The sequence below is a fragment of the Terrisporobacter muris genome (assembly GCF_024621905.1).
In the GTDB taxonomy this organism is placed as follows: domain Bacteria; phylum Bacillota; class Clostridia; order Peptostreptococcales; family Peptostreptococcaceae; genus Terrisporobacter; species Terrisporobacter muris.
Genome location: NZ_JANKBY010000002.1, coordinates 1 through 44,891, shown reverse-complemented (window position 1 = coordinate 44,891; position 44,891 = coordinate 1). Strand labels below are relative to the sequence as shown.

Annotated in this window: 35 protein-coding genes and 2 other annotated features; of the genes, 3 read left to right on the top strand and 32 right to left on the bottom strand. The window is 30.7% G+C overall.

Annotated elements, in window-relative coordinates:
- Positions 1 to 127: 127 nt before the first annotated feature.
- From acsV to NSA58_RS00290, 17 genes are all read right to left on the bottom strand, one after another.
- A complete protein-coding gene (gene acsV, locus NSA58_RS00370) occupies positions 128 to 2,056 on the bottom strand; it encodes a corrinoid activation/regeneration protein AcsV (RefSeq protein WP_074079456.1) in 1,929 nt (642 codons plus the stop codon).
- 179 nt (positions 2,057 to 2,235) lie between these two features.
- On the bottom strand, positions 2,236 to 2,613 hold the full coding sequence (gcvH, locus tag NSA58_RS00365; protein WP_039678509.1) for a glycine cleavage system protein GcvH: 378 nt from the start codon (positions 2,611 to 2,613) through the stop codon (positions 2,236 to 2,238).
- A gap of 31 nt (positions 2,614 to 2,644) precedes the next feature.
- Complete coding sequence (gene acsB / locus NSA58_RS00360) at positions 2,645 to 4,774, bottom strand: acetyl-CoA decarbonylase/synthase complex subunit alpha/beta (protein ID WP_039678508.1); 2,130 nt, start codon at positions 4,772 to 4,774, stop codon at positions 2,645 to 2,647.
- Positions 4,775 to 4,880: 106 nt separating this feature from the next.
- Complete coding sequence (acsE, locus tag NSA58_RS00355) at positions 4,881 to 5,696, bottom strand: carbon monoxide dehydrogenase/acetyl-CoA synthase methytransferase subunit (RefSeq protein WP_074079457.1); 816 nt, start codon at positions 5,694 to 5,696, stop codon at positions 4,881 to 4,883.
- 69 nt (positions 5,697 to 5,765) lie between these two features.
- The gene (gene acsC / locus NSA58_RS00350) at positions 5,766 to 7,115 is read right to left on the bottom strand and encodes an acetyl-CoA decarbonylase/synthase complex subunit gamma (RefSeq protein ID WP_039678506.1); all 1,350 of its coding nucleotides are present in this window, start codon (positions 7,113 to 7,115) and stop codon (positions 5,766 to 5,768) included.
- A gap of 30 nt (positions 7,116 to 7,145) precedes the next feature.
- The gene (acsD, locus tag NSA58_RS00345) at positions 7,146 to 8,090 is read right to left on the bottom strand and encodes an acetyl-CoA decarbonylase/synthase complex subunit delta (protein ID WP_039678505.1); all 945 of its coding nucleotides are present in this window, start codon (positions 8,088 to 8,090) and stop codon (positions 7,146 to 7,148) included.
- A 19-nt stretch (positions 8,091 to 8,109) separates the two neighbouring features.
- Positions 8,110 to 8,880: a carbon monoxide dehydrogenase accessory protein CooC gene (locus NSA58_RS00340; RefSeq protein ID WP_039678504.1), complete on the bottom strand. Its 771-nt coding sequence runs from the start codon at positions 8,878 to 8,880 to the stop codon at positions 8,110 to 8,112.
- Between the two features lie 60 nt (positions 8,881 to 8,940).
- Entirely contained in the window at positions 8,941 to 10,332 is a 1,392-nt protein-coding gene (gene lpdA, locus NSA58_RS00335; RefSeq protein WP_039678503.1) for a dihydrolipoyl dehydrogenase, read from the bottom strand.
- 33 nt (positions 10,333 to 10,365) lie between these two features.
- A complete protein-coding gene (locus NSA58_RS00330) occupies positions 10,366 to 11,247 on the bottom strand; it encodes a methylenetetrahydrofolate reductase (RefSeq protein WP_039678502.1) in 882 nt (293 codons plus the stop codon).
- Positions 11,248 to 11,277: 30 nt separating this feature from the next.
- Positions 11,278 to 11,952 (bottom strand): methylenetetrahydrofolate reductase C-terminal domain-containing protein, encoded by a 675-nt coding sequence (locus NSA58_RS00325; protein WP_039678501.1) that lies wholly within the window; start codon positions 11,950 to 11,952, stop codon positions 11,278 to 11,280.
- A gap of 48 nt (positions 11,953 to 12,000) precedes the next feature.
- Positions 12,001 to 12,858 (bottom strand): bifunctional 5,10-methylenetetrahydrofolate dehydrogenase/5,10-methenyltetrahydrofolate cyclohydrolase, encoded by an 858-nt coding sequence (locus NSA58_RS00320; protein ID WP_074429469.1) that lies wholly within the window; start codon positions 12,856 to 12,858, stop codon positions 12,001 to 12,003.
- A 119-nt stretch (positions 12,859 to 12,977) separates the two neighbouring features.
- A complete protein-coding gene (locus tag NSA58_RS00315; RefSeq protein ID WP_039678499.1) occupies positions 12,978 to 13,610 on the bottom strand; it encodes a cyclodeaminase/cyclohydrolase family protein in 633 nt (210 codons plus the stop codon).
- A gap of 117 nt (positions 13,611 to 13,727) precedes the next feature.
- Complete coding sequence (locus tag NSA58_RS00310; RefSeq protein ID WP_039678498.1) at positions 13,728 to 15,404, bottom strand: formate--tetrahydrofolate ligase; 1,677 nt, start codon at positions 15,402 to 15,404, stop codon at positions 13,728 to 13,730.
- Between the two features lie 85 nt (positions 15,405 to 15,489).
- Complete coding sequence (locus NSA58_RS00305; protein WP_039678497.1) at positions 15,490 to 16,275, bottom strand: ATP-binding protein; 786 nt, start codon at positions 16,273 to 16,275, stop codon at positions 15,490 to 15,492.
- Positions 16,276 to 16,423: 148 nt separating this feature from the next.
- Positions 16,424 to 18,385, bottom strand: coding sequence for an anaerobic carbon-monoxide dehydrogenase catalytic subunit (gene cooS / locus NSA58_RS00300; protein WP_074429468.1), 1,962 nt, complete (start codon positions 18,383 to 18,385; stop codon positions 16,424 to 16,426).
- A gap of 565 nt (positions 18,386 to 18,950) precedes the next feature.
- On the bottom strand, positions 18,951 to 20,099 hold the full coding sequence (locus NSA58_RS00295; RefSeq protein WP_074429467.1) for a tetratricopeptide repeat protein: 1,149 nt from the start codon (positions 20,097 to 20,099) through the stop codon (positions 18,951 to 18,953).
- Positions 20,089 to 21,861 carry a B12-binding domain-containing radical SAM protein gene (locus NSA58_RS00290; RefSeq protein WP_039678495.1) on the bottom strand — a complete coding sequence of 591 codons (1,773 nt, stop codon included), beginning with the start codon at positions 21,859 to 21,861 and terminating at the stop codon, positions 20,089 to 20,091. Before NSA58_RS00290 ends, NSA58_RS00295 begins: the two co-directional genes overlap by 11 nt.
- 122 nt (positions 21,862 to 21,983) lie before the next feature.
- On the opposite strand from NSA58_RS00290, the gene NSA58_RS00285 reads away from it, so the two are divergent.
- Positions 21,984 to 22,184 carry a hypothetical protein gene (locus NSA58_RS00285; protein ID WP_074429466.1) on the top strand — a complete coding sequence of 67 codons (201 nt, stop codon included), beginning with the start codon at positions 21,984 to 21,986 and terminating at the stop codon, positions 22,182 to 22,184.
- Positions 22,185 to 22,186: 2 nt separating this feature from the next.
- Here NSA58_RS00285 and NSA58_RS00280 read toward each other — a convergent pair whose 3' ends face one another.
- From NSA58_RS00280 to NSA58_RS00265, 4 genes are all read right to left on the bottom strand, one after another.
- Positions 22,187 to 23,116 (bottom strand): hypothetical protein, encoded by a 930-nt coding sequence (locus tag NSA58_RS00280; RefSeq protein WP_039678493.1) that lies wholly within the window; start codon positions 23,114 to 23,116, stop codon positions 22,187 to 22,189.
- A gap of 121 nt (positions 23,117 to 23,237) precedes the next feature.
- Positions 23,238 to 24,938 (bottom strand): arginine--tRNA ligase, encoded by a 1,701-nt coding sequence (gene argS / locus NSA58_RS00275; protein WP_074429465.1) that lies wholly within the window; start codon positions 24,936 to 24,938, stop codon positions 23,238 to 23,240.
- 92 nt (positions 24,939 to 25,030) lie between these two features.
- Entirely contained in the window at positions 25,031 to 25,474 is a 444-nt protein-coding gene (locus NSA58_RS00270) for a DUF523 domain-containing protein (RefSeq protein WP_039678491.1), read from the bottom strand.
- A gap of 21 nt (positions 25,475 to 25,495) precedes the next feature.
- Positions 25,496 to 27,874, bottom strand: a complete 2,379-nt coding sequence (locus tag NSA58_RS00265) for an endonuclease MutS2 (protein WP_074429464.1) — start codon at positions 27,872 to 27,874, stop codon at positions 25,496 to 25,498.
- A gap of 223 nt (positions 27,875 to 28,097) precedes the next feature.
- Between NSA58_RS00265 and NSA58_RS00260 the strand changes: the two genes are divergently transcribed.
- Positions 28,098 to 29,549, top strand: coding sequence for an aminoacyl-histidine dipeptidase (locus NSA58_RS00260; protein WP_039678489.1), 1,452 nt, complete (start codon positions 28,098 to 28,100; stop codon positions 29,547 to 29,549).
- A gap of 116 nt (positions 29,550 to 29,665) precedes the next feature.
- Here NSA58_RS00260 and NSA58_RS00255 read toward each other — a convergent pair whose 3' ends face one another.
- The 10 genes from NSA58_RS00255 to infC form a co-directional block, all read right to left on the bottom strand.
- The gene (locus NSA58_RS00255) at positions 29,666 to 32,077 is read right to left on the bottom strand and encodes a U32 family peptidase (RefSeq protein WP_039678488.1); all 2,412 of its coding nucleotides are present in this window, start codon (positions 32,075 to 32,077) and stop codon (positions 29,666 to 29,668) included.
- A 74-nt stretch (positions 32,078 to 32,151) separates the two neighbouring features.
- Positions 32,152 to 32,748, bottom strand: a complete 597-nt coding sequence (gene zapA, locus NSA58_RS00250; RefSeq protein WP_039678487.1) for a cell division protein ZapA — start codon at positions 32,746 to 32,748, stop codon at positions 32,152 to 32,154.
- A gap of 27 nt (positions 32,749 to 32,775) precedes the next feature.
- Entirely contained in the window at positions 32,776 to 35,169 is a 2,394-nt protein-coding gene (gene pheT / locus NSA58_RS00245; protein ID WP_039678486.1) for a phenylalanine--tRNA ligase subunit beta, read from the bottom strand.
- Positions 35,170 to 35,187: 18 nt separating this feature from the next.
- A complete protein-coding gene (gene pheS / locus NSA58_RS00240) occupies positions 35,188 to 36,207 on the bottom strand; it encodes a phenylalanine--tRNA ligase subunit alpha (RefSeq protein WP_039678485.1) in 1,020 nt (339 codons plus the stop codon).
- Positions 36,208 to 36,271: 64 nt separating this feature from the next.
- Positions 36,272 to 36,508, bottom strand: a binding site (T-box leader).
- 52 nt (positions 36,509 to 36,560) lie between these two features.
- The gene (locus tag NSA58_RS00235) at positions 36,561 to 37,358 is read right to left on the bottom strand and encodes a TrmH family RNA methyltransferase (protein WP_079764746.1); all 798 of its coding nucleotides are present in this window, start codon (positions 37,356 to 37,358) and stop codon (positions 36,561 to 36,563) included.
- Between the two features lie 11 nt (positions 37,359 to 37,369).
- A complete protein-coding gene (locus NSA58_RS00230; protein WP_039678484.1) occupies positions 37,370 to 38,032 on the bottom strand; it encodes a potassium channel family protein in 663 nt (220 codons plus the stop codon).
- Positions 38,033 to 38,062: 30 nt separating this feature from the next.
- Complete coding sequence (locus tag NSA58_RS00225) at positions 38,063 to 39,430, bottom strand: TrkH family potassium uptake protein (RefSeq protein ID WP_074079464.1); 1,368 nt, start codon at positions 39,428 to 39,430, stop codon at positions 38,063 to 38,065.
- Positions 39,431 to 39,660: 230 nt separating this feature from the next.
- The gene (gene rplT / locus NSA58_RS00220) at positions 39,661 to 40,017 is read right to left on the bottom strand and encodes a 50S ribosomal protein L20 (RefSeq protein WP_018592042.1); all 357 of its coding nucleotides are present in this window, start codon (positions 40,015 to 40,017) and stop codon (positions 39,661 to 39,663) included.
- A gap of 76 nt (positions 40,018 to 40,093) precedes the next feature.
- On the bottom strand, positions 40,094 to 40,288 hold the full coding sequence (gene rpmI / locus NSA58_RS00215) for a 50S ribosomal protein L35 (RefSeq protein ID WP_039678482.1): 195 nt from the start codon (positions 40,286 to 40,288) through the stop codon (positions 40,094 to 40,096).
- A 27-nt stretch (positions 40,289 to 40,315) separates the two neighbouring features.
- Positions 40,316 to 40,807, bottom strand: coding sequence for a translation initiation factor IF-3 (infC, locus tag NSA58_RS00210; RefSeq protein WP_330376031.1), 492 nt, complete (start codon positions 40,805 to 40,807; stop codon positions 40,316 to 40,318).
- A 429-nt stretch (positions 40,808 to 41,236) separates the two neighbouring features.
- Here infC and NSA58_RS00205 point away from each other — a divergent pair, with 429 nt between their 5' ends.
- Entirely contained in the window at positions 41,237 to 42,637 is a 1,401-nt protein-coding gene (locus NSA58_RS00205) for an ATP-dependent metallopeptidase FtsH/Yme1/Tma family protein (RefSeq protein WP_039678481.1), read from the top strand.
- Positions 42,638 to 42,690: 53 nt separating this feature from the next.
- On the opposite strand, the gene thrS is transcribed toward NSA58_RS00205, so the two are convergent.
- On the bottom strand, positions 42,691 to 44,610 hold the full coding sequence (gene thrS, locus NSA58_RS00200) for a threonine--tRNA ligase (RefSeq protein ID WP_074079466.1): 1,920 nt from the start codon (positions 44,608 to 44,610) through the stop codon (positions 42,691 to 42,693).
- Positions 44,611 to 44,665: 55 nt separating this feature from the next.
- Positions 44,666 to 44,891, bottom strand: a binding site (T-box leader). This feature is flagged as partial in the annotation.

The window sequence follows — 44,891 nt, the reverse complement described above, 5'->3', positions numbered from 1 at the left end:
ACTACATTTTTTTATTTTTATACAAAATATGACACTTATACTTTTTTTAATATAATAAAAAAGCTATGAATTATGCAGTTTTACCTAACTTCATAGCTTTTTTATTATATGTTTTAAATTATTATTTTTATTCCAAAATTTCTTTTACTGTTGGAAATTGGTCTATATTAGTATGTGGTAAGAAGCATGCAGAAACAAATTCGTCCATATATGTAGGGTATACACTTAACTCAACATATGTCATTTGAGATCCTATTTCTTCTAATTTCTGTCTAGCATCTGAACTTATTAAACTTAAGTATGATCCAACTAATGAACTATTTCCTATATATTTAAACTTACTTCTATCTACATCTGGAAGCAATCCTATTAATATTGAATTCTCAATATCAAGATTATTTCCTATTCCACCTGCTATATAAACATTATCTATCACTTCAAAGTCCATACCAAGACTTTCTACAAGAACTGATGCTCCAGAATAAATTGCACCTTTTGTTCTAATAAAATTATCAATATCAATTTCATTTATAAATAGGTCATTTTCTAAATCTGCATACTCTTCTTTAAATGCCAATACGTATTCACCTATATCATGTTCATTAAATCTAATTCTTTTATTGTCTAACTCCTTCTTAATTTTTCCTCTTCTATCAATTATTCCTTTAAGAAGCATTTGACAAATTAAATCTATTATACCTGAACCACAAATTCCTATAGGTGTACATTCTCCGATTATTGTTAACTCAGGGTCCAAAGTATTTTCATCTATACTAACTTTTTCTATAGCTCCATCTGACGCCCTCATACCACAGCTAATTCCTCCACCTTCAAAAGCCGGTCCTGCTGAGCATGCACAACACATCATAAAATCTCTATTCCCAAATACAATTTCTCCATTAGTTCCTAAATCTATGAATAATGTATTCTCATCACTAGCCCATATTCCAGCTGATAATGTACCTGCTGTTATATCTCCTCCTACATAACTTGCCACATTCGGAGATAAGTATATTAAAGCACTTTTATTTACATTTAATCCTACATCTTCACCCATTAAATTAGGTGATTTTAGATATGGAGGAATATAAGGTTCTAATCTTAAATAATCAGGGTATATACCTAAGAAAAGTGTAGACATTGTTGTATTACCAGATAATACAACTCTTACTACATTATTTTTATTTATACCTGTACTAGCATATATAGATTCGATTAAAGGATTAAGAGTTTCATCTATAATTGCTTTTCTCATTACTTCTAAATTATTTTTTCTTATAGCAAATACGATTCTATTAATTACATCAGCACCGTATTTTATTTGTGCATTTCCTGAAGATGCTTTTTCTACAACTTCATTAGTAATTAAGTTAACTAAACAAACAACTACAGATGTTGTTCCTATATCTATAGCTAGTCCGTATAATTCACCTTCTTTATTACCTGATTCTATATTTAATATAGTTATCTTACTTTTCTTTTTTACATAAGTTAAAGTGATTTTAAAGTTGTCTTCTCTTAATACTTTAGGTAATTTTTTTAATATGTCTAATCTAAAATCTATTCCTTCAAATCCTAAATCTTGTTTTATTTGTCTTTCTAATCTGTCCACATCACTTATATTATCATCTAGTGATGGTTCATCTAGTTCAATATATTTTTTCTCAACATTAGTACTATAAGAGAATTCATTTTCTTCTATTATTCCTCTAGCTCTATCAAATAATTGTTTATCTACCTTTTTCCCAGATCCTTCTATTTTCATGTCATGCATTGATGATGAAAGTTTAGATGGAACATCTATCGTAATATCTCCAGTAACTTTTGTAGCACATGCTAAAATATATCCTTGATCATATTCTTCATCACTAATATGTACTGTTTTTTCTGTATCACACTTTCCCTCTAATAACTTTACTTTACATTTTCCACATGATTGAGCCCCGTTACAAGGTGCATCTATAAAAATATCTGCTTCTCTCGCTAAATCTAATAAATTTTTCCCAAGTTCACATTCTACTTCTTTGTTATGTGATTTAAAAAATACTTTAGCCATTCTTACTCACCCCAATAAATTAATTTTTATAATCACTCAACCTTCTATATTACTAAAATATTAATAAAATAACCTTTTAATATTATTTAAATTCTATATGATTAAAAAAGCATAGTAAACTTAATTCTATTAAATTTACTATGCTTTCATTTTAATTCAAATTATATGTTAACTATATATTATTCTAAACCTTTTTCGTAGTCTTCTCCACTTAATAAAGTATCTAACTCAGCTGGATCTGACATTTTTACTTTACATATCCATGCATCATATGGAGCTTCATTAACATATTCAGGTTCATCTTCTAATTTATCTTCGTTTATTTCAACTACTACTCCTGAAACTGGAGCTATTAAATCAGAAGCTACTTTAGATGATTCTATAACACCAAAAGACTCATCTTTTGTTAGTTCATCATCTATTTCTGGCATTTCAACGAATAAAACTTCTCCCAATTGTTCTTGAGCAAAGTCACTTACTCCAACAAATGCAAACTCTCCTTCAACTTTTACCCAAGTATGTTTTGGAGAATATTTTAATCCTGCTACTGTACTCATATATATTTCTCCCCCGATATCTTTATTTAAATTACATTATTGGATCCATAGATAAAGCTGGATGTCCTTTTTCTTCAAGGAATGCACAAACTGATTCAGAATCAACTGCTATAGTTTCATCACAAATCATTTCGCTGAAGTTTTCTATTCCAGCCATTTCTTGAACTGTAGCATTTAATTTATCAGCTACGAAATCTTTTAATTCTTTTGGCATCCAAACTATTCTTTCTGGTCCACCTTCAGTATAAGCAAATTTCTTAGAAGATATGAAATGTCTACCATGACCCATGAATCCAGGAGTTTGAACTCCACCACCAGTCATAGAAGCAAGTTCACCGAAAGTCATACCAACTGGAGTAATTCCAGGGAACTCTCTATTTACTATAACTAATCCATTAGCTTCTGGCATGATACCACATATACATTCGAAACATCCACAAGAAGTCATAGGATCTTCCATTATAGAGTAAAGAGTAACACTCTCAACTGCACCTTGAGATATTTCATTTACAGTATCATTAACTGATTGCCAAATACCTTTCTTGTCGTCTAAACATTCACCTTTAGCTATTGGTTGGCAAGGTCCTGTTGGATTAAGTTCTTTAGTAGCTTTAGCATCTAACCAAGAAACTGCACCACAAAGTCCTAATCTCTCAGGAGTAACTACACAAACGTGAGCTGGAGCGAATGATTGACACATGTTACAAGAATAGAAGTCTTCAACACTTTCATCAACAAGAGATGCTAATCTGTCATCTCTAGCTTCATATTTAGCTAAAGCTTCAGCTTTTCTTTCATTAACTATTGCTTCATCAGTAATTATAGTAACTTCACACTTATCAACAACAGCTTCGAATTCATCTTTCATCATAGCATACATAACTTCACCTATATGCTCAAGAGTAAATCCTTTTTCAACAGCATCTTTAGATATTCTTACCCAAGACATATCTCTTTGACCAACATGCATTAATCCTTCTATGTAGTTCATGAAGTAGTGGAATCTTCTTTCAAGAACTGGTTCGAAGTCTTCTTGCATTGCTTTACCAGCAACATTAACTACTATAGCAAGTGGTAATCTAGTTACACCATCTGCTAATTTAGCCGGATCTATATTTTCACCTATAACTTCTATTTTATGGTCTTCTACTTCTGCCATAGATTTAGCTATAACTAATTCCCAAGCAGGAGTTTTATTTCCACCGAATTCGTAAGCCATTTCAGATTTTCTTATTCTTTCACCTTCGAAAGCTGCAGCGAATCCAACTGGTATAGGTATTTCAGTAACTTTTATTTTTATGTTTCTAGCTTCTAAAGAAGTAGCAACAAATTTATCGTAATCTCTTTGAGTTAATAAGTTGCAAGGAACTTCAGTAACAACTTGATCAGTTATAACTGGGAATCCAAGTGCTATAGCACCAGCACCACAAGCAACTATTAATTCACTAAGTGGTCCAAATGCATTTACGAATGCAGGAACCCTCTTAGCTGTGTATTCTAATAATTGATTTAAATCTCCTGGAGGAACAGCACCGAATATTAATGCAGCTCTTATAGCAACAGAAACAACATGGATAACTGATGTTACATCATATCCTAGAGGTATAACACGAAGCTCTACACTCATTTTTACTCCAGCCTCTATAGCTTGATCTATAACTTTTCCAACTAAGAAAGTCATTATACCTTTAGATTGATAGTCTTTAACTACTTTTGCTAATGTTTCAGCGTCTGGGCATTCACCTAATACAACTGCAACACCAGGTATATCTCCTGTAACTAATGGTACACCTAAAGATCTGATTATAGGGTCAACTACATGCCCTGCACATGGAGCCTCGTATGGAGCCTCGTTTAAAGCATATTTAACTGCTTCAACTATTTCAGCAGCTAAAGCTGTAGCTAAACCAGCATTTAAAGCTGTTTCAAGTAATGGTTTTTCTACTATTAAAGATTTTACTATTGCTAAAGCACCTTCTAAATCTCCTAAAGTAGCCATTTTTTGACCTGTTGCAGCATATATACATGGAAGAGAATATGCTGTATCTGGGAATGCCACTGGGCATTCTTTACCTTTTTCTGCTATTGCAGTTGTAAGTGCTCCATTTGCTGCATCATATGCTTGATTTGCACCTGTGTAAATTATGTTATATAAATTCACTTTTTACTTCCCCCTTTTATGAATTATATGTTTATATTCAAGCTAGGCATTAATTTTTAATGCCTAGCTATTAAAACCTAATTCTAATTTAAAATTCTAATTTTTATTATCCTTTATAATCAAAAGCTAAGTCTTTTACTTCTAAGTAAGAGTCTGCATATAAGTTAGCATTTCTTATTATGTCGCAAGATTTTATAGTTTGCATCAATAATTCATCTAATGGGTTAACTATAGCAGAAGAGAATCCATTAGCCATTGCCATTGCTAACCAGTTACTATCTAGTATAGGTCTTATATGTTTTGGACAACCATTAGAAACGTTAGATAATCCACCAGTAGTTTTTAATCCCATTTCAGTCATTTGTCTTATAGCTTCTAAAACGTCCATTTGTTTATCTTGCATTCCTTTTATAACTAAGCAAAGTGGGTCAAAGTATACATCTGTTTCTGGATCTATTCCAGCCATAGCAGCTGCTTCTATTAACTCAGTACAATATCCCATACGTTGTTCGTTATCAGCAGGTATACCTTCTTTAGCACATAATGCTATTATAGCTGCATCGTATTCTCCAGCAACTTCCATTAAGTGCATTCTATCTCCAGCATCTGCAGAGTTTATGATTGGTTTTCCATGGGTTCTATCATAAACTTTTAATCCAGCTTCTAAAGCTGCAACGTTAGCAGTATCTAGAGCTAGTGGAACATTGTTTAATTCACTTTGAAGTAACTTAACTCCCCATTCCATTATTTCTGCTCCATCTCTTTCTGCTGGTCCTATATTAAAATCTATAACATGAGCTCCTGCATCTAATTGCTCTACAGCTCTTTTTATTATTGGTTCTGGATTTCTTTCAGCTATAGCTTTTCTTATTGGTGGTGCTATACAGTGAATTCTTTCACCTATAATCATAAATTTTTCCATATTAATTTATCCCCCTTAGATTTTATATGTTTATATTTATACGACCTAATTAGTTAAATAAACTTTTATCTATTTCCCATATTTTTCTTTTAAGAATTTTGGAAGTTCCATAGCCTCTGGAGTACCAACTATAACATTCCAATCTGGTAAATTATCTTGTACATCTGCTTGTATAACTGCTACTTTACCTGGTATGATTAAATCTCTACACTTAGTCATATCAGCTATTCCACATTCTTTAACAAAGTTACCTATTACACTACCACCAAATTTACCAGCAGCCCAAGAAGTAAGAACTGAATATCCACCTGCATCAGGTATTACTAACCAGCATGGAACTTTAGATCTTTCAAGTTCACCAGTTACAACGAAGTAAGTTAAGGCAAAGTCAACAGTTACTAAAACTGGAGAGTTTTCATCTGGGTTATTTATTGGATAAATCTTAGTTTCAACTCTCATTGGTTTTTGAGGGTCAGTGAATAAGTTTTGTCTTAAAGCATATAATGGTAATGCTTTAGCATAGCTTATATCATCTATTACTATTATAGAACCATATTTAACTGTGAATGCAGATGATAATGCAACTTCCATCATTTCATCCCCATTAGCTAATTTATTTACGAATACTATAGATGGGTATCCGAAAGTTCTATCTTGTTCTTTTAATGCTATTCTTCTTACTTGAACTGCATTAGTGAAAGTATCTTTTGTATTTTCACCAGTTACATCAAGTATTAATTCTTTATATCCAGCTTTTTGAACTAATTCAACAGTAGAATATAAGTCTTCTAAGCTAGCAGCTTTTAAACCTAAAGCTAAGTTGTCACCTTTAACTACGTCTATCATAGCTTCGTAGTTATCTTTAGTTGCACCAACTACAACTGGGTTTAATCCAGCAAGTTCTGCAACAGCTTCTTTTGCTACTTCAGCATCGTCTACATTTAATATAAATGCAACTTTAGTTTGTTCTTTTAATTTTTTGATTACATTTAAGAAGTTTTCTTTGTTTCCGCTATATGTAACGCAAGCAAATTCAGCCTTCATTATTTCTCCAATTCTTTCATATTCCACTTTATTAATGTTAGCTATTTTAGCTTCTACTTCTTCTTTAGTCATACAGTCACAGAATGCAACAGCATATCTATTTTTACTTACTAAAGTTTTTTCATGTCTAAATAATACAGTTTCTCCACCTATAGTATACTCGTTTTCTCCAGCTCCAACTTTTAAAGTTTTCATTGGAGGTGCTGTAGCCTCTGATAGTTTTTGTATTGCTTCATCAGACATGTGTGGACATTTTTCTACCTCTACTGCTCCACTGGCAACTTTCATAGAGAAAGCCATACAAGTTGGAAATCCACATTCTTTACAGTTTTTCTTTGGTGTTAATTTAAATATATCTAAAGCTTTAAGTGCCATTATTTTATCCCCCTAACCTTACAAATATTATTAAGCTAACTCGCTTACAAATGATTTTATAGTTTTTACTGACTCTGGATGACGAAGTATTACAGCATCAGATCCGCCTACTAAAACAGCTGTAGCAGTAGAAATTTCCATTGCTATACTTCTCTTCTCACTACATCCCCATTCTGGTTGGTCTGCTTCTGTAGCTATAGCTTCTTTAACATGACCAACTTCAAAAGAAACTGGTGTTACTATAGGTATTTGTAATTGCTTGTCATTTTGATTGAAAGCAGCAAGTCTTATTCTATCCATTGTAGATGCAACATACTCATATCCATATCCAACAGCTGAACATCCAACATTCATAACTATATTTTCAGGTTTAACACCTAATTGAGTTAACAAAACATTCATTTGCTTAGCTAAGTTTATATCAACAGCTGATTCTGCACCAACTTTTTGACCATATGCTAGTCCTGCAGCAGCTCCTACTTCTTTGTAGTTATCTTCAACTGCAGATAATATTAAAACATTTTTTCCTTCTAAAGCTTCTGCAACTTTAGCAAATAATTTACCATCTTTTTCAGCAACTCCACATCCTGCAACTACTAAAGGTAAATCTATTGCATCAGCAACTTTTTTAGCCACTTCTGCACATTCTTCAGGAGATTTATCATCAGCGTTAGGATCTGCTCCAACAAATCTTAAGCAAACAAAATCTGCTTCAGTATTATCTTGAACATATTTTGCCCAAGCAGCAGGGTCATTTGCTACATCTTTATACATTTCTTTGTAGCAATCAATCCAACTTTCTGGATATATATCATTTATTTCTATCCCTACTTTTTGAATGTTACCTGTATCACCATCAAAGCTATAGAATGGTAATACATTCTCTCCACCTAGTTTTATAGCTTTTTCTCCTGTTCCTATTACTACTTCACTTATTTTCCCAGAACTCTTTTGAACAGACATTTTAAATGCCATATTTTTTTCCCCCTTAAGCCTATTTTAATTCTAATTTCGCCACTACTTCTTCTATGGCCAATCTAGATTTTGATTCTTTTGGTAATTGTACTAATGGAATACCATCTGAATCATATTTATATATTAATTCATCTAAAGGTACAACACCTAGAAGGTCTAAATTATGTTTAGTAATTTCTTCTTTTACACCAGCATTTAATATTCCATCTGGTACTTTATTTACTATAAGATAGACCTTTCCAACACTTAAATTTAATTCAATAGCTAAGTCTCTAATTCTTGCAACAGCTTGGATACTTCTTCTTGAACAGTCACTAACTAATAATAAAGTGTCTATATGCTTAGTTGTTTTTCTACTTAAATGTTCCATCCCTGCTTCATTATCAGTAATAACATAGTCGTATTGGCCAGAAATCTTCTTAACTTGTTCTCTTAATATTCCATTTACGAAACAATAACATCCTTCGCCTTCAGATCTCCCCATTACTAACAAGTCATATCCGTCTCCTTCTACTAATATAGAATTTAACTTCCATTGTAAAAACTGAGCTTTTGTCATACCTCCAGGAAATGAATCTCCTCTTTTTTCAGTCATATTAGCTTCTTCCCTAATTTGACCTATAGTAGCTTCTACTTCAACCCCTAATACTTCATTAATATTAGCATTGGCATCTGCATCAACTACAAGAATTGGTTTTTTATTTTGTTTTAATAATGTATCAATTAAAAGCCCTGTAAGACTTGTTTTACCAGTTCCACCTTTTCCTGCTACCGCTATGTTATAACTCATTTTAAGATTTCCCCCTTGATATGCCTAAACAGAGCTTTTCTTCTTACTCTGTTTATAAACTTATAAAGATGATGGTACTGAATGAACGCATTCTCCATGAACATCATGTAATGCTTCCATAATACCTTCAGATAAACTTGGATGAGCATGTATTACTTTTCCTACATCCTTAGCTTTTAATCCTAAGCCTACTGCTAGAGATAATTCAGTTAATAAATCTGTACAATGAGGTCCTACTAAAGTAGCTCCTATTATTACATCATCTTTATCAACTAATACTTTGATAAATCCTTGTATTTTTCCTATAGCTTTAGCTTTACCTAAACCTCTAAAATCAAATTTACCAACGTGATATTCCACACCTTCAGCTTTTAACTCATCTTCAGTTTTACCTACACCTGCAACTTCAGGTTCAGTATAAACACAACTTGGGATAGATTTATAATTAACTGTTTCGCTATTTCCTTTTACTGCATTTTCTGCAGCTACCATACCTTCAGCAGATGCAACGTGTGCAAGCATTGCTCCTGGTATAATATCACCTATAGCATAAACACCTTCTAGATTTGTTTCCATATATTCATTTACTTCTATGAATCCTCTGTCAGTCATTTTAACACCAGCTTCAGCTACACCAGAGTTAGCTAAGTTTGGTTTTCTTCCTGTACAAAGTAATACTACTTCTGCTTCTAAAGATTTGCCATTATTTAAGTTAAGTTTTACTATGTCATCACTAACTTCAAAGCTGTCAGTAGCAACATTACACATAACTTTTATTTTGTCTTTCTTGAATTGTCTTGCAAGAGCTTTAGCACCATCAGAGTCCATTCTTCCTAATATTTGTGGAAGAACTTCTATTATAGTTACTTTAGTTCCTAATGAAGAGTAGAATTGACCTATTTCAGATCCTATAACTCCACCACCTATAATAACCATAGATTTTGGTAATTTTTCTAAACTTAATACTTCATCAGAAGTTATAACATTCTTACCATTGTAAGGCATGAATGGGAATACTGTAGGTATAGATCCGTTAGCTAATATTATTTTATCAGCTTTAACTTCTTCTACACTTCCATCATCTTTAGTAACTTCTATAGTATTTTTATCAATTAGTTTTCCAAATCCATCTATTTTTTTAACTCCTCTTTTATCAAAAAGGAATTGGATTCCAGCTACTAATTCATCTGTTACTTTTTGTTTTCTAGCTACTATAGCTTCAAAATCAGGTTTAATTTCACCTTCTACATTAATACCAAAGTTTTTAGCTTCTTTAACTGTTCTTAATACATCACTAGAAGCTAATAATGCTTTAGTTGGTATACAACCTACATTTAAGCAAGTTCCGCCTAGTTTATTTTTTTCTATTACTGTTACTTCAGCACCAAGCATAGCTGCTTTTAAAGCTGCTACATATCCTCCTGGTCCTCCTCCAATTACTGCAACTTTCATGTTCAATCCCCCATTTAACCTAAAACAAAATTTTTATAATCCTGCTTCATCTAATATTTTTGGAACATTTTCCTCTGCACCAATTGCCATTATATGTACACCATCGCATAAATTTTCTTCTCTAAGTTGTCTAATAAACTCTCCAGCCATCTTAATACCTTCTTGTACATAATTTCCTTTACCAGCTGCCTTCAATCTTTCTATTTGATCATCTGGAACAAATATACCAGGAACATTAGCTGTCATGAACTTAGCCATTCCAGGTGATTTTAATGGAACTATACCAGCTAGGATTTTGCAATCCATATCCTTAGTAAGTTCTCTAAATTTTCTCATGTGCTCTATATCATAAACTGCTTGAGTTTGGAAAAATTTAGCTCCAGCATTTATTTTCTTTTGCATTTTTAATAATTGTACTTCTATTGGAGAATATTCAGGTGTAACACAAGCTCCTAAATAGAAATCTGTTTTACCTTGTAATTCTAATCCTACACTATCTACCCCACTATTTAATGTAGAAGCTGTTTTTAATATACTTACAGAATCTAAATCAAATACTGGTTTAGCTTGTGGGTGGTCACCAACACTTGTATGGTCACCTGTTAAAGCTAATAAATTCGGTATACCAAATACACCAGCAGAAAGCATTTCACCTTCTATTGCTATTCTATTTCTATCTCTACCAGTCATTTGTATAACTGGCTCTAATCCTATATCTTTTAATAATTTACATGTAGCTAGAGAAGTTGCTCTCATTACAGCAGATTGGAAATCTGTTACGTTTGCAGCATGTACTCTTCCCACACACATTTTTGCACATTCTATCAAGTGAGAAAGGTCTGTACCTTTTGGTGGTGCCATTTCTGCAGTTACAGCAAATTCTCCTCTTTCAAATGCTTCTTGTAACTTACTCATGAAAATAATCCCCCTTTATTTACCTAACTTTTAAGCTTCAGCTTCAGCTTTATTATTTGCGTTGTGTCTTCTTGGATTTAATTGTTTAGAATAATCTTTTGGAGCTCTTATTTCTAATAAATTGTCTAGTTGATTCAAATCTCTAAGTCTTTCATAGATTTTTACCCATGCACAATCATTATCTGGGTCAACTTCACATTTACCATTTTTAGCTCCACCACATGCACCATTTATTAATCCTTTAGCACACATAGTAACTGGACAAATTCCTCCAGTCCAACCAAGTTCACATTCTCCACATGCCTTACATGCTTCTTCAAATTGACCAACTCTTTCAACTTCACCTATAAATAAAGTATTATTAGCTGGGTAAACAGGAATATTTTGTTTTTTAGTATTTTTTACAATAGTTTGAGTTCCATCTCCACATGCTAATGACAATATTGCATCAGCATCTTTTAACTCATTTTTTAATGATTTAAATTCTTTTTTACCTAATAACAAGTTACAAGCCGTATCTGGAAGAAGATATCCTAATACTTCTTTTCCTTCAGCTTCTAATAAAGCTTTCATTTCTTGTATTTCAGGTTCACCACCAGTTTTACTAGCAGCTGCACATTGGTTACATCCTACTAATATAACCTTTTTAGCGTCTTTTAAAAATCCTAGTATTTCAGCCATTGGTTTTCTATCAGATATTACCATAGATATTTTCCCCCCAAAGTTTTCTATTTCAAATACATTTATGTCTAACTACTTGTTGTTTTGTTGCTTACATGCTTTTATTACATGTTTAGCAAGTATAGAAGTTGTTACTGAACCAACACCTGCTGGAACTGGAGTTACCATTGATGCTTTTCCTACAACATCATCAGTATCAACATCTCCACAAATTCCTCCACCTTCTGGTTTAGCATTTATACCAACATCTATTACAACTGCCCCCTCTTTAACATAATCAGCTGTAACCATTCTTGCTCTACCAACACCTGCAACTAATACATCTGCATCAGCACAAACTTTTGGTAAATCCTTAGTTTTTGAGTGACAAATTGTAACTGTAGCATTTTCACCAAGTAATAACATAGATACTGGCTTACCTACTACCATCGATCTGCCTAATACAACTACATTAGCCCCTTTTAATGGAACATTATAATGTTTTAATATTTCAACAACTGCTGTAGGAGTACATGGAGGGAATCCAGTTTTATCTCCTTCCATTAACTTTGCAGTATTCATTGGACTAAAACAGTCAACATCCTTTTCTGGTGCTATAATATTTTTTATTACATTTTCATCTATTCCTTCTGGTAATGGTCTAAAAGTTAATATTCCATGTACTGAAGAATCATCATTTAATTTTTGTAATGTTTCTATATATTTATCTTGAGTTGTTCCATCTGGTAACTCAGTTACTTCTGTAGTAATCCCTATTGTTTCACATTTCTTAAGAGCACCTTTTTCATAAGAAAGATCATTAGGTTTGGCTCCAACTCTTAAAATAGCTAATTTAGGTTGTATACCCTCTTTAACTAAAGCTTCACATTCACCTTTTAAGACTTCACTAAGTGCATCTCCAACTGGTTTACCTTTAATAATTTCTCCCACTCTTTTTCTCCTCCCACATTAAAAAGATTACGTTTCTTATTGTCCTCATTTTAATTATATACTTATCTTTTTTTCTTCGCTTTTATATAAATTGTTTTGTTCAAAAATATATTTTTATTTTACCCTAAAGCAACTAATACTTTTTGATATACTTCATCACAAATTTTCACACCTTCTTGAACTAATTGGTTACATTCTTTTTCTATCTTCTCTGCATACTCTCTATCTTTCATTGAATTAACATTAATTATTACATTTAATTGCCCTGATAATATAGCAGCTCTTAAGCATTGAACTCCACATCCTACATCACTTATTGCAAGTTTTGAACCTTTATCAACTAGTTCTTCATGTAGTTTTATAGAGTCGAAACATAATCTCACTATATCCATAGGTACTTCACATGCAACTTTCAAACATTTTTCCATTGTTTCAGTCTTATATTGTTTTTCTTCCTCAGTAGAAGTTGGAAGACCATAAGCTTTTGATAATGGATAAAATCCTTCTGCATCTTTATCTATCATAGATAATAATTCTTCTTCTAATTTTGCTGCTTTATCTAGTATTTCTTGAATAGCTTCTTCATACTGAGCATATTTTTTCTTTCCAGTAGTTAAGTTACAAACCATACTCCCTAGAGCCATTCCTATTGCTCCAGCAAGTGCAGCAGCTCCTCCTCCTCCTGGTACAGCAGCTTTAGAAGCTAATACTTCAATAAAATCTACACAACTTTTTTGTGCCATTTTTTCCATAAAGATTTATGCCTCCTTAAGTTATTCAAGGTTAATTTGAAGGTAGTGCACAAGATAATACTTTGCACTACCTTTTTGTGTTTATATGTTATCCGATTAATTTTTAATTTTTAGAGATTAGAATAATCCTGAGATTACTCCACTTTCATCAACATCTATTCTTTCAGCTGCTGGACGTTTTGGAAGACCTGGCATCTTCATTATTTCTCCAGTAAGAGCAACAACAAATCCTGCACCTGCAGAAACTGTTACTTGTCTAACTGTAATCTTGAATCCAGTTGGTCTACCTAATACATTAAGATCATCAGTTAAAGAATATTGAGTTTTAGCCATACATACTGGCATATTTCCAAATCCTAAACCTTCTAATCTAGTTAATTCTTTTTTAGCTTGTGGAGTAAAGTTTACACCATCAGCTCCATATATCTTAGTAGCTATTGCTTCTATTTTTTCAACTAACGTTAAATCATCTTCATAACAGAATTGGAAGTCATTTGGCTGTTCACAAAGTCTTACTACTTCTTTAGCTAATTCAATTCCGCCTTCTCCACCTTTAGCCCATACTTGAGATAAAGCAACATTAACGCCTAGTTCTTGACATTTAGCTCTAACTAAATCAACTTCTGCTTGTGTATCAGTTGGGAATTCATTTATAGCAACCACTGCTGGTAATTTATAAACTTGAGTTATATTTTCAACGTGTTTTAATAAGTTTGGTATACCTGCTTCAAGAGCAACTAAGTTTTCTTCGTTTAACTTATCTTTTGGAACTCCACCATTGTATTTTAATGCTCTAACTGTAGCAACTATTATAACAGCATCTGGTTTTAAGTTAGCCATTCTACATTTTATATCTAAGAATTTTTCAGCACCAAGGTCAGCACCAAATCCTCCCTCAGTAACAACATAGTCTGCAAAATGCATAGCCATTCTAGTAGCTATAACAGAGTTACATCCATGAGCTATATTAGCAAATGGTCCACCATGTACGAATGCTGGTGTTCCTTCTAAAGTTTGAACTAAGTTTGGTTTTAAAGCATCTTTTAATAATGCAGCCATAGCACCGTTAGCTTTTAATTGCTCAGCAGTTACTGGTTGACCTTCAAAGTTATAACCAACAACTATTCTTCCTAATCTAGCTTTTAAGTCCATGATATCACTTGCTAAACAGAATGCAGCCATAACTTCTGAAGCAACTGTTATATCAAATCCATCTTCTCTTACTATACCATCGGCTCTAGCACCTAAACCATCAACAACATTTCTAAGTTGTCTATCGTTCATGTCAACGCATCTTCTCCAAGTAATAGTTCTACTATCTATTCCAAGTTCATTTCCTTGATGCATGTGGTTATCTAACATTGCAGCTAATAAGTTGTTAGCAGCGCCTATAGCATGGAAGTCACCAGTAAAGTGTAAGTTAATATCTTCCATTGGAACAACTTGTGCATATCCTCCACCAGCAGCTCCACCTTTTATACCGAATACAGGTCCTAAAGAAGGTTCTCTTAATGCAACAAGAACATTTTTACCAAGTTTTTGTAAACCATCAGCAACACCTATAGTAGTAGTAGTTTTACCTTCTCCAGCTGGAGTTGGGTTGATAGCAGTAGTTAATATTAACTTAGATTTTTTTCCACCATTGTCTCTTTTTAGTAAATTGTAATCAACTTTAGCTTTATATTTACCATAAAGCTCTAAATCATCTTCAGTTAAACCTAATTTTTTTCCTATCTCTCTAATATCTAGAGGTTTTGCTTCTTGAGCAATTTCAATATCTGATTTGAATCCCATAACTTATTCCTCCCACAGTTTTATAATAAGCAGTAAAAGTATTCTTTTATGTACTATTACTGTTTTAATCTTATTTCATTAATTTTTAACTGTTATGATTTTTTATTTCAACTAGTCTCTCTTTAATAGCTTTTATTTCAGTTCTAGTTGCTTCACTTATATCGTAAGGAGATTGGTTTGCTCTATCTGAATCAATTACTTGTTGATTATAATGAATAAATCCTAAAGCTTCTCCATCTTCAAGATTGCTCTTTATAAACTCAATATCTTGATCATCTCTCATTTTATTTCCAACTACATATACTTTCTTTACGCCTATATCATTGCCAAGTTTTTTAACTTTTCTATATGTTTGTAAACTTCTTTCACCAGGTTCAACTACTACTATAAATGCATCAACCCCTTGAGCCGTACCCCTTCCTAAATGTTCTATTCCTGCCTCCATATCCATTACAACAACATCATTGCTTTGTAATATTAGATGTGAACATAACCTTTTTAATAGGACATGCTCTGGACACACGCATCCAGTTCCACCTGTATCTACAGTACCCAATGTTAGCAATCCTACACCATTATGTTCTTTACAATACTTTTCTGGAATATCATCTACTTTTGGATTTAGTTTGAACATTTTGTTAAAAGTACCTTCACTAGTTGCAGTTCTTTCTGATACTAATTTTTTCATTTCAGATATTGGTACAATTGATTCATAAACATCCTTCGGAAAACCTAATGCTAAGGCTAGATTGGCATCTGGGTCTGCATCAACAGCCACAACTCTAAAACCTTCATCTGCAAACATTCTTGCTATCATTGAGGAAAAAGTTGTTTTGCCTACTCCACCTTTTCCTGTTATTGCTATTTTCATATTCTCCTTCATCTCCCGTCCTTAGTGTATTGTCTTAAAATTGAATAAAAAGCCAATTTTCTTACATAAATAATATACAGTTAGTTTATTGCTAACATCTGATTAACAATAAACTAACCTTTGTTAACTAAGTATTCTAAAAAATTTATTATTCAGCTGCTACTTCAGCTAATCTTTTATTTAAAACTTTTTCTTGATATAAAGCTTCGAATGCTGGACGTTTAGCTTCTATATCATCCATTATCATCTTAGCTAATTCTACTGGATTTTCATTTACATAGAAACAAGCTCCCACTTGATCTTTTAATCCACCACATAATAATTCAACTGCTCTATCTGATCCTGTAACTGGAGGCATTACACCTAAGAATGTATCTATACCTGAACCAACAACATAAGTACCTATAGCTATAGCTTTTTCAGACATCCATTCTGGAGCACAACCAGCAACTGGTAAATCACTTATATCCATATCGCAAGCATTTGCAACTATTGAACAAACATTCAGTATACGAGAGTTATCAACGCAAGATCCTAAATGTATAACTGGTGGTATATCAACTAATTCACAAACAGTTGCTAAACCTTTTCCTGCATACTTAGGAGCATTTTCTTTTAGCATTAAGCCATTCTTACAAGCTGCAGAAGCACCGCATCCTGTAGTTACTACTAAGAAATCATTTTTAATTAACTCTTTTATTATAGTTAAATGATTGTAGTTAGATGGTGTTTTAGCATTGTTACATCCAACAACACCAACAACCCCTCTTATTACACCAGATGCTAATACATCTACTAATGGTTTTATGCTATCCATTTCATCTATTTGAGTATTAACAACATTATTTAATTGACCTACTATAGCTTCTTCAGCATATCCAACCATACCTTCTGATTTTAAATCTGGAACTAAAACCTTAGAAGCATCTCTATTTTTAAAGTTTAATATAGCTTCTCTAACTATTGTTTTAGCATCTTCCATAGCTGTTTCCTCATGGAATTCCATGTAAGTAGATCCAGTTATTTTAGCTTTTGGAGATGTAGTTATAAATTTAGTATGATAATGAGTAGATACCTCAGCCATTGCTGGGAATATACATTGTACGTCAACTATCATAGCTTCAACAGCACCAGTTATTACAGCTAATTCTTGTTGATGGAAATCACCAGCTATTTTAACACCATGTCTCATTGTTAATTCATTACCTGTACAGCATATACCTGATAAAGTTATTCCATCAGCTCCAACTTCTTTAGCTAATTCTTGCATTTCTGGTAATTCAGATGCTGCAACTATCATCTCTGATAATGTAGGCTCATGTCCATGTAATATTATATTTACATTATTTCCTGCTAATACATTTAAGTTAGCTTCTGTATGAACTGGTTTTGGAGTTCCAAATAATATGTCAGATAACATTGTACCTATCATAGATCCTCCCCATCCATCTGCCAAAGAACATCTCAATGACATATGTATTAGAGAATCTAAATCAGCTGTACATCCTACATGAGTTGAATGCATTACTGTAGCTATTTCTCTATCTATAGCTCTTGGCTCTATTCCTAGGTTATGCCATATTTCTTGTCTTACTTTTGGAGCTCTCTTTAATAGCTTTGATACACCAAATGGTTTACCAAATTCCATTAAACATACTTCAGCTACTTCATGAGCTAGTTCATATATATCTTTACCTTCAGGATCAACATCCATGAATTTAGCGAATTCTACTAATTTTTGAGGTTCTTTTACTTGATAATCCCCACCAGGAGCAGTTAATGCTAATGTATGAGCTATATCTCTGGCATGGTCTGAATGGGCAGCAGTACCTGCAGCAGCCATTCTAGCAAAGTTTCTACCAACTATTGTATGTTGGTCAGCTCCGCAAAGTCCTCTTGGAGTTTTTGCACTTATTCTACATGGTCCCATACCACAGTTTCTACAACATACACCTTGAAGACCAAAACCACATTGAACTTTGTATCCTAATTTTCTTTTATACATAGTTTCAACGCCATCTTTTTCAGCCTTTTCTATTAATACCTTACTGTTTAAGTCAACTGTCATATCTTGCATTTGCTCAAGAACGTTAATATCTTTTTTTTCCATATTCTTTTTCCCCTCTTTGTATTTTTTTAACCCTAATTTTGAAATCACAAAAAGATGCCTTAAGTATATATTCAATATATTTTTAAAAATATATTATAAACAAAATTATTAGGAGATTGTCCTATTAATTTAAAAAAATTAATTTTTTCACAAGCATAGACACAATTTGCTATATTCATATAACATTAAACGCATAACTGTCTACCGCTCTTATGTAATTTTAAAAAGATCGTTCCTTGTAATTTAATTATTTGAATTTGTTTTGTCGATGGAAATTTAGGTCAGAATAATATAAGATTAGATTTGTTATAATTTATTTTCCATTTTTTTCTATTAGTCACTTTAATTAGATTATATAATAAATTACTTGAATTGTATACCGATTTATATTTCAAAAATCGTATTTATAATAATTCTTTTTTTAATTTCTTTTATAGAATAATAACTTTTTCTTTTTCATAAATATTTCTTATACTCAAAAAACCATAGTATACGATGATTTACACCTAACTATGGCCTTTTAATATAAGATAATATAAATTTTTTTAAAATATACTTTTTTTAATTAATCAACTCTGTAATTATTTAATTCCCTCATGCATGCAATTGTTATTTCATCTTCTGGATTTAACTCATAAGCTCTTTCTATATAGTAAATGGCATCATCAATGTCTCCTGCATTTAAATATGCCATTCCTAAATTACAAAGAATTTCTGGATCTTCTTTTATTTTAGCTGCTTGCTCTAATAGTTCTATAGCTCTATCCATATTAAATGATGAAGCTTCACATAATGCAAGTTCAACTAAAGTATCTACTTGTTTCGGTCTTATTATTAGTACTTTTTCAAAATAAAGCATTGCTTTATCCATTTCGCCCATATTTTTATAAGCTATACCAATTATAAATAGTAAATTCCACCAATCACTATATTCTTCTTCTAGTGGCAATAATTTTTCAAGTCCTTCTTCAAATTTCCCTTGGAATACTAAAGAATATCCTTCTTCATATTGTACTTTATAATCCATCTTACCTAAGTTTTCTTGTATTTCAGCTATTGTATCTTCATCTAATTCTAGCCTCATAGCTTCTTCCCATATAACCTTAGCTTTAATATATTGGCTTTGATTATAATAATGATATCCTAGATGGTAATATGCTAGGGCAAAGTTTTCATCCATATTAATTATCTTTTCAAGTTTTTCTCCTGCTTCTATTAAAAATGTATTCATTGCCTTTGCATCACCATCTTTTTGGTAAGATGTCGCTACTTCTTGACATACAATAGCGTAATTATACAGTCCTTCAATATCATTCGGATATAATGTAATTAGAGCTTTAATATAAATTAATGCATCTGTACATTCTCCAAGTTCAAAATATTTTCTAGACATATATCCAGCATAAGATCTTACTTCAAATTTTACTTTTTTCTCAAGCGCACTTAAGAATTTTTTATACTCTTCGTTGTATTTAAACTCTGGGTCAATACCTATTATATAAATCATTGCATCTGCTATAGACATTGAGTTTAGTCCTTCTTGTGCTGTTTTTTCTTTTATTCCTTTTACAAGAACCTCATTTTTTATAGGTACATTTAATCCGTCTTTTGGTATTTCATAGCCATCTAAATGAAAATCTCCATCTTTTCTTACAGTTATAAATGCAAGTTCTTCGGTTTTTCTAAGTAAATATTTATCTATTTTAAACTTCATATTCTTCTCCTATCTTTACAGTATAAGTTTTTGACTTATCAAATACTTTATTAGTATTATAGTCAAATAGTATTACAGTTTGTTCTTTTTTTAACTTAACACTAATATCTTCTTTTAATCTTAAGATATCATATTTAAATGGTTCAAAATGAATATATTTTAAGATATATTTTGTTGGTGTATCTGCAAACTCTGGCAAGTATTTTTTAAGATTATCCACATTATGTAGAAAATCATGACACCTACTCTTAAAATTACTTATTTCTATTTTGTTGAAAATAGGTGGAACTGTTGATATTTTTCCTAAAGATAAATAATCATATTTCACTATTTCACTAAATAAGTCATTTTCTTCATTAATTTTTTCACTGTAGAAATCTAATAGTATTTTATATAATTTATTTTTACCTTGTGCCATGTGGAAATATCCCATATCTTCGAAATATGTTGAAAATTCTTCAAAGAATTTAAATGGACTTTCACTATAGTAATTTTTAATTATATATTCTAAAGAAAGTGGGAAATTATTAGAATTATAATACGTTTCTAATATCTCTTCTATATCTTTAATCTTTAGCATTTCATCATAGCTTATAAAATCATTAAATAAAACTTCGTATGGCGCATAGTCCTTAAATCTATATCCGTATTTTTCCGCACTATATCTCATTCCAGTTCCTTTAATCATCTTTAAGAACCCAAGTTGCAATTGCTCTATACCTAAATTAAATACATCATTAAATGACTGTTCAAATCTTCCATATCCTTCATATGGAAGGCCTGCTATTAAATCTAAATGTTGATGTATATTTCTAAATGATTTTATAGTTTTTACAACATAAGACAACTTTTCAAAATCATCTCTTCTTCCAACCGCATCTAAAGTTTTTTGATTAGTACTTTGAACACCTATTTCAAACTGGAATAATCCTTCTTTACAATTTTTTAGGAAGTTTAGCATATCATCATCTAATAAATGAGCTGTAACTTCAAAATGGTATGTAGTGTATCCATTATCATTTTCCATTAAGAAATTCATTATTTCCTTAGCAAATTTTTTATTTGCATTAAAAGTTCTATCTATAAATTTAATTTGTGATACTCTTGCATCTATAAGATTTTTTAAATCTCTTTTTACCCTATCAGTACTAAAATATCTAAGCCCTTTTATAGCTGATGATAAACAATATTGACAGTTAAATGGACACCCCCTAGATGTTTCATAATAAACTATTCTATTTTCATATTCCTTTACATCTAAGTTTTCATATGGACTTGGTATTTCATCTAGATTTTGTAGTAATTCCATTTCTTCATTTGCTACGATTTTTCCGTCTTTTCTATATACAATCCCTTTTACATCTTCTAAGTTTTTGTTACCTAAAAAATATTGAACTAAATCTCTAAATACTAGTTCACCTTCGCCACATAGTATATAATCTAAAAATTCATATCTTTCCATAGCATTCTCACTATCATAAGTAACTTCTGGACCACCTAGTCCTATCATTATTTCTGGCTTAACTTTTTTTAAGTTATCACATAGCTTTACTATGTCATAAATGTTCCATATATATGTTGAAAAGAATACTGCATCATAATTATTCTTGTATATATCTTTTAAAATATAATCTAACTGGTTATTAATTGTATATTCTCTAATGTCTACATCAACTAAATCTTTTACACTTTCTTTCAGGTATCTTATTGCTAAATTCGTATGAATAAACTTTGAATTTAACGTAGTTAATAATATTTTCAAATATTTCACTCCTTTTTAAATTTATACTATGTTTTTATATGGTTTTTAAGTTAAAATAATATAGTAGGGTAAATATTTCAAAACTATACTAAAATCAACAATTTAGAAAGGATGTATTTATTATGGAATCTATTGATCAAGTATCTATAAATGATTTATCAAAAAGAGATTTATTATTATTGATCAAAGCTCTTGAATTTACTGGGGAGAGTACTAAACTTGATGAATTTATAAATCTCAAAAATAATATTGTAAAAGAATTATGTTTTTTAACTGAAACTACTGAACAAGAATTTATTAGCTATTTAGAACAAAATAGTTAATTTTATGCTTTTTTAAATTTAAAATTATATTCACCGGATTTGGATTTAACCTTTAGATGAAGAATATTGTCTTCTAATTCTTTTGATACAATATTTATCTTATTTAATATGGCATCTGAGACAACTTCTCCTTCATTGTATTTAATTAAATTTCTCGGATCTGAATTTAAATTATAAGTTTTTTTGTTAATTACATATTTCCTTAGTTTTATTATGTAATGAGACATTTGCTCAAGAAAATCTATATTGTCCGTATTTAGATTTGCTTCTTCGCCCAATATTGATAATATAGATTTTTTTATGCTTAAAACTCCTATATTGCTTACATCTTTTTCTTCTATATAAACATCATATATAGCATTTAATAAATTTTTTATTATTTTTCCGTCCTCATAATTGTCTATTTTTAAATCTATATAATTATCAATTAATTGTATCGCATTGATTCTAGCCATTTGAAATTTTATCATATTTAGCTTTTCTAACTCAATGGAAAATCCTATAATTTTTTCCTTTAATAATTGCAGTAATTGTCCATACTCTATATTTTTATCCTCCAAAATATAATGTATCAATGCATTATACATTAGCGCACCTATAATATATTCAAATAAATGCTCCTCTTTTTTAAAGTATTTAATATACTTTTGGATTAAACTTATTACCTCATCCTCTGACTTTTGAATATTAGTATTTGCAAGTATTAATGGTAGTAGAATGTTTAGTATATCATCATAATCTGGTTTTGTCCCATAGAAATTATAATATCTTAATTCATCTTTTAATCTATTATTATCTATGTACACATATCTTTGAATTTTGTCATCAATCAAACACTTAGTATTAATAATGATTAAATCTTGTAATCCTTTTTTCTCATCATTAATGTTAAAAGAATTTAGATAAGAATTTCTTATTAAATTTTCTTTCATAAATTAACTCCCTTATAAGTCTTTTACTTAGTATTTTTATCAATTTTATTACCTTGTATTCAGATGCTTGTTTGTAAAATCAAAAATAGCAGCTAAAAGCTGCCATTTTTAATGTGAATTTTTACATTCTTTCTGGTGCATGCATTCCTAATATTGCTAATCCATTTTCTAATGTTTGTCTTGTTACAGCAACTAGAGCAAGTCTTGCTTTTCTAATTTCTGAATCTTCAACTATTATTGGGTTGTCATGATAGAATTTATTAAATGATTGAGCTAAATCTAGTACAAATCTTGTAACTATGTGCGGCTCATTTCTTCTCATTGCAGAAACTATTGCTTTATTAAATGATCCGATTACTTTTAATACTTCTGCAGCATCACCACCTGATAATAATTCATAATTTATATCTGCAGTTACTTCTTCGTTAGCTTTTCTTAAAACTGCACAACATCTAGCATGAGTATATTGAACATAAGGTCCAGTTTCACCCTCGAAACTTAAAGTTCTTTCCCATGAGAATGTATAGTCTTTTATTCTACTATTTGATAACTCTTGGAATACTACAGCTCCAACACCAACTTGCTTAGATATTTCATCTACATTTTTAGCATCTGGATTTTTAGAAAGTACAGTTTCTTTAGTTTTTTCTATAGCTTGTTTTAAAACATCCTCTAAGAATACTACTCTACCTTTTCTTGTAGACATTGTTCCTTCTTCTAAAGCAACCATACCAAATGGAGTATGTACTAAGTCTTTTGACCATTCAAATCCCATAAGCTCTAATACTTTAAATAGCTGTTGGAAATGTAGAGCTTGTTGAGAACCAACTACATATATACATTTTTCAAAATCATAAGTATTTTTTCTATAGATTGCTGCCGCTAAATCTCTTGTCATATATAATGTTGAACCATCATTTTTAGTTATAAGAGCTGGTGGCATATTATATTCTTCTAAATCAACAATATTTGTTCCTTGAGATTGCTTTAATAATCCTTTTTCTTTTATTTGCTCTATTACAGTGTCCATCTTATCTGAGTAGAAAGATTCTCCTGCATAAGAATCAAACTCTATGTCTAATAAATCATATACTCTAGCAAATTCTTTTAAACTTTCGTCTCTGAACCATTGCCATAATGACTTCGCTTCTTCATCACCATTTTCTAATTTTGTAAACCAAGCTCTAGCTTCATCTTCCATTTCTGGTTTCTTTTCAGCTTCATCATGGAATTGTATGTATAGTTTTAATAACTCTGGTATTGGATTAGCTTCTACAGCTTCTTTGTTTCCCCAAAGTTTAAATGCAACTATAAGTTTACCAAATTGAGTTCCATAGTCTCCTAAATGGTTGACTCTTATTACATTATATCCTTGAGAGTCATATATTTTGTATAGAGCATTACCTATAACAGTAGTTCTTATATGTCCTATATGGAAAGGCTTAGCTATATTAGGAGATGAGAAATCTATTACTACAGATTTATCTTGTCCTAAATCGCTATGTCCGTAATTTTCTTTTTTAGTTAAAACATCTTTTATTACACTCTCAGCTAATTGAGATTTGTTTACAAAGAAGTTCACATATCCACCAAGTGGCATCACTTTTGATATTTCACCCTTAGCTTCTATAGTTTCAGCTAAATCAGCAGCTATCATGTTAGGAGCTTTTCTGAATACCTTCGCTAATTTAAAGCATGGAAAAGCATAATCCCCCATTTCTTTATTTGGTGGCACTTCAATTAGTGCTACTATTTCTTCTAAAGTTAAGTCTTCTATTTTCTCTTTAAGACAGTTCGCTATCGCTATTTTAAAATCTTGCATTATATTCTCCTCTCTACATCATCATTCTTCTATGTTAAATTAAATTTTACATTTTTTCAAGTTATTCATATTGTTATAGTTTCAAATATATATTATAACTCTTTTTCACTAAAAACTTCTATATTATTTTCATTAAATAAAGCTGCTGTTACACCCATGCCAGAAATTTTCTTACCTGTGAAAGTTCCATCATATATTAAATTGCATCCACAGGATGGGCTACCTTCCTTAAGAAGAGCTTGCTTGCAATTGAATATTTTAGCAATATTCAAACTTTCCTTTGCTCCCTTAACAAAATTTTCTGTTACATCTTTATTTTCACAACTTATTACCTTACTATTTCCAATTAAAACTTCTTTTCCGCCTGCTTGGTTTATTTCAGATGGTTTTCTTGGTGTAGTTAGCCCTCCTAATTGTTCTGGACAAATAATGATATATTGTTTATCTTTTAAAAATTCTTTCACTTTGTCATTATCATTATTCCCCCCATTGTATTTACAATTCACTCCAACTAAGCATGCTGACACTATCATCAATTATACCATCTCCTTAATTCATTATCTTATTTCAACAATAGTTACTCCCATTCCACCTTCACCATATTGTCCAGGTCTTTGAGATTTAACATGTTTATTTTTCTTAAGCACATCTTGAAGTCCTTTTTTTAGAACTCCCGTACCAACTCCGTGTATTATTGTAACAGTTTCAAGCCCTGCAACACAAGCATCGTCTAAATATTTATCTACTTCAACAATAGCTTCTTCTAAATTCAGTCCTCTTAGGTCAACTTCACTCTTAACACTACCTGACTTAGAGCTGATAATTTGTCTTGTTGATTTAGTTACTATTGATTTTTTCTCTTTCTGTGCTATTTGTAATGCTTTAAATGGAAGTGTCATTTTCATTATACCCATTTGTACAACAGCTTCTTTTTTCTTTTTATCAACTGATACTACTGTACCCTCTTGATTTAAAGTTATAACCTTTACTTCATCTCCTGATTTTAAATCCTTTATCTCTTTATTAGAAACCTTCGGAACTATCATACTTTTTACTGATGGTTGTAAGTTACCCATAGAGTCTGCAAGTTCTTTTCTTAAAGCCTCTATTTTCTTGTTCTTCTCCTTAGAAGCCATTTCCATTTCCATATTTCTAAGTTCTTTCAGAATATTATCTGCTTCTTCTTTCGCTTGTCTTGTTATACTAAAAGCTTCTGATCTAGCTTTTTCCATCATTTTTTCTCTTGATACATTTAATTTTTCAAGTTTTCTATCATATTCAGCTTTAACATATTCTATTTCTTTTTTAAGTTGCTCTGCCTCTGCTCTTTCTTCTTCAGCTTTTATTCTATTTTTCTCCACATTTTGAAGAACATCTTCCAACTCTATATTATCTGTATTTATGAATTCTTTTGCCCTATCAATTATATAGTCTCTAAGTCCTAACTTTCTTGATATTTCAAAGGCATTTGATTTACCTGGTACTCCAATTAATAACTTATAAGTAGGACTTAATGTATTAACATCAAATTCTACAGCTGCATTTTCTACTCTATCTTTTGTCAGTGCATAATTTTTAAGCTCACTGTAGTGAGTAGTTGCAATACATTTTGCTCCTGCCATATTCACATCTTCTAATATGGCTATTGCAAGGGCAGCTCCTTCAACAGGGTCAGTCCCAGCTCCAAGCTCATCAAATATTACTAAAGAATCAGAGTTTACTTCATTTAATATTCCTACTATTTTTGTCATATGTGATGAAAATGTAGATAAACTCTGTTCTATACTTTGCTCATCTCCAATATCAGCAAAAACATTATCATATACACACATACTACTTCCATAATCTGCAGGTATGTGTAGGCCACTTTGAGTCATTAATGCAAATAGTCCAATAGTTTTTATTGTAACTGTTTTACCACCTGTATTAGGGCCTGTTATAACTAATGTATCAAAGTCTTCTCCTAAGTAAATGTTATTAGGTACAACTTTATCTGCATCTAACAATGGGTGACGTCCATTTTTTATATTTATATTTTTTTCTTCATTTAATATTGGTTCTATTGCCTTCATGGATAAAGATAATTTTCCCTTTGCAAAAGCAAAGTCTAACTTACCAAGTATAACTTGATTAGATAAAATATCTCCTGCAACTTCACCTACTAATTTTGTTAGCTCTGTTAAAATTCTTTCTATCTCTTCTTGTTCATCTAATTTTAACTTTCTCAGTTCATTATTCATTTCAACAATACTCATTGGCTCAATAAATAATGTAGCTCCAGATGAACTTTGATCGTGTATTATACCTGAAACCTGTGATCTATATTCAGCCTTTACAGGTACAACAAATCGATCCCCTCTAACAGAAATAATTGCATCTTGTAAATATTTTTGATATGTAGTCGATGATATTATTGAGTTTAGTTTAGTTCTAATCGATTGATTTTTTTGCAATATTCCTCTTCTTATACTCCTTAAAGTAGGAGACGCATTATCTGATATCTCAATTTCACTAATTATTGCATTATTAATTTCTTCTTCTATATCTCTATATACATATAAAGAATCTGATAAAGATTGTATCATTGGATAATTAAAGTCTTCCTCTTCTCCTGGAGTCAAACTTCTTTTTAGATTCCTAGCAGCTCTCAGATTATCACTTATCTTTAATAAACTTCCAGGATCTAATACTGCACCTATTTCAGCTCTCTTAACACTATCTGATACATCTTGTATACCACCTAAGTTTACATGGCCTCTTTTGATAAGAATTCCCTGTGCTTCACTAGTTTCTTCTAACATATCTTTTACTTCTTCATAATCAGGTTTTGGTGTTAGTTCTTCAATATATTTTAAACCTAAAGAAGATGAGGCTTTTGTTGCTAATAAATCAATAATTTTATTGTACTCTAAGACTCTTAATGATTTTTGATCCATACTTCCTCCTCTTTTTTATCTATTTATTCAAATTTAGTATATAATTTCTACTATTTAGTTTTTTTTTTCGAAAATGTATTATAATACTAGTAGACTAAATAATATTATACATTAGCATATTATATTTTAACATATAATACAGCTTTTATTTAGTATATCTAAGTTATTTACATTATTAACTTAAAATTAAATTTTAATCGATTCAAAAGAAAGGGAGTTTATTATGAAAAATGTATTAAAGGATTTAAATCCATCATTAGTGTTTAAGTATTTTGAAGAAATATCTCAAATACCTAGGGGTTCAGGCAATGAAAAAGAAATAAGTAATTTCTTATATAAGTTTGCCAAGGATTTAGGCTTAGAAGTAATCCAAGATGAACACTTAAATATATTAATAAGAAAGCCTGCAACTGAAGGTTATGAGAACTGTCCTGGTGTTATACTGCAAGGTCATATGGATATGGTTTGTGAAAAAAACAAAGATTCAGATCACGACTTTGAAAAGGATCCAATTGACCTTAGAATTATAGATGATATGATTTATGCAAACGGTACTACATTAGGGGCAGATAATGGTATAGCTGTTGCTATGGGTCTTGCTGTACTTGCTTCAAATGATTTAGCTCATCCATCTTTAGAAGTATTAATAACTTCTAACGAAGAAGCTGGTATGACTGGTGCTAATGGATTAGATGGTGGCATATTAAAAGGAAAATATATAATTAACTTAGACTCTGAAGAAGAAGGTTATTTATTAGTAAGTTGTGCTGGTGGAAATAGAGCTTATGTTACTTTACCACTTACATATAAATCTGTTGATGAAAATAAACAAGCTCTTTTAGTTGAAGTAAAAGGTTTACTTGGTGGACACTCAGGTATGGATATAGTTAAACAAAGAGCTAACTCAAATGTTGTAATGGGTAGAATATTAAATTTACTTGATATTGATTATGATTTAGTAGAAGTTAACGGTGGATCTAAAAACAATGCAATTCCTCGTGAGTGTGAGGCAAAAGTTGTAGTTGATAAAAATCAAGTTGATGCTCTTAAAGCTAGTGTATCTAGAATAGAAGAAATATTAAAACATGAATTTAGCACTACTGATCCTGGTCTTAAAGTTATAGTTGAAGAAACTACTGCTGACAAGGCTCTCGCTGACGATTGTAAGTCTAAAGCTCTATTATTACTTAACTTAATTCCAAACGGAATACAAACACAAAGTATGGATATAGAAGGTTTAGTAGAAAGTTCTACTAACTTAGGTGTTGTTAAAACATCAGAAGATAAAATGTCTTTCGAAAGCGCCGTAAGAAGCTCTGTTGCTACTTTAAGAGAAAACATAAACAATAAAACAAAGTTACTTGCTGATTCAGTTGGGGCTAACTTTGAAAACACTGATGGATATCCAGCTTGGGAATATGTAAAAAATTCTAAATTAGAACATATATGTGTTGATGTTTATGAAAAATTAACAGGTAAAAAACCAATTATAACTGCTATACATGCAGGACTTGAATGTGGTTTATTACTTGATAAAATGAACGGTGCAGAAGCAATATCTATGGGACCAGATATGTTTGAAGTTCATACTCCAAATGAACATTTAAGTATACCTTCTGTTAAAAATGTTTATGAGTTTTTACTTGAAGTTTTAGCATCTATGAATCAATACTAAAATTTGACTCGCTCATATTGCTTTAATCAACGTATTGTCGAGACATATTAGTTTATATACAATAAAAAAGTACTAGAGGAAAATTAATCCTTTAGTACTTTTTTATTTATAGTAAATTATTCTACACCTTTATAGAAATGAGCTGTTGTTACACCTTTTTCGCCTAACTTTTTATATAATTTACTCGACTTATTCCCTAGTCTAAAATCATTGTTAATAACTTCAGTATAAGCCTCCATGATTTCTCTTATTTCACTTTTATTTTCTCCAGTAAAATCTAATCTAAATATATTTATACCAATGTTATTTAATTCTTCTAGGTTATCTAATACACAAGTTGGTTTTGAATTATATATAGTAGTTCTACAGAATAAGTCTTGTGATAATCTATATTCTTCACCCTTAAAATCTTTCAGAGCATATTTACTTTCATTACATTCTTTGCATCTTTTGTCCTTTTTACAGTTTCTAACAATTACTCCCATAGGACAATATTCACTTATCATCATTGGTGCAAATCCATAAACTACACTTTCTACATCTAAATCAGTATAAGTTAGAGTATCTTCTATCTCATTCATATTAAGTTCTTGAGAAATACAAAGAGAAGTAGCTCCTTCTTTTTTAAAATGATTTATAGTTTCGCTGTTAAATGAATTTAAATAATAATCTATGCAGAAGTTTTTATTTTTAAAGAAATTTATTGATCCTAAAGTTCCAATCTGAATAGTATCTTCATTTAAAGCTTTAATTTTATTCAGCTTATTATATTCTTTATTTCTAATAATCCTAGGTGCTGAGTAAATTACTTTTTTATTATTTTCTTTTCCTATTTCTATGGCACCTTCAATAGTTGATGCATCTTCATAATAAATAGCATCTATTTCAAAGTTTACCACTTCTCTCAATTGATCTAAGTTTTTAACTTTGACTCTAATCTTTTTATCTTTCGGCCTAATAGCTTTTTGTGGGTTATAACTTATTTTTTCATTTTTATATTTTCTATCTTTAATATCTATTCTTTTTTCACTTAGATTATCAATACATTCTCTTCTAATTTGATTAATTACACTAATTGGTAAACTTATCCCTTCATCTAAATCTATCTTCAGATTTCTTAATTCGTAAGGAGTATTTCCTAGTTTTTTCAATTGTGTTTCTATTTTTTCTTTACTCATTGGTACTTTTAAAGCTTTTTCTATAACAAAGTCGCCAACAACTTCAGCTTCGTTACCATTTAAATCTTTAAATTTAATTATAGGATTTTGTCCTAATCTTAAACTTATTTCTCCATCAATAAAACTTTTTGCCAGTTCTTTGTCTTGTTTAAATGTACTTTGTACTTTATCCATTAATTGAGTATCGGAAGTTTTGAATATCATTTGATTTCTTCTAGCTTCACCAATAAAATCTATTTCTATAATCTCGCCTTTGTATCCAATATCAGTGATTTCCTTACCTTTTATGATTCTTCCAATAACTCCGCCACCTAAGTTTATTCCATCGCCTTTTTTTAGGTTCTCTTCCAATACTATTTTCAATCTTTTTGCTTTTTTATTATAGTCTAATACTTTTCCTATATATAACCCTTGGTTATTTGGTACTTGAGAGTTCATTACATCTTCCCCTACTTCTCCAAGTAAAAGACCCTTTGTGAATTTTCTATTAAAAATAGTATATAAATCAGTCATTATATCATGAGATACATTAACTTTTTTAGTTCTTAAATAATCATCAACGGCATCTCTGTAGCTACCTATTACAGTTGCTACATACTCAGGCTTTTTCATCCTTCCTTCGATTTTAAGAGAATGAACCCCAGCATCAATGATTTGGTTTATTTCTTCTATAGCATTTAAGTCCCTTGTACTAAGCAAATAATCTCCATCAGAAGCTACTTCTTCTCCTGTATTAATATCAATCATTGTATATCTTTGTCTACAAGGTTGAGCACATCTTCCTCTGTTTCCTGACCTGTTTCCTATCATACTACTCATTAAGCATTGACCAGAATAACAAACACATAGTGCTCCATGAACGAATACCTCTATATCAACATTAGTATTGTCACAAATATGTTTAATTTCTTCCACATTTAATTCTCTAGCAAGTACTACTCTATCAAAACCTATCCCTTCCAAGTACTTTACATCTTCTAAAGAATGTGCAACCATTTGTGTACTAGCATGTAACTCAAAATCTGGAAGTAGTTTTTTTATTGTCATTGCTGCACCTATGTCTTGTAATATTAATGCATCAATATTTATATCATATAAAAACTTTACATACTCGATAAAACCTTCTAATTCACTTTGCTTTATAAGAGTATTTGTTGTAACAAAAACTCTTACGCCCCTAATATGTGCGTATCTTACAGCTTCTTTTAACTCTTCTCTATCAAAATTATTGGCAGATGCTCTTGCACTAAAATCTTTACCTCCAAGGTAAACTGCATTAGCTCCATTTTGTACAGCTGCCTTCAATGATTCAAAAGAGCCAACTGGGGCTAATAGTTCAACTTCTTTCATATTATACCTCCGCTCTTAAGTCAAAAGGGTGTTTCAAAAGTTTATAATCCTTTGAAACACCCCCATTATTTTCTTTATAGAGTACTTTTTCTATTTTTCAACTGATTTTCTAGTTCTGCATATTTTAACTGAAAATCATAAGCTTTATTTTGCCACTGTGATGCTATACTTTCTGCTGCTTTCGCTCTTTGTTTAGCTTCTTCAGCTTCTTCTTTTAAACTTTTAATTTCAGCTATATATTTTTCTAGTTCTAACTTCATTTCTTCAGTAGATTTGCTTAGATTTTCTATTTTTTCATTTTGTTTTTTCATTTGTTCATCAAGTTCTTCTATTCGATAATCTTTGTCTATTATCTCTAGATCTTTTTGCTCTAATTCGTTAATAACCTTTTGAACTTCTCCTTGAACTTCTTCATTCGGTCTACTCATTCCTTCTTTTAATGATTCAACCTCATTGTGTAGTTCTTCATTTTCATGGCAACAATCAAATAACTCATTAGCAATATTTAAACATGCAACTATAGTTGTAGCAAGTGAACTTAGTTTTGGATTGCCTTCTTTAATCTTATTCATTTCTCCATCTACGTACCTTGCTACATTTTTCATCTGTTCTGGATTTTTACCAACAATATTATATTCAGAACCCAAAATCCTCACAACTACCTTATTCATCTCACTAATCCCCCTATCAAAGATGAGTTAGTTTGATCTTAATTTAGCATCTAGCTTTTCTTCTAACTCTCTTATTATATTATGGTGTACTTTATTTACATCCTCATCTGTTAGAGTTTTATCTTTACTTCTATATATTATAGAGTATGCTATTGATTTATATCCGTCAGCTATTTGTGAACCTTTATATACATCGAATAATTTATAACTCTCTAATATATCTTCTCCATTAGATTTTATTATATCTTCTATTTGTTTTACTATAACATCATCTTTAACTAAAAGAGCTATATCTCTAGAAGTTGATGGATATTTTGGCAATGGATTGTATATTATAGTTCTATCTGAGTTTTCAAATATTAAATCTAAATCTAATTCAGCAAGATATACTCTTTGTCCCAAGTTGTAGTTATCTATAACCTCTGGATGAACCTCTCCGAAAGTACCTATATATATATTATTATACTTTATTGTAGCACATCTTCCTGGGTGGAATGTAGTATTATTAGTTTCCGGTATTATTTCGTAGTTTTGGAATCCTACAGCATCTAATATTGTTTCTAATGCACCTTTTAACACGAAGAAGTCTACATCTTTACCGTACATACCTACACATAAGTGATTAGTTTCTATTGGTAATCCTTCTTGTGGAGTAAATGTATGACCACATTCAAATGCTAAACCACTTTCAACTTTACGAGATATATTTGTATATAATACATTTAACATACTTGGCATCATTGTAGTTCTCATAACTGATGTGTCTTCTCCAAGTGGGTTAATTAATGTAATATAATCTCTTTTCTTATCATCTGCAGGTAATTTTATTTTATCTAAAGTTTTTGGACTTACAAATGAGTATGTTAATATTTCATATAACCCTATACTTGTAGCAGTATCTTTTATTTTATCCATGAATTTTTGCTGTGGAGTTTTAACACCAGCTGTTGCATTTCCTTCTAATTGCTCAGATGGTATATTCTCAAATCCATATATTCTAGCTATTTCTTCATATATATCAGCTTCTTGCTCTATATCTAATCTAAATGTTGGAACTTCTATCACTACTTCATCAGCAGATTTTAAATCACATTTGAATTCTAAGTCTTCTAATATTTTTACAAATCCGTCTAATGATAGATCTATTCCTATATTTTTTATTATTCTTGATGGATTAACAGTTAAAGTTTGAGCTTCTTGTTTAACTGGATAATCTTCCACAGTTCCTCTTAAAACTCTACCAGCACCTAACATTTCTACTAATTGGCAAGCTCTTTCAACACCTGTTATTGAAAGTTCTGTACAAACACCTTTTTCATATCTTCCAGATGCTTCTGTTCTAAGACCTAATTTTTTAGAAGTAGCTCTTATGCTATCTGCATTGAATGCTGCTCCTTCAAATAATACCGCTGTAGTATCATCTTTTATTCCTGAGTTTAAACCACCCATTACCCCTGCTATAGCAACTGGTTTTTCTCCATCAGTTATAACAAGCATATCTTTATCTAGAGTTCTTTCGACTTCATCTAAAGTAGTGAATTTTTCACCTTCTACTGCATTTCTTACAACTATTTTTCCAGTTGTAAGTTCATTTAAGTCAAATGCATGTAATGGCTGACCTTGTTCTAACATTACGAAGTTTGTTATATCAACTATATTATTTATTGGTCTAACACCAGCTTCTATAAGTCTTCTTTGCATCCAGTATGGTGATGGCCCTATTTTAACATCTTTTACTATTCTTGCTCCGTATCTTGGGCAAAGCTCTGGACTTTCAACTTTTACTTCAAAGTCTATATCTTCATCACAAGCTTTGACTTCTATCTCTGGGTAGTTTATTTTTTCTCCTATAGTAACTGCTGCTTCTCTAGCTATACCTATCATTGATCTACAATCTGGTCTATTTGCAGTTAATTCAAAGTCTATTACTGCATCATTTAATCCTAGGAATTCTTTTATATCTTGCCCTATCACTAAGTTTTCCATATCATTTAAGATATATATTCCACCTTTACTTCTTTCATTCACAAAGTTTTCATCTATTCCTAGTTCTTCAGCGCCACATAACATCCCGTGAGATGCTTCTCCTCTTAATTTACCCTTTTTGATTTTTATTCCTCCAGGTAATGTAGAGTTAACTTTGGCAACTGGTATATAGTCACCTTCAGAAACATTTTTAGCTCCCGTACAAATTTGTACAAGCTCTTCTTCACCCACATTTACTTGACAAACTACAAGCTTATCAGCATTTGGATGTTGTGTTATTTCTTTTATTTGACCTACTACAACATTACTTATTTCTTTGCCTAAAAATTCTATTGTTTCAACTTTTGTTCCAGTCATAGTCATTTTATCAGCAAATTCAACTGTATCCATATCTATATTAACGTAATCTCTTATCCATTTTACAGGTACTAACATTTTTTCTTCCTCCTTTTATTAGAATTGATCTAAAAATCTCATATCATTTTCAACTAATAGTCTTATATCATCTATTTCGTATTTAAGCATTGCAAGTCTTTCAACACCCATACCGAAAGCAAATCCACTATAAACTTCTGGATCTATTCCACAATTTCTAAGTACGTTTGGATGAACCATACCTGAACCAAGTATTTCTATCCAACCTTCACCTTTACACATTGGACATCCTTCTCCTCCACATTTGAAACAAGTAACATCTATTTCTGCACTTGGCTCAGTGAATGGGAAGTTATGTGGTCTAAATTTAGTTCTTGTATTTTCTCCAAATAACTTCTTAACAAATAATTCTAAAGTTCCTTTAAATTGAGCCATAGTTATATCTTTACCAACTACTAACCCTTCTATTTGGTGGAACATTGGTGAATGTGTTGCGTCTAATGAGTCGTTTCTAAAACATCTACCTGGAGATATTATTCTTATTGGCAATTCTTCATTTTTCATTGTTCTAACTTGAACTGGAGATGTTTGAGTTCTAAGTAATAATTCATCATTGAAGTAGAATGTATCTGACATATCTCTTGATGGATGATTCTTAGGAGCATTTAGTGCATCGAAGTTATTTTCAACTGTCTCAACTTCTGGACCTTCTGCCACAGAGAATCCTATTCCCATAAATATTTCAGTTACTTCATCTATTATTTGAGTTATTGGATGTCTTTTTCCAACTTTAAAAGTTTTTCCTGGCATAGTAACATCTATTACTTCTTCAGCTAACTTTTTGTTTAACTCTATTTTCTTAATTTCTTCTTTTTTTATGTTTATTTCATTTTCTATAGCTTCTCTTACTTCATTGGCTATTTTCCCTATTTCCGGTCTTTCCTCAGCAGATAATTTACCCATGCCTTTTAATATTGCAGTAAGTTCACCTTTTTTCCCAGAGTACTTTACTCTAAGGCTATCTAACTCTTCCATTGAAGAAGATACTTTAATTTCACTTAAAGCTCTTTCTTTTAAGCTTATTAATTGTTCTTTCACTTTTTTTCACCCTTTCATGATATTTAATTTAAAAATAAGTAATAAAAAAAGCCCTTCATCCCTATCTAGGGACGAAAGACTGTAATTCGCGGTACCACCCTAGTAGTTTAATAATATAATAAAAATATTAATAAACCACTCAAACAAACTTAACGCGTTCAACGTTAAAGCCTACTGATTTCTGTTCAGCTTTAATGCTCCAGAGTGAACTTCTTATAAATACTTAGTAAATACTCACAGCAAATGTATTTTTCTCTTTCCTAAGTTAAATTATAATACTTTTCTCTATCATAGCTTTTTTGTATATAGTTTTTGTTCAATTATAACATACATAATATTGTATTTTCAACATATTAGCTTAAATATTTTTTAATTTCGTACATTAATATAGCTGAAGATATAGCTGCATTTAAAGATTCAGCATTGCCATAAATAGGTATTTTGACTAATATATCTGATGCTTCTATCAAGTCATTATTAACTCCATTAGCTTCATTACCTATTACTAAAGCTGTTCTATCATGATATTTTGTTTCATGATAGTAATTGTCAGTATTAAGATAACTAGATACTATTTTAAAGTTATTAGATTTTAACTCCTGTAAACATTCTTCTTGAGTACAGTGTATGATATTCATGTCAAAAATGGAACCCATAGTTGATCTAATTACTTTTGGATTATATATATCTACACAGCCTTTTAATGCAATTATAGCATCTACACCTGCTGCATCTGCTGTTCTTATTATTGTTCCCATATTACCTGGGTCTTGTATTCTATCCAATATTAACACAAATTTATCTTCTTGATTAATATTATGTTCAATTTTTTTCTCTTTAAACCTAATTACACCCAAAATACCTTGTGTATTCTCTGTATCTACTAATTCCTTAAATATTTTATTAGTAGTTTTAAACACTTTTATATTATTATCTTCTAATATATTTAAAAAGTTTTTATGCTCTTCTTTTTCTTCAAAAGTTTCATTTATAAATACATAATCTAAGTCTGTATTACATTCTATTGCTAAAGTTAAAATTCTATAACCTTCTATTATATATTTTGACTCTTTTTGTCTATTTTTACTTTTTAATAATGATTTGGTATATTTAACTTTTTCATTATCTTTACTACTTATGTTTATAGGCATTTTATGTTCTCCTATTTTGAATTTTTGTCTTTTGTAACAATAGCGCTTATATTGCTATTTTTACCTATTACTACTAAAATACTATTTTCTTGTAGCTGTTCTTCTGGTGAAGGAATAACATTTATTTTATCTCCATTTTTAATTGCTAAAATAGTAATTTCATATTTAGCTCTTAAATCTAATTCCACTAATGTTTTACCAACCCATTTATTAGGTGTTACAATTTCCATTATAGAGTACTCTGGATCTAATTCTATATGATCCAATATATTATCTGAAACTAAGTTATGAGCTACTCTTATACCCATATCTCTTTCTGGGAATACAACTCTATCTGCGCCTATTTTATATAAAACTTTTGCTTGTAATTCATCCTTAGCCTTACATACTACTTGCTCTACACCCATTTCTTTAGCTATAAGAGTAGCCATTATAGATGCTCTTATGTCAGATCCTATTGCTATTATTGCCACATCAAAATTTCCTAATCCTAAAGATCTTAAAGCATATTCGTCTGTAACATCTACTGCTGCCACATGGGTAACTTTATCTGATAAATTTTGAATTATTTCTTCACTTTTATCTATAGCCATTACTTGATGACCTAGTAAATTCATGGTTGTGGCAAGAGATGAACCAAATCTTCCACACCCTATAACTATATATTGTTTCATTTGCTTTTCATCCTTTCAAACTTATAATTGTTATCCTACGATTATCTTTCCTTCTGCATATCTAATTTTAGATTTTATTCTATTATTTCTAGAAAGTAATGCAATGAAAATAGTAAGAGAACCTACTCTACCTAAGAACATTAATATCATTATTAGGATTTTTCCAAGAGCTGTTAACGAAGGTGTACCACCTATACTTAGGCCTACTGTTGCGAATGCTGATATTACTTCAAAACTACATTCTAGTAATGTAAATTCTGGATTCACAATAGAAAGTATTAAAGTTCCAAATAGTGCTATAAATACCCCTATAAAGAAAATACCTAATGACTTTCTAACAGTTGTACTACTTATTCTTCTTTGATAAACTTCTATATCTTCTTTTCCTAAAATAAATGATTTTACTGTTAAAAACAATGTGGCAACAGTAGTTGTCTTAAGACCTCCACCTGTAGATGCTGGCGATGCACCTATAAGCATTAAAATTATCATTAGGAAAAGTGTACTTTCTTTTAATAAAGTTAAATCTATCGTAGTATATCCTGCCGTTCTAAGTGTAACTGATTGGAATAATGAGGATAATAATTTTTCCTTCATACTAAGTCCACCTAAACTACCTGCATTATCAAATTCAGCAATAAATATGAATAAAAAACCTATAATAATAAGTATTGCACTTGTGTTTATAACTAATTTTGAATGTACATTTAGTTTTGAATATTTTTTATTATTTATTACATCTAATAAAACCGGGAACCCTATTCCTCCAAGTATAATTAATCCACAAATAACAAAATTTATTAATGTATTACTAACAAAAGACATTAAAGACGAGTATTCGCCCGTTATAGATCCCATTAAATCAAATCCTGCGTTACAAAAAGCTGATATAGCATGAAATATACTATACCATATCCCTTTAAGTAAACCTAATTCAGGTATAAATACCATAGATAACAATAATGCACCTATACCTTCAATGGCAAATGTCATCATAATTATGTATCTAGTAAGTTTTACAAGACCTGATAAATCCTTTTGATTCAGCGATTCTTGTATTAATAATCTTTCTCTTAAATTTATTTTCTTACCTGTTAATAAAGAGAACATTGTAGCCATCGTCATGAACCCTAACCCACCAATTTGAATCAAAGTTATAATAACAAATTGGCCAAATTCATTCCAATAAGTACTTGTATCTACTACAACTAGTCCTGTGACACATACAGCAGAAGTTGCTGTAAACAAAGCATTTAAAAATCCAACACTTTCTCCATCTTTAGTAGCTATGGGTAAATTTAATATCAGTCCACCAAATAATATAACTACTCCAAATCCTATAACCATTACTTGCGCCGGCTTCATAGCATTTGTTTTTAAAAGCAGTTTTTTCAACATGGTTTTCAATTCTGTCTACCCCTCCTTTATATATAATTTTAAGCTATACAATATTATAAAATAGTTAATCTTCAATAACAACATTATACTATATTAATATAGATATTATATGTTAATTATTTTTAATTCTTTATCTTATTATTGTAGTAATTTATAGCATCTATACAAAAAAGCATCCATAAACGACTATTGTCTTTTATAGATGCTTTAATTCTTATTATATGAAGTTATTAAGCTAATTTAGCTTTAGCAACTTCTACTAATTTAGCAAATCCTTGTGGATCATTTATTGCCATTTCAGATAACATTTTTCTGTTAACTTCAACACCTGCTAATTTTAATCCATTCATTAGTCTTGAATAAGATATTCCATTCATTCTAGCAGCTGCATTTATTCTTTGTATCCAAAGTTTTCTGAAGTCTCTCTTCTTTAACTTTCTACCTATATAAGCATTTTTTAATGCTTTCATTACGAAATTGTTTGCTGGTCTATATAATTTGCTTCTAGATCCTCTGAATCCTTTTGCAAGTTTTAACACTTTTTTATGCTTCTTACGAGCGTTCATTGCTTTTTTTACTCTTGCCATGTTCATGACCTCCTTTATTCTTATGTGTGTTGTCTTTTATTTTCGATTCTATTACTTAAGTTTAGTCAATTACTTCTTAGTATGGTAATAATTGTGCTATTCTTTCAGCATCACCTTTGCTAACTATAGCAGATTGTCTTAAGTTCATTTTAGTCTTAGGTGATTTTTTTGTTAATATATGACTTTTGAAAGCCTTAGCTCTCTTTAATTTTCCGCTTCCAGTTTTCTTGAATCTTTTAGCTGCTCCTCTATGAGTTTTCATTTTTGGCATGATAAATTCCTCCTCTCAGTTAATCATCTATTTTTTTGGATCTATAATTACAACCATGCTGTTCCCTTCAAATGCAGGGGCCTTTGTTGGTTCTCCAAACTCTTTAACTATATCAATAAATTTAATCATTACTTCTTTACCGATATCTTTATGTCCTAGTTCTCTTCCTCTAAAACGAAGTTCAACTTTAACTTTGTCTCCTTTTTTAAGGAATTTAATAGCATTATTTGCTTTTGTATTTAAATCATTAGCCTCAATACCTGGTCTAAGTCTTATTTCTTTAACTGTTATTGTCTTTTGATTTTTTCTAGCTTCTTTTTCTTTTCTAGATTGCTCGTATTTGTACTTCCCATAGTCCATTATTTTACAAACAGGTGGCTTAGCATTTGGTGAAATCTTTACTAAATCTAAATTCTTACTAGCCGCTATAGCTAGAGCTTCTTTAGAAGACATTATACCTAATTGCTCTCCTGTTTCAGATAGAATTCTTAATTCCTTATCTCTTATTTGGTCATTCAATGTTAATTCTTTACTAATGGTAGGACACCTCCAAATTATTTTATATAAAATAAAAAGCGAATGATTGAATATCATCCGCTATATAAGTCAAAATTGCACTTAGTTTGTGAATACACATAAACTAAACTTATATTAACCTTACTAACCCGTGGCGTAAGGCGAGAAACGGACTTCTTCTTGTTTTACTAATTATTTTTTGTAGTCACAATTGCTACTCCATATAATATACGCTCATTCGAGCTATTTGTCAACTACTTTTCTATAAAATATTTTCTATTTTTTAAAATTATAGTTTTTCTGTTTTTAAGCTGCCTTTTATGACAATACTCTTTAATGTAAAAGTTTATTTTTTTAATTTTCCTAATAAATTTTTACAACTTTGGAAAATATAAAGTAAGTAATAATTATATCCATCAGAGGTGCTTAACAATGAATATTATAAATAACTTTTTGAAAAAAATTAACAATCCAGTTCCTGTATTTGCTCAGACAAAACTGGAAAAAGAAAACTGCACTGAGGATCATAATAGCAGTAAACCCAAAACGACATTTAGAGATGTGGCAGGACTTGATGAAGTAAAAGAAGAGCTATTTGAAGTAGTTGACTTTATGAAGTCTCCCGACAAATACATAAAAATGGGTGCAAAAATCCCAAAAGGAATACTATTTTATGGTCCTCCTGGTACAGGAAAAACCCTACTAGCATCCGCTGTTGCTGGAGAAACAGATTCATCATTCTTTAATGTAACTGGATCTGAGTTCGTTGAAAAATATGTTGGAGTAGGGGCTAAAAGAGTTCGAACTCTCTTTGAAAAAGCTAGAAAAGAAGCTCCTAGCATCATATTTATCGATGAAATTGATGCCATAGGCGCTAGAAGACACTCAGAAAGCAATAACGAAAAAGATCAAACATTAAATCAACTACTTGTAGAAATGGATGGATTTAATAAAGATGATAATATCATAATAGTTGGTGCAACAAATCGACTAGATTTATTAGATGAAGCTTTATTAAGACCTGGACGATTCGACAGACATATACGTATTAATTCACCTAACTATAATAGTAGATATGAAATCTTAAAAGTTCATACAAATAACAAGCCATTGCATAAAGAAGTTGACTTAAAATTATTAGCTCGTAAAACTCATGGTTTTAATGGTGCTCATTTAGCAAACATCGCTAATGAAGCTGCCATATTTGCAGTAAGAGACAATAGCAGTGAAATTACTTCATATCACTTTGATAAAGCTCTAGAAAGAGTAATTGCTGGTATAGAACAAAAAAATTCAGTCTTAATAGCAAAAGAAAAGAAAATCGTATCTTACCATGAAGCTGGCCATGCAATAGTAAGTAATATTATAAATATTTGTCCTATACAGAAAATATCTATTGTTCCTCGTGGCGAAGCCTTAGGATATGTGCTTCAACTTCCTGATGAAGATAGATACATTTATACAAAAGAAGAGTTAATAGGCAAAATAAAAATATTACTGGCTGGAAAAGCTGCAGAAGAAATCATATTCAACCACCTTTCTACTGGCGCTAAAGATGACTTAAAGAAAGTTACTGACATTGCAGATCAAATGGTTTGCGAATATGGTATGAGTAAATTAGGATTTATGACAATAGAAGGTAATTCAAAATCTTTTATGTCACAGCAAGTACAGAAAGAAGCTAATGCAATCGTTTCAGATTGTTACAAAGAAACTCTAAAACTAATGAAAGAAAATATCAATGATTTACACATAGTTGCTAATTATCTACATGATAAAGAAACTATGACTTTAGAAGAATTACAGTCATTAATCCAAAAAGAGCCTTGTTAAAAAAATAACCTAGGATTTAAATCCTAGGTTATTTTCATCTATAATTTTATGAATTATTCTTGAACTATATTAACTCTTTCTTCGTCTTCTTTTACTACCATTGATACAAAATCATTTAAGCTCATACTTCCCATTTCACCTTTATCTCTTGATCTTACAGCAACTTGGTTTTCTGCAGCTTCTTTTTCACCTACAACTAACATGTAAGGTACTTTTTGAAGTTGTGCTTCTCTTATTTTGAATCCTATCTTTTCTGCTCTATCATCCATTTCAACTCTTACACCTGCATCAAATAAAGCTTTTTTAACTTCATTTGCATAATCCATGTATTTGTCTGATATAGGTAATATTTTAACTTGAGTTGGAGCTAACCATACAGGGAATTTACCAGCATATTGCTCTATTAATATTCCTATAAATCTTTCTATACTTCCAAGAGCAACTCTGTGTATCATAACAGGTCTATGTTTTTCTCCGTCTTGTCCAACGTATGATATATCAAACCTTTGAGGTAATTGCATATCTAATTGAATAGTACCACATTGCCATGTTCTTCCTAAACAATCTTTTAAGTGGAAGTCGATTTTTGGTCCATAGAATGCTCCATCACCTTCATTTAGTACATAAGGTAAGTTTAATTCTTCTAAAGCTTCTCTTAAACCATTTTCAGCAGTTTCCCACTCTTCATCAGTACCCATAGAATCTTCTGGTCTAGTAGATAATTCTAAGTGATATTCAAATCCAAATGTTTTATATACACTGTCTATTAGTTTTACAACACCTTTTATTTCATCTTTTATTTGTTCTGGTAACATGAATATATGTGCATCATCTTGAGTGAAAGCTCTAACTCTCATAAGACCATGTAAAGCTCCTGATAACTCATGTCTATGAACTCTACCAAGTTCAGCAACTCTCATAGGGAAATCTCTATAAGAATGTGGTTTTGATTGATAGAATAACATACCGCCTGGACAGTTCATTGGTTTTATAGCAAAATCTTGTTCATCTATTTGAACTGTGTACATATTTTCTTTATAGTGGTACCAGTGCCCTGAAGTCTCCCATAAGTGTCTATTTAATATAATAGGAGTTTCTATTTCCACATATCCATCTTGTCTATGTATTTCTCTCCAATATTTTAATAAAGCATTTTTTAATTCCATACCTTTTGGTAAGAATAGAGGGAATCCAGGTCCTTCTTCTGGTATAAAAAATAAATCTAATTCTTTACCTAATTTTCTATGATCTCTTTTCTTAGCTTCTTCTAATAAATGTAGGTATTCTTCTAAATCTTTATTCTTTTCAAAAGATATACCATAAATTCTTTGAAGCATTTTATTTTTTTCATCTCCACGCCAGTAAGCACCTGCTACACTAAGTAATTTAACAGCTTTTACTTTTTTAGTAGATAATAAGTGTGGTCCTCTACATAAATCAGTGAAATCACCTTGTTTGTAGAATGATATTATTTCACCTTCTGGTAGATCATTTATTAATTCTTCTTTGTATATTTCACCATTTTCTTTTGCCCAAGCTAAAGCTTCTTCTTTTGATAATTCAAATCTTTCAAGTTTTTGATCTTCTTTAGCTATTTTCTTCATTTCAGCTTCAAGCTTTGCAAGATCATCCATAGTTAATCTTTGTTCTAAATCTATATCATAGTAGAAACCATTTTCTATACTTGGTCCTATAGCAAATTTAGCTTCTGGATACAATCTTTTTATAGCTTGCGCTAACATATGTGCAGAAGTATGTCTAAAAACATCTTTTCCTTCTATATCATCAAATTTGAATAAGTTTAATGTACAGTCTTCTTTAACCACATAGTCAAGACCTACTACCTCGTCATTAACAGACGCTGCAACAACTGCTCTTGCTAAACCTTCACTTATTGATTTTGCAATTTCTAAGACAGAAAGCTCATTTTCAAATTCCTTTACTGATCCGTCTTTTAATGTAACTTTAATCATAATTATGCCTCCTATAAAATTTATATTATTACAATAAAAAAACTCATCCCATAAAATTTGGGACGAGTTATATGTCGTGGTTCCACCCAAGTTGATATATAGTAAATATATATCCTCTTGATGACTATAAGGTAGTCAACCGAATACTTTCACATACAAAATGCTACTAAATTCTGCTCCAAGTTAGTTTTCAAATAGGATTATTTTCGACGAGCTCACAGCCAAGGCTCATCTTCTCTGTAAAATAATTAATCTATTCTACTTAGTCTCTTCATTGCACT

Excerpts from the sequence above, each read along its gene's own strand:
- thrS (WP_074079466.1), bottom strand. The coding sequence starts at position 44,610 with ATGATTAAAGTTACATTAAAAGACGGATCAGTAAAGGAATTTGAAAAT.
- NSA58_RS00315 (WP_039678499.1), bottom strand. The coding sequence starts at position 13,610 with ATGGAAAAAATGGCACAAAAAAGTTGTGTAGATTTTATTGAAGTATTA.
- acsV (WP_074079456.1), bottom strand. The coding sequence starts at position 2,056 with ATGGCTAAAGTATTTTTTAAATCACATAACAAAGAAGTAGAATGTGAA.
- lpdA (WP_039678503.1), bottom strand. The coding sequence starts at position 10,332 with ATGAAAGTTGCAGTAATTGGAGGAGGACCAGGAGGATATGTAGCAGCT.
- rplT (WP_018592042.1), bottom strand. The coding sequence starts at position 40,017 with ATGGCAAGAGTAAAAAAAGCAATGAACGCTCGTAAGAAGCATAAAAAA.
- pheT (WP_039678486.1), bottom strand. The coding sequence starts at position 35,169 with ATGTTAGTACCTGTAAAATGGATAAGAGATTACGTTAATATAGATATG.
- NSA58_RS00225 (WP_074079464.1), bottom strand. The coding sequence starts at position 39,430 with ATGTTGAAAAAACTGCTTTTAAAAACAAATGCTATGAAGCCGGCGCAA.
- NSA58_RS00230 (WP_039678484.1), bottom strand. The coding sequence starts at position 38,032 with ATGAAACAATATATAGTTATAGGGTGTGGAAGATTTGGTTCATCTCTT.
- NSA58_RS00305 (WP_039678497.1), bottom strand. The coding sequence starts at position 16,275 with ATGAAAATAGCAATAACAGGAAAAGGTGGAGTAGGCAAAACAACTTTT.
- gcvH (WP_039678509.1), bottom strand. The coding sequence starts at position 2,613 with ATGAGTACAGTAGCAGGATTAAAATATTCTCCAAAACATACTTGGGTA.
- cooS (WP_074429468.1), bottom strand. The coding sequence starts at position 18,385 with ATGGAAAAAAAAGATATTAACGTTCTTGAGCAAATGCAAGATATGACA.
- NSA58_RS00340 (WP_039678504.1), bottom strand. The coding sequence starts at position 8,880 with ATGAGTTATAACATAGCGGTAGCAGGAAAAGGTGGAACTGGTAAAACA.
- NSA58_RS00235 (WP_079764746.1), bottom strand. The coding sequence starts at position 37,358 with ATGCCTATAAACATAAGTAGTAAAGATAATGAAAAAGTTAAATATACC.
- NSA58_RS00295 (WP_074429467.1), bottom strand. The coding sequence starts at position 20,099 with ATGAAGTTTAAAATAGATAAATATTTACTTAGAAAAACCGAAGAACTT.
- acsE (WP_074079457.1), bottom strand. The coding sequence starts at position 5,696 with ATGGAAAAATTTATGATTATAGGTGAAAGAATTCACTGTATAGCACCA.
- argS (WP_074429465.1), bottom strand. The coding sequence starts at position 24,938 with ATGCAAGATTTTAAAATAGCGATAGCGAACTGTCTTAAAGAGAAAATA.
- NSA58_RS00255 (WP_039678488.1), bottom strand. The coding sequence starts at position 32,077 with ATGAAAGAAGTTGAACTATTAGCCCCAGTTGGCTCTTTTGAATCATTG.
- NSA58_RS00325 (WP_039678501.1), bottom strand. The coding sequence starts at position 11,952 with ATGGTAATATCTGATAGAAAACCAATGGCTGAAATACTAGGATTTTTA.
- NSA58_RS00280 (WP_039678493.1), bottom strand. The coding sequence starts at position 23,116 with ATGAAAGAAAATTTAATAAGAAATTCTTATCTAAATTCTTTTAACATT.
- NSA58_RS00260 (WP_039678489.1), top strand. The coding sequence starts at position 28,098 with ATGAAAAATGTATTAAAGGATTTAAATCCATCATTAGTGTTTAAGTAT.
- NSA58_RS00330 (WP_039678502.1), bottom strand. The coding sequence starts at position 11,247 with ATGAGTAAGTTACAAGAAGCATTTGAAAGAGGAGAATTTGCTGTAACT.
- acsD (WP_039678505.1), bottom strand. The coding sequence starts at position 8,090 with ATGGCATTTAAAATGTCTGTTCAAAAGAGTTCTGGGAAAATAAGTGAA.
- acsC (WP_039678506.1), bottom strand. The coding sequence starts at position 7,115 with ATGGCACTTAAAGCTTTAGATATATTTAAATTAACACCAAAGAAAAAC.
- zapA (WP_039678487.1), bottom strand. The coding sequence starts at position 32,748 with ATGAATAAGGTAGTTGTGAGGATTTTGGGTTCTGAATATAATATTGTT.
- NSA58_RS00265 (WP_074429464.1), bottom strand. The coding sequence starts at position 27,874 with ATGGATCAAAAATCATTAAGAGTCTTAGAGTACAATAAAATTATTGAT.
- NSA58_RS00285 (WP_074429466.1), top strand. The coding sequence starts at position 21,984 with ATGGAATCTATTGATCAAGTATCTATAAATGATTTATCAAAAAGAGAT.
- NSA58_RS00310 (WP_039678498.1), bottom strand. The coding sequence starts at position 15,404 with ATGGGATTCAAATCAGATATTGAAATTGCTCAAGAAGCAAAACCTCTA.
- rpmI (WP_039678482.1), bottom strand. The coding sequence starts at position 40,288 with ATGCCAAAAATGAAAACTCATAGAGGAGCAGCTAAAAGATTCAAGAAA.
- NSA58_RS00205 (WP_039678481.1), top strand. The coding sequence starts at position 41,237 with ATGAATATTATAAATAACTTTTTGAAAAAAATTAACAATCCAGTTCCT.